The 57,671-nt window shown below is 61.8% G+C and carries 51 protein-coding genes (2 of these 51 running past the window's edge); 38 read left to right on the forward strand and 13 right to left on the reverse strand.

The window, feature by feature from the left end:
• Together AC1RRC_RS00965 and AC1RRC_RS00970 are read right to left on the reverse strand one after the other, a co-directional pair.
• Positions 1-516, reverse strand: the start of a protein-coding gene (locus AC1RRC_RS00965) for a glycosyl hydrolase 115 family protein (RefSeq protein ID WP_493053368.1). Its footprint begins 2,361 nt before the window's first position; 516 of the gene's 2,877 nt are visible here — the first part of the coding sequence; it begins with the start codon at positions 514-516; its stop codon lies beyond the left edge, outside the window.
• Positions 513-1,784, reverse strand: coding sequence for an SGNH/GDSL hydrolase family protein (locus tag AC1RRC_RS00970; RefSeq protein WP_493053369.1), 1,272 nt, complete (start codon positions 1,782-1,784; stop codon positions 513-515). Before AC1RRC_RS00970 ends, AC1RRC_RS00965 begins: the two co-directional genes overlap by 4 nt.
• Positions 1,785-1,877: 93 nt before the next feature.
• Here AC1RRC_RS00970 and AC1RRC_RS00975 point away from each other — a divergent pair, with 93 nt between their 5' ends.
• The 5 genes from AC1RRC_RS00975 to AC1RRC_RS00995 are packed head-to-tail and all read left to right on the forward strand — an operon-like array spanning position 1,878 to position 7,962.
• Positions 1,878-3,287, forward strand: a complete 1,410-nt coding sequence (locus tag AC1RRC_RS00975) for an enolase C-terminal domain-like protein (protein ID WP_493053370.1) — start codon at positions 1,878-1,880, stop codon at positions 3,285-3,287.
• Between the two features lie 2 nt (positions 3,288-3,289).
• Entirely contained in the window at positions 3,290-4,471 is a 1,182-nt protein-coding gene (locus AC1RRC_RS00980) for a fumarylacetoacetate hydrolase family protein (protein WP_493053371.1), read from the forward strand.
• 14 nt (positions 4,472-4,485) lie between these two features.
• Positions 4,486-5,286: a D-xylose 1-dehydrogenase gene (gene xylB, locus AC1RRC_RS00985; RefSeq protein WP_493053372.1), complete on the forward strand. Its 801-nt coding sequence runs from the start codon at positions 4,486-4,488 to the stop codon at positions 5,284-5,286.
• Positions 5,283-6,164 (forward strand): SMP-30/gluconolactonase/LRE family protein, encoded by an 882-nt coding sequence (locus AC1RRC_RS00990; protein WP_493053373.1) that lies wholly within the window; start codon positions 5,283-5,285, stop codon positions 6,162-6,164. The genes xylB and AC1RRC_RS00990 overlap by 4 nt, the downstream gene beginning before the upstream one ends.
• Before the next feature lie 13 nt (positions 6,165-6,177).
• Positions 6,178-7,962 carry an IlvD/Edd family dehydratase gene (locus tag AC1RRC_RS00995; protein ID WP_493053374.1) on the forward strand — a complete coding sequence of 595 codons (1,785 nt, stop codon included), beginning with the start codon at positions 6,178-6,180 and terminating at the stop codon, positions 7,960-7,962.
• 31 nt (positions 7,963-7,993) lie between these two features.
• Here the strand turns inward: AC1RRC_RS00995 and AC1RRC_RS01000 are convergent, their stop codons facing one another.
• Complete coding sequence (locus AC1RRC_RS01000; RefSeq protein WP_493053375.1) at positions 7,994-8,716, reverse strand: hypothetical protein; 723 nt, start codon at positions 8,714-8,716, stop codon at positions 7,994-7,996.
• Between the two features lie 92 nt (positions 8,717-8,808).
• On the opposite strand from AC1RRC_RS01000, the gene AC1RRC_RS01005 reads away from it, so the two are divergent.
• The 3 genes from AC1RRC_RS01005 to AC1RRC_RS01015 all read left to right on the forward strand — a co-directional run bounded on the left by AC1RRC_RS01005 (position 8,809) and on the right by AC1RRC_RS01015 (position 13,427).
• Positions 8,809-9,654: a hypothetical protein gene (locus tag AC1RRC_RS01005; protein WP_493053376.1), complete on the forward strand. Its 846-nt coding sequence runs from the start codon at positions 8,809-8,811 to the stop codon at positions 9,652-9,654.
• A gap of 57 nt (positions 9,655-9,711) precedes the next feature.
• The gene (locus AC1RRC_RS01010; RefSeq protein ID WP_493053377.1) at positions 9,712-11,949 is read left to right on the forward strand and encodes an acylase; all 2,238 of its coding nucleotides are present in this window, start codon (positions 9,712-9,714) and stop codon (positions 11,947-11,949) included.
• A gap of 68 nt (positions 11,950-12,017) precedes the next feature.
• Positions 12,018-13,427 (forward strand): hypothetical protein, encoded by a 1,410-nt coding sequence (locus tag AC1RRC_RS01015; protein WP_493053378.1) that lies wholly within the window; start codon positions 12,018-12,020, stop codon positions 13,425-13,427.
• Between the two features lie 42 nt (positions 13,428-13,469).
• Here AC1RRC_RS01015 and AC1RRC_RS01020 read toward each other — a convergent pair whose 3' ends face one another.
• Complete coding sequence (locus tag AC1RRC_RS01020; protein ID WP_493053379.1) at positions 13,470-14,642, reverse strand: trans-sulfuration enzyme family protein; 1,173 nt, start codon at positions 14,640-14,642, stop codon at positions 13,470-13,472.
• Positions 14,642-16,015, reverse strand: coding sequence for a pyridoxal-phosphate dependent enzyme (locus tag AC1RRC_RS01025; protein WP_493053380.1), 1,374 nt, complete (start codon positions 16,013-16,015; stop codon positions 14,642-14,644). The genes AC1RRC_RS01020 and AC1RRC_RS01025 overlap by 1 nt, the downstream gene beginning before the upstream one ends.
• Positions 16,016-16,227: 212 nt before the next feature.
• Here AC1RRC_RS01025 and AC1RRC_RS01030 point away from each other — a divergent pair, with 212 nt between their 5' ends.
• The 3 genes from AC1RRC_RS01030 to AC1RRC_RS01040 all read left to right on the forward strand — a co-directional run bounded on the left by AC1RRC_RS01030 (position 16,228) and on the right by AC1RRC_RS01040 (position 19,799).
• The gene (locus AC1RRC_RS01030) at positions 16,228-16,782 is read left to right on the forward strand and encodes a thymidine kinase (protein ID WP_493053381.1); all 555 of its coding nucleotides are present in this window, start codon (positions 16,228-16,230) and stop codon (positions 16,780-16,782) included.
• Positions 16,783-16,792: 10 nt separating this feature from the next.
• Positions 16,793-17,332, forward strand: a complete 540-nt coding sequence (locus AC1RRC_RS01035; protein ID WP_493053382.1) for a hypothetical protein — start codon at positions 16,793-16,795, stop codon at positions 17,330-17,332.
• A gap of 208 nt (positions 17,333-17,540) precedes the next feature.
• On the forward strand, positions 17,541-19,799 hold the full coding sequence (locus AC1RRC_RS01040; protein ID WP_493053383.1) for a carboxy terminal-processing peptidase: 2,259 nt from the start codon (positions 17,541-17,543) through the stop codon (positions 19,797-19,799).
• Positions 19,800-19,951: 152 nt separating this feature from the next.
• Here the strand turns inward: AC1RRC_RS01040 and AC1RRC_RS01045 are convergent, their stop codons facing one another.
• Positions 19,952-22,819: a ligand-binding sensor domain-containing diguanylate cyclase gene (locus AC1RRC_RS01045; protein ID WP_493053384.1), complete on the reverse strand. Its 2,868-nt coding sequence runs from the start codon at positions 22,817-22,819 to the stop codon at positions 19,952-19,954.
• A 653-nt stretch (positions 22,820-23,472) separates the two neighbouring features.
• On the opposite strand from AC1RRC_RS01045, the gene AC1RRC_RS01050 reads away from it, so the two are divergent.
• The 11 genes from AC1RRC_RS01050 (at position 23,473) to AC1RRC_RS01100 (ending at position 29,849) form a co-directional block, all read left to right on the forward strand.
• Positions 23,473-23,730, forward strand: coding sequence for a DUF7336 domain-containing protein (locus AC1RRC_RS01050; RefSeq protein WP_493053385.1), 258 nt, complete (start codon positions 23,473-23,475; stop codon positions 23,728-23,730).
• Positions 23,731-24,226: 496 nt separating this feature from the next.
• Positions 24,227-24,634: a hypothetical protein gene (locus AC1RRC_RS01055; protein WP_493053386.1), complete on the forward strand. Its 408-nt coding sequence runs from the start codon at positions 24,227-24,229 to the stop codon at positions 24,632-24,634.
• Between the two features lie 141 nt (positions 24,635-24,775).
• On the forward strand, positions 24,776-25,168 hold the full coding sequence (locus tag AC1RRC_RS01060; RefSeq protein ID WP_493053387.1) for a hypothetical protein: 393 nt from the start codon (positions 24,776-24,778) through the stop codon (positions 25,166-25,168).
• A gap of 8 nt (positions 25,169-25,176) precedes the next feature.
• Positions 25,177-25,761, forward strand: coding sequence for a hypothetical protein (locus AC1RRC_RS01065; RefSeq protein WP_493053388.1), 585 nt, complete (start codon positions 25,177-25,179; stop codon positions 25,759-25,761).
• A gap of 73 nt (positions 25,762-25,834) precedes the next feature.
• Positions 25,835-26,161: a DUF8617 domain-containing protein gene (locus tag AC1RRC_RS01070; protein ID WP_493053389.1), complete on the forward strand. Its 327-nt coding sequence runs from the start codon at positions 25,835-25,837 to the stop codon at positions 26,159-26,161.
• The gene (locus AC1RRC_RS01075) at positions 26,155-26,553 is read left to right on the forward strand and encodes a hypothetical protein (RefSeq protein WP_493053390.1); all 399 of its coding nucleotides are present in this window, start codon (positions 26,155-26,157) and stop codon (positions 26,551-26,553) included. Before AC1RRC_RS01070 ends, AC1RRC_RS01075 begins: the two co-directional genes overlap by 7 nt.
• A gap of 173 nt (positions 26,554-26,726) precedes the next feature.
• Entirely contained in the window at positions 26,727-27,200 is a 474-nt protein-coding gene (locus AC1RRC_RS01080; protein ID WP_493053391.1) for a hypothetical protein, read from the forward strand.
• A gap of 288 nt (positions 27,201-27,488) precedes the next feature.
• Entirely contained in the window at positions 27,489-28,049 is a 561-nt protein-coding gene (locus AC1RRC_RS01085; RefSeq protein ID WP_493053392.1) for a hypothetical protein, read from the forward strand.
• Positions 28,050-28,230: 181 nt separating this feature from the next.
• Complete coding sequence (locus tag AC1RRC_RS01090) at positions 28,231-28,635, forward strand: DUF3997 domain-containing protein (RefSeq protein WP_493053393.1); 405 nt, start codon at positions 28,231-28,233, stop codon at positions 28,633-28,635.
• 211 nt (positions 28,636-28,846) lie between these two features.
• A complete protein-coding gene (locus AC1RRC_RS01095) occupies positions 28,847-29,287 on the forward strand; it encodes a GCN5 family acetyltransferase (RefSeq protein WP_493053394.1) in 441 nt (146 codons plus the stop codon).
• Entirely contained in the window at positions 29,280-29,849 is a 570-nt protein-coding gene (locus AC1RRC_RS01100; RefSeq protein WP_493053395.1) for a hypothetical protein, read from the forward strand. The genes AC1RRC_RS01095 and AC1RRC_RS01100 overlap by 8 nt, the downstream gene beginning before the upstream one ends.
• A gap of 101 nt (positions 29,850-29,950) precedes the next feature.
• On the opposite strand, the gene AC1RRC_RS01105 is transcribed toward AC1RRC_RS01100, so the two are convergent.
• On the reverse strand, positions 29,951-30,937 hold the full coding sequence (locus AC1RRC_RS01105; protein WP_493053396.1) for an MBL fold metallo-hydrolase: 987 nt from the start codon (positions 30,935-30,937) through the stop codon (positions 29,951-29,953).
• A gap of 163 nt (positions 30,938-31,100) precedes the next feature.
• Here AC1RRC_RS01105 and AC1RRC_RS01110 point away from each other — a divergent pair, with 163 nt between their 5' ends.
• A complete protein-coding gene (locus AC1RRC_RS01110; RefSeq protein WP_493053397.1) occupies positions 31,101-31,520 on the forward strand; it encodes a thioesterase family protein in 420 nt (139 codons plus the stop codon).
• 132 nt (positions 31,521-31,652) lie between these two features.
• On the forward strand, positions 31,653-33,953 hold the full coding sequence (locus AC1RRC_RS01115) for a gluconolaconase (RefSeq protein ID WP_493053398.1): 2,301 nt from the start codon (positions 31,653-31,655) through the stop codon (positions 33,951-33,953).
• A 3-nt stretch (positions 33,954-33,956) separates the two neighbouring features.
• Here AC1RRC_RS01115 and AC1RRC_RS01120 read toward each other — a convergent pair whose 3' ends face one another.
• On the reverse strand, positions 33,957-35,327 hold the full coding sequence (locus tag AC1RRC_RS01120; RefSeq protein ID WP_493053399.1) for a S1/P1 nuclease: 1,371 nt from the start codon (positions 35,325-35,327) through the stop codon (positions 33,957-33,959).
• Positions 35,328-35,740: 413 nt separating this feature from the next.
• On the opposite strand from AC1RRC_RS01120, the gene AC1RRC_RS01125 reads away from it, so the two are divergent.
• From AC1RRC_RS01125 to AC1RRC_RS01155, 7 genes are all read left to right on the forward strand, one after another.
• Positions 35,741-36,547: a glycine-rich domain-containing protein gene (locus tag AC1RRC_RS01125; RefSeq protein ID WP_493053400.1), complete on the forward strand. Its 807-nt coding sequence runs from the start codon at positions 35,741-35,743 to the stop codon at positions 36,545-36,547.
• A 148-nt stretch (positions 36,548-36,695) separates the two neighbouring features.
• A complete protein-coding gene (locus AC1RRC_RS01130) occupies positions 36,696-37,886 on the forward strand; it encodes an acyl-CoA dehydrogenase family protein (RefSeq protein ID WP_493053401.1) in 1,191 nt (396 codons plus the stop codon).
• A 9-nt stretch (positions 37,887-37,895) separates the two neighbouring features.
• Positions 37,896-39,041 (forward strand): acyl-CoA dehydrogenase family protein, encoded by a 1,146-nt coding sequence (locus AC1RRC_RS01135; protein WP_493053402.1) that lies wholly within the window; start codon positions 37,896-37,898, stop codon positions 39,039-39,041.
• Between the two features lie 162 nt (positions 39,042-39,203).
• On the forward strand, positions 39,204-40,187 hold the full coding sequence (locus tag AC1RRC_RS01140; protein WP_493053403.1) for a porin: 984 nt from the start codon (positions 39,204-39,206) through the stop codon (positions 40,185-40,187).
• 12 nt (positions 40,188-40,199) lie between these two features.
• Positions 40,200-40,985, forward strand: a complete 786-nt coding sequence (locus AC1RRC_RS01145) for a substrate-binding periplasmic protein (RefSeq protein ID WP_493053404.1) — start codon at positions 40,200-40,202, stop codon at positions 40,983-40,985.
• Between the two features lie 54 nt (positions 40,986-41,039).
• Positions 41,040-41,519: a MaoC family dehydratase gene (locus AC1RRC_RS01150; protein WP_493053405.1), complete on the forward strand. Its 480-nt coding sequence runs from the start codon at positions 41,040-41,042 to the stop codon at positions 41,517-41,519.
• Positions 41,512-41,964: a MaoC family dehydratase gene (locus AC1RRC_RS01155; RefSeq protein WP_493053406.1), complete on the forward strand. Its 453-nt coding sequence runs from the start codon at positions 41,512-41,514 to the stop codon at positions 41,962-41,964. The genes AC1RRC_RS01150 and AC1RRC_RS01155 overlap by 8 nt, the downstream gene beginning before the upstream one ends.
• Here the strand turns inward: AC1RRC_RS01155 and AC1RRC_RS01160 are convergent.
• Positions 41,944-42,417, reverse strand: coding sequence for a GNAT family N-acetyltransferase (locus tag AC1RRC_RS01160; protein WP_493053407.1), 474 nt, complete (start codon positions 42,415-42,417; stop codon positions 41,944-41,946). The genes AC1RRC_RS01155 and AC1RRC_RS01160 overlap by 21 nt on opposite strands.
• A gap of 6 nt (positions 42,418-42,423) precedes the next feature.
• Positions 42,424-43,026, reverse strand: a complete 603-nt coding sequence (locus AC1RRC_RS01165; protein ID WP_493053408.1) for a hypothetical protein — start codon at positions 43,024-43,026, stop codon at positions 42,424-42,426.
• A gap of 155 nt (positions 43,027-43,181) precedes the next feature.
• Between AC1RRC_RS01165 and AC1RRC_RS01170 the strand changes: the two genes are divergently transcribed.
• The 7 genes from AC1RRC_RS01170 to AC1RRC_RS01200 all read left to right on the forward strand — a co-directional run bounded on the left by AC1RRC_RS01170 (position 43,182) and on the right by AC1RRC_RS01200 (position 56,164).
• Positions 43,182-46,478, forward strand: a complete 3,297-nt coding sequence (locus AC1RRC_RS01170) for a ligand-binding sensor domain-containing diguanylate cyclase (RefSeq protein ID WP_493053409.1) — start codon at positions 43,182-43,184, stop codon at positions 46,476-46,478.
• A gap of 255 nt (positions 46,479-46,733) precedes the next feature.
• Positions 46,734-48,527, forward strand: coding sequence for a patatin-like phospholipase family protein (locus AC1RRC_RS01175; RefSeq protein ID WP_493053410.1), 1,794 nt, complete (start codon positions 46,734-46,736; stop codon positions 48,525-48,527).
• On the forward strand, positions 48,482-52,429 hold the full coding sequence (locus AC1RRC_RS01180; RefSeq protein ID WP_493053411.1) for a non-ribosomal peptide synthetase: 3,948 nt from the start codon (positions 48,482-48,484) through the stop codon (positions 52,427-52,429). The genes AC1RRC_RS01175 and AC1RRC_RS01180 overlap by 46 nt, the downstream gene beginning before the upstream one ends.
• Complete coding sequence (locus AC1RRC_RS01185) at positions 52,419-53,171, forward strand: TVP38/TMEM64 family protein (protein ID WP_493053412.1); 753 nt, start codon at positions 52,419-52,421, stop codon at positions 53,169-53,171. The genes AC1RRC_RS01180 and AC1RRC_RS01185 overlap by 11 nt, the downstream gene beginning before the upstream one ends.
• A 76-nt stretch (positions 53,172-53,247) precedes the next feature.
• Positions 53,248-54,381, forward strand: a complete 1,134-nt coding sequence (locus AC1RRC_RS01190) for an acyltransferase family protein (RefSeq protein WP_493053413.1) — start codon at positions 53,248-53,250, stop codon at positions 54,379-54,381.
• Between the two features lie 145 nt (positions 54,382-54,526).
• Positions 54,527-55,720 (forward strand): hypothetical protein, encoded by a 1,194-nt coding sequence (locus AC1RRC_RS01195; RefSeq protein WP_493053414.1) that lies wholly within the window; start codon positions 54,527-54,529, stop codon positions 55,718-55,720.
• A gap of 9 nt (positions 55,721-55,729) precedes the next feature.
• Entirely contained in the window at positions 55,730-56,164 is a 435-nt protein-coding gene (locus tag AC1RRC_RS01200) for a type 2 periplasmic-binding domain-containing protein (protein ID WP_493053415.1), read from the forward strand.
• Here the strand turns inward: AC1RRC_RS01200 and rodA are convergent, their stop codons facing one another.
• From rodA to AC1RRC_RS01215, 3 genes are all read right to left on the reverse strand, one after another.
• The gene (gene rodA, locus AC1RRC_RS01205; protein ID WP_493053416.1) at positions 56,165-57,262 is read right to left on the reverse strand and encodes a rod shape-determining protein RodA; all 1,098 of its coding nucleotides are present in this window, start codon (positions 57,260-57,262) and stop codon (positions 56,165-56,167) included.
• An 18-nt stretch (positions 57,263-57,280) separates the two neighbouring features.
• Positions 57,281-57,451, reverse strand: a complete 171-nt coding sequence (locus AC1RRC_RS01210) for a hypothetical protein (RefSeq protein WP_493053417.1) — start codon at positions 57,449-57,451, stop codon at positions 57,281-57,283.
• An 83-nt stretch (positions 57,452-57,534) separates the two neighbouring features.
• Positions 57,535-57,671 carry the end of a diguanylate cyclase domain-containing protein gene (locus AC1RRC_RS01215; protein ID WP_493053418.1) on the reverse strand. The gene runs 787 nt beyond the window's last position, so the window shows 137 of its 924 coding nt (coding positions 788-924); its start codon lies off the right edge, out of view — the gene reads right to left on this strand; the stop codon is at positions 57,535-57,537.

Below are 57,671 nucleotides of genomic sequence, written 5' to 3' on the forward strand. Positions count from 1 at the left end.
CCACCAGTACCACGGCGATACCCCGATCTGCTCCGACAGCGTATAAATGCCGTATATCGTGCCGCGCCGGTCGCTGCCGGCGATCACCAGTGCGCGCTCCACGCCCGGCAGCGGGTTGGCGACGGTGCGCAGCTGGAACGCTTCCCACTTGCCGCGCAGGGCCTTGGCGTCGATCACGCCCCTGGCGGCCAGCTGGTCGATCAGCGCGCTCTTGCCCAGGGTGCCGATGATCACGACGTCCTTGCCTTGCGCCCGTTTGTCCAGGCGCAGCTTTGGCGCCAGCGTGGTGACGCGGCGGAGATCGGCCTGCAGGTCGCCGGCGGCGCGCAGCACGCCCGGGTCGTCAGCGGGATCGGCAAACAGGATGGCGGCCTTGCCATTTTCCGCCAGCGCCACCGCCTGCGGCGCGGAGCGGGTGAACGAGACCAGGGGTTGCTGGCCGATGGCGCAGGCCGCCGGTGAGGCGGCCAGGAATGCAAGCAGGGCAAACACCTTGGTCATTGCCCGGGCCATCATGGACGGCTCCCGCACGGCTGGCTGAACACCTGCAATGGCACGGCGTCCGCCAGCGCGCGGTAGCCCGCGGCCGAGGGATGCAGGCCGTCGCCGGAATCGTAGGCTTTGTCGAGATGGGCGGGACGGGCCGGATCGCGCAGCGCGGCGTCGAAATCGACCACGTGGTCGAACACGCCGCTGGTACGGATCCAGTCATTGAGCGCGACCCGGTCCGCTTCATTTTCCGGCTCCGGGTGATAGTAGCCGCTGCCGGAGTAGGGCGTGACAGTGGCGCCCAGCAGGCAGACGCCGTGCGCGTGCGCCTGGTCGGCCAACTGGCGGTAGGCGGCCTGCATGTCGGCCAGCAAGCGCTGGCGGTCGGCCGGGGTATCCGGGCCATTGCGGTGCTGGCCGCCCATGTCGTTGACGCCGATGAACACCAGCGCGTGGGTGACGCCCGCGCGGCCCGTCACGTCGCGCAGGAAGCGGGCCGACAGGTTCGGTCCCAGGCCGTCGCGCAGCAGGCGGCCACCGCCGATGCCGGCATTGACCACGCCGACCGGTATATTCGCGGTGCGCAGGCGGGTGGCCAGCACGTCGGTCCAGCGGGTATTGCTGTCATTGACGACGCCATAGCCATCGGTAATCGAGTCGCCGATCGCGACCAAGGCGCGGGTGGCGGCGCCGGCCAGCACCTCGACATCGCTGATGACATACCAGCGCTGCACCGCCTGCGCATCCGGCCATGCCGCATCGGCCACGCGGTTGCCCGGCAACAGGTAGCTGCTGGCACGGGCGCCCGGGTGGCCGGTCTGGCGTGCCGGTTCCGCCTTGAAATGCAGGGAAATCGCGGCGTCGCCGCCGGCCGTCACGTCGAGATCGACCGGGTCGCTGTAAAACTCGGCGCCGGCGGGGATCAGAACCTGGCGCCGGCCATTGAAGGTCAGCGCGCGCAGGGTGGCGCCGTCGACATGGGCGCTGCCCGGCTTGGGCGCCAGCGCGATGCTGGCGGCGTCCACCACCAAAGGCGCGGTGCCGAACGCATTGGACAGCCGCACCCGCACCCGCTTGCCGCCCAGCGACAGCCGCACCACCTGGCGCAGGCTGGCATCGCGCCAGTGCGGGGCCGGCAGCGCGTTGTCGCCCTCGGGCACCATTTGCGCCGCGCCCCAGGCGGCGACCCAGTGTTCCTTGCCGGGTGTACCGGTCCCTGCTGCCAAGGCCATGGTAGCGCCCAGCAGGCAGAACGTGAACATGGTGTTTTTCGTGATTGATCTCATAGTTTTCATTATCGCTGTCTCCACTTGCCCGGTACGGGTTGACTTGCTTTGGCAAATCCTTCAAACTCAAAATGTTAGCGCTATTTATTTTAGGGTATGAAAATGGTTGACGCAACAAATACAAATGTTTCTAACACGCCGGTGATTGTCCGGATGCGTGTGATTCCCGTGGCGGGGCGCGACAGCATGCTGTTGAACCTGTGCGGCGCGCACGCCCCGTTCTTCACCCGCAACCTGGTGCTGCTGGAAGACAGCGCCGGCCGCACCGGCATGGGGGAAGTGCCGGGCGGAGCGGGTATTTTGCGCGCGCTGGAAAATGTTATTCCGCTGGTGGAAGGCACGCAGGTTGGCCGCTACAACCGCACCTTGAACAGCGTACGCGGCGCGATTGCCAACAAAAATGTGAGCGGTCAACAGTACCAGGTGACGTCCGCCGCCGAGGCAGCCGTGCTGAAACAGCCCCATGAAATCAACCTGCGGCTGGAAAACGTGGTGACGGCGGTGGAAGCGGCGCTGCTCGATTTGCTGGGCCAGCACCTTGGCGTGCCGGTCTGCGAATTGCTGGGTGCGGGCCAGCAGCGTGACTTGGTGCCGATGCTGGCCTACCTGTTTTATGTCGGCGACCGCCGCAAGACCGATCTCGATTACCTGCCGGGCGCATTGTCTGGAAACTGCGGACCGGACGACTGGCATCACCTGCGCCACCAGGAAGCGCTGACGCCGGAAGCGATTGCCGACCAGGCAGCCGCCTGCGTGGCGCGCTATGGCTTCAAGGATTTCAAGCTGAAGGGCGGCGTGATGCGCGGCGCGGACGAGATGGCGGCGGTGGCGGCCATCAAGGCGCGCTTCCCGGAGGCGCGCGTGACGCTGGATCCGAATGGCGCGTGGTCGCTGCGCGAAGCGGTGGACCTGTGCCGTGGCCAGGGCCATTTGCTGGCCTATGCGGAAGATCCGTGCGGCCCGGAAGATGGCTACTCGGGCCGCGAAATCATGGCCGAATTCCGCCGCGCCACTGGTATCGCTACCGCGACCAATATGGTGGCCACCGACTGGCGGCAAATGGCGCATTCGCACTTGCTGGGCGCGGTCGATATCCCGCTGGCCGACCCGCATTTCTGGACCATGCAGGGTTCCGTGCGCCTGGCGCAGCTGTGTGCCGAGTGGGGCCTGACCTGGGGTTCCCATTCCAACAACCACTTTGACGTGTCGCTGGCGATGTTTACCCACGCGGCGGCGGCGGCCCCCGGCCGGATCACGGCGATCGACACGCACTGGATCTGGCAGGAGGGACAGGAACGCCTGACCGTTGAACCGCCGCGCATCGTTGGCGGCAGCGTGGCCGTGCCGCAAGCGCCGGGACTGGGGATCAGCCCCGACCTGGAACGCATCGAAGCGGCCCATGCGCTTTATAAACAAGTCGCCACCACGGCGCGCGATGACGCGATGGCCATGCGCTACCTGGTGCCCGGCTGGACTTACAACCCGAAACAACCAAGTTTTGCAAAGGATTGAACATGACGATGGATTTGAAAGCAGCTGACTATTTGCCGGCCGACCTGGAACGCGCCCTGCTGGTGGGCCGTGTCTGGCGCGACGACGTGGGCCCGTGCGTGGTGGTGGTGCGCGCCGGCCAGGTGTTCGATATCACGGCGCAGTGTGCCACGGTGTCGGATTTGCTGGAACGCGATGATTTGCTGGCCTTTGCGCGCAGCGTGCAGGGCGAAGCGCTGTGCGATGCCGCCGCGCTTGTGGCTTCCTCGCTGGACCCGCAAGGCGGTGCGCCGCGCCTGCTGGCGCCGTGCGACCTGCAGGCCATTAAGGCCTGCGGCGTGACGTTTGCCGTCAGCCTGCTGGAACGCGTGATTGAAGAGCAGGCGGGCGGCGACGCGGCGCGCGCCGATGCGCTGCGCGCCAGCCTGCTGCAGGACATCGGCAGCGACCTGTCGGCGATCAAACCGGGTTCGCCGGAAGCGGAAGCGCTGAAACAGCAATTCATTGCGCGCGGCGCGTGGTCGCAGTATATGGAAGTGGGTATCGGCCCGTATGCGGAAGTGTTTTCCAAGTCGCAGCCGATGTCGGCGGTGGGACTGGGCGCGGACGTGGGCTTGCACCCTGAGTCGCACTGGAACAACCCGGAACCGGAAATCGTGCTGGCCGTCACCAGCCGCGCGCAGGCCGTGGGCGCCACCCTGGGCAATGACGTCAACTTGCGCGACATCGAAGGCCGCAGCGCGCTCTTGCTGGGCAAGGCCAAGGACAACAATGGCTCTTGCGCACTGGGTCCGTTTATCCGCCTGTTCGACGAGCACTATACGATCGACACCGTGCGCCAGGCCGAAGTGCGCTTGCGCATCGAAGGCGCCGACGATGATTTCGTGCTCGATGGCGAATCGCGCATGCGTGAAATCAGCCGCGACCCGCTGGATCTGGTGGCGCAAACCTGTGGCTCGCACCACCAGTATCCGGACGGCTTCATGCTGTTCCTCGGCACCATGTTCTCGCCAATCAAAGACCGTGGCGCCAAAGGCGCGGGCTTTACGCATAAGCTGGGCGACAAGGTCAGCATCAGCAGTGGCGCGCTGGGTACGCTGGTCAATCATGTCCAGCGCAGTGACGCGATCGCACCGTGGACCTTTGGCGTGCGCGCTTTGTTCTCCAACCTGGCGCGGCGCGGTCTGCTGAAAGGCGCGCAATGACGGCATCGGACAACATGAAACGTCAGCCGATGGCGTATGCGCTCTATCCGAGCCTGGCCGGACAGCGTGTCCTGATCACCGGCGGCGGCACCGGCATCGGCGCCACTCTGGTCGATGCGTTTGCGCGCCAGGGCGCGCGGGTGGCGTTCATTGATATCGCCGAGGAAGCATCGCGTGCGCTGGAAGCGTCGCTGGCGGCCCGGGTTGGCCAGCAAGGCATCGCGCATGCGCCGCGCTATTACCGGTGCGACTTGACCGATCTCGCGGCGCTGGGGGCGGTGATGGCGCAAATCGAGCAGGATATCGGCGCGGTGCAAGTGCTGCTGAACAATGCGGCCAATGACAAGCGCCACACGGTGGATGAAGTGTCGCCGCAATACTGGGACGACAGCCTGGCCGTCAACCTGCGCCACCAGTTCTTTTGCGCCCAGGCCGTGGCGCCGGGCATGCGGGCGGCCGGTACCGGCGTGATCCTGAATTTCGGGTCGATTTCGTGGTACCTGGCGCTGGGCAACCTGACCTTGTACATGACCGCCAAGGCGGCCATCGAAGGCTTGACGCGCGGACTGGCGCGCGACCTGGGGGCCGACGGGATCCGCGTCAATTGCGTGATTCCCGGCTCCGTGCGCACCGAGCGCCAGATGACCTTGTGGTATTCGCCGGAAGCGGAGCAGCAAATCCTCAACGCGCAATGCCTGCGCCAGCGGGTCGAACCGGAAGACGTGGCGGCGCTGGCGCTGTTCCTGGCGTCGGACAATGCGGGCCGCTGCTCGGGCCGCGATTACTTTGTCGACGCGGGATGGTACGGAGCATGACGGCCTTGAGTTCCGCGGTTGAATGCATCTGGCCGGTCGGCGCGACGCTGGCGGAGGGCCCGTTCTGGCACGCGCGGCAGGGCGCGCTGTATTTTGTCGATATCAAGGGCAACGCGGTGCACCGCTGCGCGGAAGATGGTGGTGCGCGCGCGACGTGGGTCTTGCCGGACCAGGTGGGGTTTGCGTTGCCGATGGCGGACGGCGGCTTGCTGTGCGGCTTGCCGGGCCAGGTGGTGCGCTTTGATCCGGCCGGCGGTGCGCCGGCAACGCTGCTGGCGCTGGAGGGGGATTTGCCGGGCAACCGCAATAATGACGGCTATATCGATGCGGCGGGGCGGCTGTGGTTCGGCACCATGGATAATGCTGAAAAAGCCGCCACCGGTGCGCTGTACCGGTGGGATGGCAAGCGCCTGCGGCAGCTCGATGACGCCTACATTATCACCAACGGCCCGTGCATCAGCCCCGATGGCCGCACGTTTTACCACACCGATACGCTGGCCAAGCTGATTTACGCGTTTGACCTGGCGCCGGATGGTACGCTGAGCAACCGCCGGGTATTGATCCGGACCGCCGCGCCAGGACACCCGGACGGCACCGCCATCGATGCCGAAGGCGCGCTGTGGGTGTCGATGTTCCGGGGCGCCCGGATCGACCGCTATGCGCCGGATGGCGCATTGATCGGTTCCATCGCCATGCCGTGCTCGAACATCACCAAGGTGGCGTTTGGCGGCGCCGACCTGCGCACGGTGTTTGTCACCACGGCGCGCAAGGGGCTGACGATCGATGAATTGAGCCGCGAACCGCTGGCCGGCGGCATTTTCCGCTTCCGTACCGACGTCCCGGGGCTTCCCCAGCATGACTTCCAGCCAGAGACTTGAACAGAGAACTGAGATGACCAACAATAACAAGCCCGCCCGCCGTTTCCGCTCGCAAGACTGGTTCGACAATCCCGACCATATCGACATGACGGCGCTGTACCTGGAGCGCTTCATGAATTACGGCATTACGCCGGAAGAATTGCGCTCGGGCCGTCCCATCATCGGCATTGCGCAAAGCGGCAGCGATATCAGCCCGTGCAACCGCATCCACCTGGAGCTGGCCAAGCGCGTGCGCGACGGTATCCGCGATGCGGGCGGTATCGCGATGGAATTCCCGCTGCATCCGGTATTTGAAAATTGCCGCCGTCCGACCGCCGCGATTGACCGCAACCTGGCGTATATGGGATTGGTGGAAATCCTGCACGGCTATCCGATCGATGCCGTGGTGCTGACCACCGGGTGCGATAAAACCACCCCGGCCCAGCTCATGGCCGCCGCCACGGTGGACATTCCCGCCATCGTGCTGTCGGGCGGACCGATGCTCGACGGCTGGCTCGACGGGGAACTGGTGGGATCCGGCGCCGCGATCTGGAAAGGCCGCAAGCAGCTGGCGGCGGGCGAAATCGATAACGAAAAGTTCCTGCAAATTGCCGCCGCGTCGGCGCCGTCGGCAGGACATTGCAATACCATGGGCACCGCTTCGACCATGAATGCGCTGGCCGAAGCGCTGGGGATGTCGCTGACCGGCTGTTCCGCGATTCCCGCGCCGTACCGCGAGCGGGGCCAGGTCGCGTATGAAACCGGCAAGCGCATTGTCGCCATGGCGCATGAGGATTTGCGCCCCTCGACAATGCTGACGCGCGACGCGTTCCTGGACGCCATCGTGGTCAATGCCGCGATTGGCGGTTCCACCAATGCGCAGCCGCACATCATGGCGATGGCGCGCCATGCGGGCGTGGAATTGCATCCGGACGACTGGATGCAATATGGCCACGACGTGCCGCTGTTGCTGAATATGCAGCCGTCCGGCAAATTCCTTGGTGAGCGCTTCCACCGCGCGGGTGGCGTGCCGGCCATCATGTGGGAACTGGAGCAGGCCGGCAAACTGCGGTCGAACCGTCCGACTGTGACGGGGCAGACCATGGCTGAAAACCTGTCCGGCCGCGCCACCGGCGACCGCGAAGTGATTTATCCGTACGCGGCGCCGCTGCGGGAACAGGCCGGTTTCATGGTGTTAAAGGGCAACCTGTTTGATTTCGCCATCATGAAAACCTCGGTGATTTCCGAACAGTTCCGTACCCGCTACCTGAGCCGCCCGGGTCACGAAAACGTGTTCGAATGCCGCGCCGTGGTGTTCGAGAGTTCCGACGATTACCACCAGCGCATCAATGATCCGGCCCTGGAGATCGATGAAAACTCGATCCTGGTGATCCGTGGCGCGGGACCGGTGGGATGGCCGGGATCGGCGGAAGTGGTGAACATGCAGCCGCCCGATGCCCTGATCAAACGTGGCGTGATGAACTTGCCGACCCTGGGCGATGGCCGCCAGTCGGGGACCTCGGACAGCCCGTCGATTTTGAACGCCTCGCCGGAAAGCGCGGTTGGCGGCGGGCTGGCGTGGCTGCGCACCGGCGATATTGTGCGGGTGGATTTGACCGCCGGCAGCTGCAATGTGCTGGTCAGCGACGACGAACTGGCCGAGCGCAAGAAGGTTGGCGTGCCTGCCATTCCGCCGAGCCAGACGCCGTGGCAAGAACTGTACCGCGCGACGGTGGGGCAGCTTGCCAGCGGGGCCTGCATGGAGCTGGCGGTGCCGTACCGTGGGGTGGCGGAGAACATGGCGCGGCATAATCACTGATCATCGGCAGGGCCGGCTGCCGCTGACTGGATTATTTCAGGAAGCGGAAAGTCGGTTCGATGTTTTTGCTGTGTAAAAACGCCACGATCTGTTCCAGGCTTGCATCTTTCAACAGCAAGCCATCGGTCCCGGGCGCCGCCGCTGGGCGCGGCGCCGGGGCCGGCAAGCTTGCCGACGGCGCCGGCTGCAACTGCCGCAGCAACTCCGCCACTTGCGCGGGCGTGACGCTGTGCAAGCCTTCCAGGAACGCCAGCTGGCCGCTCAGCGGCGGCGCCATGTCCAGTCCCGAACCGTCCGCAAAGGACGCGCCCATGCCGGGGTGGATAAACGCGCTCCATTTGCCGGAGGCGGGGTGCAGGCAGGGTGGCAGCGGCGCGGCATGGCCGGGGGCGGGCATGTCCGGCATCACCGCGGCGTGCAGCAAGGCCAGCAGATGTTGCAGGTCGCCCGCGGGCATCGGCTGCTCCAGCGACAGCCACAGGCAATAGCCATTGTCGCCCGACACGCTGACGGCGGGCGCCGGCAAGCCGAAACGCGTCTGCAATTCATGGGCTACTTCACACAGGCGGCTCCAGTGGCGGTCTTCCTCGTGGTCGCGCAGGACCGGGAAGGGCAGGGCGGCGGCGCGCACCGCGCCATCCGGGCCGGCCAGGGGCAGCGGGGCCGTGCCGTGCAGGTGCGCGTTCCATGCGGCGTCCGTGACCACGGCGTCGGGCAGGTACAGCCTGCCCAGTTCTGATATCAATTTTTCCATACTGTCTTACCCGGTTTTTTTGGCGAAGCATAACACCGGCCGCCAAATGTCGTATCATGCCGGTCGACATTTAGTGGCTTATCTAGACAACTATGCAAATCCAAATCAACGATACCCTGCGCGCTTACATCGACCCGCTGACCGAAGCCGAATACACGGCGCTGGAGCGCAGCATCCTGGCGGAAGGCTGCCGCGATGCGCTGGTGCTGTGGAACGACGTGCTGGTCGATGGCCACAACCGCTATTCCATTTGCCAGCAGCATGGCATTCCGTTCAAGGTGACACAAAACACCACGTTCCGCAGCATGGAAGACGTGATGCTGTGGATGATCGACAACCACCTGGGCCGCCGCAGCGTCACCGATTTCCAGCGCGGTGTGCTGGCACTGCGCCGCAAGGATATCCTGGAAGCCCGCACCGCTGACACCGTGGCGCAAAACGCCGAGGAAGACGCGAAAATCGCGCCGCCGGAACCGGCTGAGGCGGAGGAGGCCGCCGCCCCGGCCAAGGTACGCACCTCGCGCGAAGACGTGGCGCGCGCGGCGCGGCTGTCGACCGCGACCATCAGTCAGATTGAAAAAATCCAGAAACAGGCCACGCCGGAACTGGTGGAGGCGGTGCGCGCCGGCACCATTTCCATCAATGCGGCGGCCACGGTGGCGTCGCTGCCGCAGGAAGAGCAAGTGCTGGCGGTGGCCGGCGGCAAGAAACAGTTGCAGCAGGCGGCCAAGGAAGTGCGCGAACAGCGCGCCGCCAACCGTCCGCTCAAGCAGCCGAAGGAAGATAGCCCGGAAGCGCTGGCCGCGCCGGCCGCTTCGCTGTCCGAAGTGGAATTGCTGCGCGCCGAGGTGGCCCGCCTGACCGAGCGCAATGCCCAGCTGCGCGCGGAAAACGCGGAATTGCGTGAACGCATTTCGTCGCTGGTCGACGCGTCGTAATCCCTGGCCGGCGGCCCGCGCCGGCCTTGACCCTGAAATCCGACCTGGAGCGATTCCATGCCGAGACTGCCAATCCTGGGCCCGGCGCTGCTGTGCGCGCTGGCTGTAGCGAACTTCCCTTGTGCCGCTTCGGAAAGTGGGCAGCCAGGCCGGTCAGGCCATGGCGCTGCGCAGGCAACCGTGGTTGGCGGCAAGGCCGAAGCGGCGCGGCTGCGTGCGCTGGCGCGGCGCGTCACCATCGTGCGCGACAAATGGGGTATTCCGCACGTGTATGGCAAGACCGACGCGGACGCGGTATTCGGCTTGCTGTATGCGCAAGCGGAAGATGACTTCCGCCGGATTGAACTCAATTACATCAATGCGATGGGCCGCCTGGCCGAAGTCCAGGGCGAAAGCGAGATTTACCGCGACTTGCGGATGAAACTGTTCATCGACACGGACAGCTTGAAAGCGCAATACGCGGCCAGTCCCGCATGGTTGAAACAGTTGATGAACGCGTTTGCGGACGGGTTGAATTTTTACCTGTTGACGCATCCGCAAGCGAAGCCGCAATTGATTACCCGCTTCGAGCCGTGGATGGCGCTGAGCTTTACCGAAGGCTCGATCGGCGGCGATATCGAATCGGTCGACATCAAGGCGTTGGAGCGGTTTTATACCAAGGCGCCCATGCCGGCGGATGCGATGCTGAAACGCGAACGCGAGCCCGCCGGCTCGAACGGCTTCGCGATTGCGCCGGCCATCAGCAAATCCGGCCACGCGCTGTTGATGATCAACCCGCACACGTCGTTTTACTTCCGTCCCGAAGTGCACATGGTCAGCGAAGACGGCATGAACGCGTATGGCGCCGTCACCTGGGGCCAGTTCTTTGTCTACCAGGGTTTCAATGACCGGCTGGGCTGGATGCACACGTCCGGCGGCGGCGACGTCATCGATGAATTCGTGGAAACCGTCAGCAGCAAGGATGGCAAGCTGACGTACCGCTATGGCAGGGAAGAACGCCCAGTGCGCGCCGTGCCGGTGCGCCTGCGCTACCGCACGGCGGCCGGGATGGCGGAAAAGACCGTGACGGCGTATTACACGGTGCATGGGCCGGTGGTGCGGGAAGCCGACGGCAAGTGGATCAGTGTCAGCCTGATGAACGAGCCGCTGAAGGCGCTGCAGCAATCGTATTTGCGCACCAAGGCCCGCAATTACAGCCAGTTCCGGCGCGTGATGGACTTGCGCACCAATTCGTCCAACAACACGGTGTACGCCGATGCGGACGGCAATATCGCTTATTTCCACGGTAATTTCATGCCGCTGCGGGATGCGCGTTTCAATTACCGCAAGCCGGTCGATGGCAGCGATCCGGCCACGGCCTGGAAAGGCTTGCATCCGGTCGGCGATACCATCCAGTTGTTCAACCCAGCCAATGGCTGGGTCCAGAACACCAATAACTGGCCGTTTTCGGCGGCGGGCGCCAACAGCCCGAAAGCGGCGGACTATCCGGCCTACATGTCGGCCCAGCCGGAAAATGCGCGCGGCATCCATGCGGTGCGGGTGCTGGACAACAAAAAAGATTTTACGCTGGACGGCCTGATCGCGGCGGCCTACGACAACCAGTTGCCGGCGTTCGAGCCGCTGCTGCCCAAGCTGTTTGAGGCCTGGGAAGCGCTGCCCGATGGCGATGCGCTGAAGTCGGGAATCGCGCCGCAAGTGCACGTGCTGCGGCGCTGGGATATGCGCTACGCGCTCAATTCGGTGCCGACCTCGCTGGGCGTGTTCTGGCTGGAAGATTTAAAACGCATCTTTGAGCCGGCCGCCAGGGCGCTGGACATGCCGCTGCCGGTCTTTATTGAAACCCGGCTGGGGCCGCAGGAATTGCTGTTTGCCATGGCGCGCGCCAGTGCGAAGCTGGAAGCGGATTTCGGGACCTGGCAAACACCGTGGGGCGAAATCAACCGCTACCAAAGACTGACCGGCGATATCGCGCAACCATTCGATGACAGCAAGCCCAGCATTCCCGTGCCGTACGTTTCCGGCAACTGGGGCGCGCTGGCGGCGTATGGCATGACCTCGCCGCAAAAGACCCGCCGCATTTATGGCGAACGGGGCAACAGTTTTGTCGCGGCGGTGGAGTTCGGCAAGCGCATCCGTGCGAAAAGCATCCTGGCGGGCGGCAACAGCGGCGATCCGGCATCGCCGCACTTCAACGACCAGGCGGAAATGTATGCGCGCGGCGAGTTCAAGGACGTGCTGTTTTACCGGGACGACATCGAGAAACATGCCGAGCGGCGCTACCATCCGGGTGACTGACATCCTGTTGACGAAGCGCAAACAGGCTGATTTACACGGGGCCATGCTGTGGACAGGAGGACCACATCATGCCAACCCCGGAAGACCAACGCGGCGGCCAGCGCCCGCCTGATATCCGCGACTTCATCTTTGTGCGCGAGCTGGCGGAAGTGTATTTGCTGCTCGACCATATCTCAGGCCGCTGGGACAAGCCGCTCGACGCCGAAGGCGAAGAATTGCGCGCCGCCATCTGCAAGATCGGCTGGCCGCCCAACGGCAACCGCCTGGATGCGGCGGAACAAGCGACCACCTTGCTGCGCGCCAAAGACCGCTTGAATGCGCTGGCCCGTCCGGCCAGCGGCGCCACGATCGCGTTTACGTTGCTGGTGGTGGGGGAGGAAGACCCGCGCCGCCACGCCCGCCGCTGGTGGTCGCGGCTGTGGCCGTTGGACTGGCTGGGCCGCCGGACGCGGGAAGCGGCGGCGCGGGAGCCTGCGCCTGTTCCCGCCCAACAAGCCCCGATACCGCCGTTTACCGGGCCGGGCAATGGTGACTTGATCCTTCCCTGCTGCGGATTCAGCCGTCCTCCCACGCGCATGTCGCTGGCCCGTACCGCCTTTCCCGGCCTGATCGGCCCCGCCAGCCACTTCAATCGTGGGATCTGGCGCATCGTGCTGTTCCTGATCATGTGGATGGTGCTGACTTGCGTGCTGTCGTGGGATATCACGGCGGGCAATGTGGTGTTGACGCATTTGGACAGCCTGCGCACGCAGCAGGGGGAGTTGGCGCGCAAGATTTCCGCGGCCGAAGCGGCCGATGAACTGGCGCGCCGCAACAAGGCGGGACCGGCCGGCGCGGTGGATGTGCCACCGGTGCTGTTTTGCGAACCGATCAGCGAGCGCCAGGGGCGCAAGTACCGCACGGTGGAAGAATTGCAGCTGTGTACCGACAAGGAGCGGCTGGAAAACGAGCGCCTGGTCACGCAACGTAATTTGCATGTGTGGATCAGGCCGTGGGAAAAGCTGTACCGCCTGGTGACGTTCGAGCCGGCACAGGAATCTGGCAGTGCCCGGGTGCAAGCGGCGCCGGTCTTCGGCGGGCAATACGGCGGAGATGAAGAGCCGGCCCGTGTATTGACCCATGTGATCGGCGGCGCCGTGCTGCCGCTGTGCTATGGCATCCTCGGCGCCGGCGCCGCCACCGTGCGCAACCTGTGGGCCAAGCTGCGCGAAAGCATGCTGATGCCGCGCGATTACACGCTGGCGCTGGGCCAATTGGCGCTGGGCGCCACCATCGGCGCCTGCATCGGCTTGTTCGTCAATCCTTCCGGGGCGACCTCCGGCACCGACGCGGCGCTGGCGACCAGCTGGACCTTGAGCGGGTCGGCGCTGTCGTTCATTGCGGGATTCGGCGTGGAGGGGGTGTTCCTGGCGCTGGAGGCGTTTGTGCGGCGGGTGTTTGGGGTGCCGGCGCAGGGAGAAGGGCGGCGCACGCAGTGACGTATCGCGCGCCAGGCACGATATGCCTGGCGCCGGCAGCCTTTAAATCGCATCCAGCGCCGCCTGTAAATCCTCCCGCAAGTCTTCCACATCCTCGATGCCGACCGACAGCCGGATCAAGCCATCGCCGATGCCCAGCACCGCCCGCTGCTCCGGTGGAATCGTGGCATGGGTCATCAACGCAGGGTGTTCGATCAGGCTTTCCACGCCGCCCAGGCTTTCCGCCAGCGCAAACACTTCGCAGCGCTCCAGGAAGCGGCGCGCACCGGCCAAATCCGTGTCGAGGGTGATGGAAATGATGCCGCCGAAGCCTTCCATCTGGCGTTTGGCCAGCGCATGCTGCGGGTGGGTTTCCAGGCCGGGGTAATACACTTTCGCGACCTTCGGCTGGCGCGCCAGCCATTGCGCCAGGTCCAGCGCGCTGGCGTTGTGGCGGGCGATGCGCACTGCCAGGGTTTTCACGCCCCGCAACGCCAGGAAGCTGTCGAACGGGCCGAGGATCGCGCCCACCGCGTTTTGCAAAAAGCCCAGCTGTTCGCGCCACGGCTGCTGGTGCGGCTCGTTGCCGACCACGGCCACGCCGGCAATCACGTCTGAGTGGCCATTCAGATACTTGGTGGCCGAGTGCACCACGATGTCGAAGCCGTGTTCCAGCGGGCGCTGCACCAGCGGGCTGGCAAAAGTGTTGTCGGCCACGGCAATGATGCCCCGCTCGCGGCAGATCTTCGCAATGGCGGCCAGGTCGGCGAGTTTGAGCATCGGGTTGGTCGGCGTTTCCACCCACACCATGCGGGTTTCCGGGCGCAGCGCGGCCAGCAGGTTTTCCGGGTTGGTCAAATCCACATAGGTAAAAGTGTGGCCGGCGCTGCGCTTGCGCACCCGTTCAAACAGGCGGTAGCTGCCGCCATACATGTCGTCGCCGGCGATGATGTGGGCGTTCGCATCGGCCAGTTCCAGTACCGTGGCAATCGCCGCCAGGCCGGAGGCGAAGGCGAAGCCTTGCGATCCGCCTTCCAGGTCGGCCAGGCAGCGCTCGAAGGCCCAGCGGGTGGGGTTGTGCGAGCGGCCATAGTCGAGGCCTTTGTGGACGCCGGGGCTTTCCTGGACAAAAGTGGAGGTCGCATAAATCGGCGGCATGATGGCGCCGGTGGACGGATCCGGGGATTGGCCACCGTGGATGACGCGGGTGGCCAGCGCAGCTTTTTTCTTGGTCATTAGAGAGACTTTCTCAGGTGGTTCAACAGGTCGAAGCGGGTGATCAGGCCGTAAAACGCGGCACTGTCCGCCACCACGGCGGTCAGGCCCCGGTCCAGCGTGCTGCGCAGGGCCTGGATGCTGGAAGCGGGCGACAGGGTTTCCAGGCGCGAGGTCATGGTGGCGCCGACCAGGCTGGAGAACTGTTCCGCATGGTTGTCGACTTTCATCAGCAAGTCGGATTCATCGATGATGCCCACCAGTTTGCCGTTTTCCAGCACCGGCAACTGCGCCAGGTCGGCGGTGCGCATGCGGTTGAAGGCGACCAGCAGGGTGTCGGTTGGCGACACGCTGACCACGTCGCCTTCGTCATAGCGGCGCCCGATCAAGTCGCGCAAATCGCCGGTTTTCTGGCGCTGCACCAGGCCCTGGTCCACCAGCCAGTTGTGGTTGTACATTTTCGACAGGTAGCGGGTGCCGGTATCGACCACGAACGTCACGACCCGCTTGGCCTCGGTCTGTTCGCGGCAGTACTTGAGGGCGGCGGCGAGCAGGGTGCCGGTCGACGAGCCGCCCAGGATGCCTTCGGCCTGCAACAGCGCGCGGGCGCTTTCAAAGCTTTCCTGGTCGGTGATGGTGTAGGCCTTGTGCACGGACTTCATGTCGGCGATGGACGGAATGAAATCCTCGCCGATGCCTTCCACGGCCCAGGAACCGCTGGTGTCGTTGACTTTGCCGGTGTCGATGTATTCCGCCAGGATCGACCCTTTGGGATCGGCCAGCACGAATTCCAGTTCCGGCTGCACCTTGCGGAAAAAGTGCGACAAGCCGGTCAAGGTGCCCGAGGAACCGACCCCGACCACGATGGCGTCCACGTCATGCTGCATTTGTTCCCAGATTTCCGGGGCGGTGGTGGTTTCGTGGGCGGCCGGATTGGCGGGATTGTTGAACTGGTCCGCATAAAACGCGCCGGGAATTTCCCGGGCCAGACGCGCCGCGAAATCCTGGTAATACTCGGGGTGGCCCTTGCCAACGTCGGAGCGGGTCATGTGCACTTCCGCGCCCAGCGCTTTCAAATGCAGCACCTTTTCGGTGGACATCTTGTCCGGCACCACCAGCACCACGCGGTACCCTTTGATGCGGCCCACCAGCGCCAGGCCCAGCCCGGTATTGCCGGCGGTGGCTTCGATAATCGTGCCGCCCGGCTTCAGACGGCCGTCGCGCTCGGCCGCCTCGATCATGGCGCGGCCGATGCGGTCCTTGATCGATCCGCCCGGGTTTTGCGATTCGAGTTTCAAAAACAAGCGGCATGGACCGGTGTCGAGCCGGGTGACTTCGACCAGCGGGGTATCGCCGATCAGGCTGAACAGGGCAGCCTCTTTGGGTGTGTTCAAGGCGTTCTCCTTTACAGGGGGACCCGCATGGCCGGTTGTGCCGGCATGCGTTCCGTGAAAGACGCGGATTTTCAGCCGCACGGTTCACTTCGGGAACGAATCTTAATTAATTTGTATATGCATTTTATGCACAGTGCAGGAAAAGTATGCGCCTTTTTCAACACCCGCGCCGTATAATCCGCGTCATCAACGCAGCATAATTTGGTATCAAAGTGGCAAAACTCTATTTCCGTTACTCGGCCATGAACGCCGGCAAATCGACCGCCATGTTGCAGGTCGCACATAACTACGAAGAACAGGGCCAGGCCGTCCGGCTATTCACGGCGGCGATCGATGACCGCTATGGCGTGGGGCATGTAACGTCGCGCCTGGGGCCGCAGCGCGCCACGGAAGTGTTTGACGCGAAAACGGATTTCCTGCACGCGGTCGATCAAAAGGTCGCCTGCGTACTGGTCGATGAAGCGCAATTCCTGTCCACTGTCCAGGTACAGCAGTTACACAAGCTGGCGCAGGTACGGGGCATTCCCGTGATTACCTATGGCTTGCGCACGGATTTCCGGGGCGAACCATTCCCGGGTTCGGCCTATCTGCTGGGCCTGGCCGACGATATCGAGGAAATCAAGAATATTTGCACCTGCGGCAAAAAAGCCACAATGAACATCCGTGTCGATGAGCAGGGCAAGCGCATCCGCGACGGCGAGCAAATCAGTATTGGCGGCAACGAGCGCTACCGGCAGGCTTGCGGGCGCTGTTTCTACTCAGAATAATTCCCTCATCATGCCCGAATGCACCGCCATCGCCGCCGCCTGGATTTGCCAGTACCGCGGCGCGGTGTTCGACATGTTGCTGTATCTGGCGCCGTCGCTGATGCTGGCGCTGGTGATCCGGCGCCTGGCGGCATGGCACCCATTTTTCCTGCTGTTTCGCCTGGCCGGCACGATTTGCCATGAATTCGCGCATTTCCTTGTCGGCCTGCTGACGTATGCGCGGCCCGCCGCGTTTTCCGTCATGCCGCGCCGGATGGCCGGCGGCTGGCAGCTCGGTTCCGTCAGCCTGACGCGGGTGCGCTGGTATAACGCTGCGCCCGCCGCGCTGGCGCCATTCCTGGTGGCCGGTGTGCCGTTGCTGGTGGCGCTGTGGCGGACCCGGCCCGGCTGGCAATTCGAAGGCATTGATTTGCTGCTGGCCTTTGCCGTGGCGCCGCAATTCCTTGCCTGCTGGCCATCGGCGGCGGACTGGAAGATTTCCCTGCGCTCATGGCCTTACCTGCTGATTGGCGGCCTGGCATGGGCCGCGCTGCAATATTGGCGCGCATAAAGTCACGAGCATCGCGTTGGCGGGTATAGCCGCCAAACCTTGCCAATTGAGCCTGACAGCCTGCCAATTTTAATCCTGCCTTAAGGTTTCCGCCTGTATCTGTACGGGAAATAGGCTGCGCAGCCGCTATACGCGCTGTAGAATAAGCCGAAGCGCCGGCACATATATGGTGCGCCGGTTCCATGAAAAGTTTTGAGGGGGTATGCCGATGAAGAAGCAGATGCTGTTGAGCGCAATCGCGCTGGCGATTTCAGTCCAGGTGGGCGCCGCGGTACCGGAAAAGGCCGATGCCAAACCGGTCGCTGCGCAAAGTCAGGCCGCCGTCGCCGCCTCTCACGTCTTGTCGCGCTTCCATTACAAGGCGACGCCGCTCGATGATGCGATGTCGGAAAAGATCTTCGACCGCTATTTCAAGCTGCTCGACAGCGACCGCCTGTTCTTTGTGCAGGCTGACGTGGACCAGTTCGCATCGGCCCGCACCCGGCTCGATGACGCGATCATGCAGGAAAACCTGCAAGTCCCGTTCGCGATCTACAACCTCTATCAGCAGCGCTTCAATGAGCGCATGGCGTATGCGCGCGAGCTGTTGAAGGGCAAGTTCGAATTCACGGCCGACGAGTCGTACATGATCGACCGTGAAAAGGCCGATTGGCCGAAAAACGAGGCCGAAGCCAAAGACCTGTGGCGCAAGCGCGTAAAAAACGACTGGCTGCGCCTGAAGCTGGCCGGCAAGGATGACAAGTCGATCCGCTCCACCCTGGACAAGCGCTATGAAAACTACGTGAGCCGTTCGCGCAAGCTGTCGACGGAAGACGTGTTCCAGACTTTCATGAACGCGTACGCCATGTCGATCGAGCCGCACACGAATTACCTCGCGCCGCGCGCTGCGGAAAACTTCGACATCGCGATGCGCCTGTCGCTGGAAGGCATTGGCGCGCAGTTGCAGCAGCGTGACGATTACACGGTGATCCGCGAAATCGTGCCGGGCAGCCCGGCGGCCTTGTCGGGCAAGCTGAAAGTCGGCGACCGCATTGTGGGCGTGGCGCAGGGTGACAGCGGTGCCTTCCAGGACGTGGTGGGCTGGCGGATTGACGACGTGGTGTCGCAGATCCGTGGCGCCAAAGGCTCCACGGTGCGCCTGCAAGTCCTGCCCGCCGACGCGGGGCAGGATGGCAAACTGGCGCAGATCTCGCTGGTGCGCAACAAGATCAGCATGGAAGAACAGTCGGCCAAGAAATCCATCTTTGAAGTACGCGACGGCACGGCCAAGCGCCGCATCGGCGTGATTGCATTGCCAACCTTCTACCAGGACTTCGAAGCGCGCGCCCGTGGCGACCGCGATTTCAAGTCCGCCACGCGCGATGTGGCCCGCCTGCTGGCGGAATTGAAACGTGAAAAAGTCGACAACGTGCTGATCGACTTGCGCAATAACGGCGGCGGTTCGCTCAATGAAGCGGTGGAACTGACCGGCCTGTTCATCGACAAGGGCCCGGTGGTCCAGCAGCGCAATGCCGCCGGCCGCGTGGAAGTCGAAAGCGACACGCACGCGGGTCTGGCATGGGATGGTCCGGTGGGCGTCCTGATCAACCGTTCGTCCGCCTCGGCATCGGAAATCTTTGCGGCGGCGCTGCAGGACTATGGCCGTGGCCTGGTGATCGGCGAGCCATCGTTTGGCAAGGGCACCGTACAAACCCTGTGGAACCTCGATGGCCATAACGCCACCGACAAACCGCGCTACGGCAAACTGAAAATGACGGTGGCGCAATTCTTCCGCATTAATGGCGGCACCACGCAGCTGCGCGGCGTGCAGCCGGACATTGCCTTGCCGTCGATGTCGGACCCGGACAACTTCGGTGAATCCAGCTACGACAACGCGCTGCCATGGACTTCGATCAAGCCGGCGGTGTACATCCCGGCGGGCGAATTGAAGGAAATCGTGCCGCTGCTGGACAAGAAGCACGAGCAGCGCGTGGCGCGCGACAAGGACTTCCAATACCTGGAAGAGGATATCGCCACCGTGAAAAAGCTGCGCAAGGATAACGTCATTTCGCTCAACGAAGTGGCGCGCCGCAAGGAACGCGACCAGCAGGAAGCACGCGCCAAGGTGCGTGAACAGCGCCTGGCCACGGCGGCGCTGTCGCCGGATGATCCGGTGCTGATTCCTGATCCGAAGGATGTGCAAGTGAAGGCGGTGGCCGCGTCGGCCGCCGCTGCGGCCACCGCGAAAAACGGCAAGCCGGAGAAGAAAGTCGCCGCCGTCAAAGGCGCGCTGCGCACCGATGACGGCTTGCAGGCCGATGAACGCGGCCTGGCCGCCGACATCGACGCGGAAAAGGCGGCCAAAGCCGCCAAGGACGTGCTGCTGATGGAAGCCGTGCACATCCTGGCCGACGAGGTGGGCTTGTTGAAAACCGATACGCGCCTGGCATCGCGCGTGCTGCCGTATGTTGCGGACCTTGGCAAATAATCATTGCGGTTCCGATAAATATACGCGCCACTTATTTCCGACATCACCAATCTAAAGTGGAAATATTTGGCGCAGTGCAGCATCATGCTTATGTCTCCTCTATTCTCCTTCCAAGGAAATAGATTCAGCCCGCTCCCGTAGCGGGCTTTTTTTTATTCCGCCAGCGCGTTTTCCGTGTCTTTTGCCCCGTCCGCATAGCTGATGCGGTCACGCCCGGCATGCTTGGACGCGTATAAAGCTTCGTCGGCTTCGCGCAGCAATTCCGTCGCGGCCAACTGGTGCGACGGTGTGAACGCGACCGCGCCAAAGCTGGCCGTCACCTCCAGCAACTGTCCGCCACCGATATCGACCGGCACGGTGCGCACTTCGTGGCGGATCGCTTCGATGCGGTGCGCGCCGTCCGGCAAGGTCAGCCCGGGCAACAGCACCATGAATTCCTCGCCGCCATAGCGTCCCACCGCGTCATAGGGCCGCATGGCCACGGCCAGGCGCCGCGCCACTTCGACCAGCACGGCATCGCCGGCGAGGTGGCCGTGGGTGTCGTTGACGCGCTTGAAGAAATCCAGGTCCAGCAACACCAGGACGAAGCATTCGCCGGTGCGCCGGCATTTTTCGATTTCGCGTTCCAGCAACTCCATCATGGCGCTCCGGTTCCACGCCTTCGTCAAGCCATCCTTGAGGGCGCGCATGCGCAATTCTTCCCGCGACTGCTCCAGTTCGCGCGTGCGTTCCTGCACCATGACGGCCAGTTCAATCTGGCGCAACGTCATCGCGCGCAGCCGGTAGCGGTGCACGGCCAGGAAACCGAGCAGGATGGCGGCCACGCACAGTCCATAGAACGGATAGCTGCGCCACCATGGCGGCAGGATCGTAAAGGTCGTCTGGCCCAGCGGCGAGGTTTCGCCGCTGGCGCCGTTGATGGCCTGGTATTCGAAACGGTAATCGCCGCCCGGCAGCGCGGCATAGCGCACTTCGGGCGCGGCTGTAACGCTCCATTGCTGCTCACTGCCCGCCAGCCGGTAGCGGTACTGCAGCCCCTGGCGGTCTTCATAGGCCAGGCTGGCCAGACGGAATACCAGCGGATCGCCCGACCAGTCCAGCGCATTGCCATCGAGCCGCACGGGCAGGGCGCCGCGCAGCGATTCTTCCAGTACCGCGCGGGGCTGCGCCGCATCGAACAGGCGGTTGGGCCGCGCCAGGTGGGACAAGCCGTTGCTGGTGGCGATCCACATCGAACCGTCGCGGTCTTCGTAAAACCCGCGGCCATTGATATCGTCCCACGCCAGGCCGAGCGACTGGTTCGTCATGCGCCAGCGCGCACCATTCCATACCGCGAAGCCGGCATCGGTGCCAACCCACAGCCAGCCCCGGCTGTCGACATACAGCATTTGCACGGATCGCTCGCGCAGGACCGCTGGATCGATCCGCTGCGCGGCCGGCGCGCCGTGCACGTGCAGCCGCCATAATTTATCGGTACTGCCGGCCCACAGCGTGCCGTCCGGTGCGCAGGCGATGCTGCTGAAGTCGGCTTTGCCCGTCAAGGCGCCAAAAGGCAGCACGCGCCACGCAGTACCGTCATAGTGCAGGACATCGCGGTAGCTGACAAACCACAGGTCGCCTTTTAGGTCTTTACAGCCGTGCACCACCTGGGTGTCGGCGTCGCGTCCCGGCGCGGCCGGCACCGGTGCGCGCAGCACCGCGCTGCCGGCGGCGGCCGACTCCGGGACCACATACAGGCCGTTGCCGGTGGCGAGCCAGATCTGGCCTTTCCCGTCCGGTAAAACCTGGGTGACCAGCGGCAGTTTGGCAATGAGTTCGGTCTGCCCGCTCTCCGGCAGATAACGCATCAGCAGGCCGGAATACGTGCCGGCCCACAGCCGGCCCGCGCGGTCGAGCGCCATGCTGGCCCATTGGTGTCCGGACAAATCAGGCGGCGTGGGCGCCGTCTCGAAGCGGCCGCCATCGGGCACCTGCAGCCCATGGCCGGAGCGCGTGCCGATATGCAGCCGCCCGGCGCGGTCGCGCAGCATGGAAATGATGACATCGTCCGGCAGGCCCTGTGCCGTGGTCCAGTTTTCCCAGTTGCCATAACCGAGCCAGTGCACCAGTCCCCGGCCGCGTGTCGCCAGCCAGGTGCCGTTGCCGTGATCGGTCAGGATATCGGTGACGCCACCGCCGGCGTTCAAGCCATTGCGCGGGCCCAGCACCTGCCATTGGCCGTCGTTCCAGCGTAATATTCCCGGGTCGCCATTGGTCAACATCCGGCCATCACTGTCGGCATGTAACTCGCTGCGCACATGGGTTTTGCGGAACAGGTCGTCCGGCGGCGTTCGGTCTTCGAACCGTGCCGATTGCGGCGGCAGGGCAAACACGCGCTTGGCGCTGCGCACCCACAAGGCGCCATTGCTGTCGCGTGTGATGCTGGTCCAGGTCGCGGCCGGCAAGCCCTGGCCAGCACCCCATACCGTCACGCGATCCCCGCTGAGGTGGCATAGTGCCTCCTTGCAGGCGAGCCACAGGCTGGCATCCGCATCCGTGTAAATCGCTCGGATGGATTTCAACGCAGGCTGCTGTTCCAGTTGGTCCGCGCTGAAGTAGGGACGGACCACGCCGCTGCCCGTGACGCGGAACAGGCGCGCCAGCGAGATCACCAGCAAGTCGCCGGCGGCATTGTCCGCCATGGTCTGCCCGGGCCATACCGGCAGGGCCTTGCCGTCCGCAGCCAGCGGCGCGAGGCGGCCTTCTTGCAACCGGTACAGGTTTTCGTAGCTGGCCGCCCACAGCGTCCCGCTGCGGCTGTGGTACACCGCCGTGACATTCTGCTCGGCCAGGCCTTCGGCTCCCGCATAGCGCTTGAAGTCCGCGCCATTAAAGCGGAACAAGCCGTTTTCCGTGGCAGCCCACAGGTAGCCTTGCCGGTCCTGCGCCAGTGCGTTGACGGACAGGTTGCTCAATCCTTGCCCGAGATACTGCAGCGGCAATTGCTGGGCGGCAGCGCCAATCGGCGCCAGGAGTGCCATGGCGAGCAGCAGGGGAGGAAGAAAACGCAGGCTCATAGGAAATGCGTTTGGCTTGATTTCCCTCAATGTACACAAATTATTGCGGACTCCGTATAGGAAAATCCTCAAATCCCGTGGTCCGTTGTCCCTGGGCTAAAAATGGCCAATCCTTGATTCGGCGCGAATCCACAGGTGTGCAGGACGGCGTTACACGGTTTTTGGGTGTCTACGCCGGCTTCAAGAACCGGTTCGTACACCCGCCCGATGGAAACTTGCCGTACCGTGCAGCCGACTGCGGCGCCAGTCCGGGAAGCTGACGTGTCTTCCGCGCGAAACGCGGTTTTACCAAGGACCGCTATCGATTAAGACGCTGTTCGATCCACTGATATCGGCTACTAAAACTTAGACTACATGGACGCGGTCCGGTCCGCACTGATTGCAACGCGCGCGAGTCACGCTGGCACAACGGCCGGAACGCGCCAGGGCGGTTGATATGCCAATGGGCTTGGTGGCATCGGCGGCGTTTGCGGTAAGCGTGGCGATTTACTTGACGTGGCGGGCAGGACGGCGGGTTTGTCTGCTTGGATTCGGGTGTGCTATATTGGCATAAGCTTTTGATAATAAAGTAAAAGTAGTCTGTTCGGGGTGGGATTTTCTGCGATGGGCGGGAGGAAATGCACCGTTTAGGGGGGGGCTACATCACATTGGGCCGCTTAATGGAAATAGTGTATCTGCTCTGGCATGTTCGGGGTGATGACGAATATAAGGAAAATGCCAAGCTCATTGGCGTGTTTCCTTCGAAGGAACTAGCGAGAGCGACAATCGCAACATTGCTGCCCAAGCCTGGTTTCCGAGAGCATCCAGATGGATTTGAGATCAATACTTATGAATTGGGTCAGGTACACTGGCAAGACGGATTCGGTGTGGAGTGAATTTAAAAAGCCCAACCTTTCATTCCAGCGGAGCGTCTGCGGCGCCCGCTGAATTCTCGCGTTGGGCCGCGAGAGGGATATGACTCGGATATTTGATAAGTACGATCCGGACAACTGGACGATCGACGGGAAAATACTATCGGAGAAAGCGTCGAAAAGATTCAAGAGGTTCTTTCGCGCGGCCCGATCATCGTACAACACGGGTTTTATCGCGGTGCAAACTGTCCTCGAATCTTTGCTTTTGATGACTTCGAGGAGTTTGAAGGTCATTTGGAAGCTCATGCTGTGCCGGGTGATGCTTTCGATGTCTGGAGCTTTAACGATGCTTGCAAGCCAGTGGATATGATCACGGAGGGGAAGCTACATGATAATGATGGCTGTATTCCCCAAGGCGGGGCATATTAATGGCTCAACCCCGTACTCCACCGGAGCCGCGTGAAAAGCCGCGCGGTCCGGTGAATTCTCACGTTGGGCGTAAATACATGAGTCTGAAGATATGACTGCGAAGCTGGGAACGATCAAGGCAATTGGGCATAACTTTGCCGACTCGTTTGCGAGTGGAATCGGTCTTCTGGTTGGATATTATGCGATGGATGTTTTTGCCGAAGCTGCTGCATCGAAAGAGGGGCATATCCTTGTGGATTTCCTGAACGCCACCACTACGGGCTCGCCTGCATCCGTTAGCCTCGCCCGCGCAGTTTCGCTCTATCGAGAAGTACTTCCCGAATTTTGTGCCAAGCACGGTGTTGAACTTGAAGATTTAAGACTCCTTCAAGTCCGATTCGGGACTGATGCCGCATATGGGCGCCACTTCCTCGTCACAGTGGAAAACGCCCGTGGCCGGCGATCAGCGGTCAGATACTTTGGTGTGCCAGGAAAAAGGCTACGTCGCGTACGTCGATAAGGGAGTTTTGAATGCAGTTACTGCCCAACAATTCCGTCAACCGTACCGCCACATCGCTTCGCGCAGTAGCGTCCGGCTACGTCCAACGTTGGGAGACATTTGGTGGCTAGCTATCGGCGTATATTTTGGTGGTGCATAGCGATGCTATTTCTGGTGCCGTGCGTCCTCTTTGTCCTTGTTACAGCCGACGAGGCAAAGGCGCGAGATGGCTATCGCCAAGAGCTCGCCGATATCGAAGTTGGCGATGGCATTAGTGATATTGAAGCTCACGAAATTGCCGGAGCATATTTTGGCGGGTACATTAGCCTGTGTGGCGGGCCCGGCGAAGGTAAACTTATCAATGGCGAATGGGTAGTGCCCGTTTCAATTGGCTACGGTGGGCGGTCGGAAAAATCGTCTATCCGCATAAATGCAAGGACTGGTGGCGCGAGCTATGAGCGTGGTCCAACTTTCGCAAGTTTCGAGACCTTTAAGTTCAACCTGTTGTGGGGCATTCCATTGCGAAAACTCTCCTATTTTCTCAGCCAGACATAGGGCTTATTGTGACGCTGCGTTCCAACCAACAGTTCCAAGGGATGCCTTACGGCGCCGCTGAACAGTTACGTTTAGCAGCCATGCACAACCGTCGCCTACTGAATTTACCTTGCTCCCAGCAGGAAGCGTTACGCCGCCAGTTTCCATGGCTGAAAGAGCTGATTAAAGGCGAACGTCCTGATCACGTTCAAATTGTTTCTGTAACGGTCTTCGATCACTGGCTATCGAGGGAAGAAGCGTGCGACTTGCTTGAAAATGTAACTGCTATCGAGCAGTCTCGCCGTGACGCGTTGCATGTCAATTTTTGTAGAATGCTAGTGGCTACAACTTCCACCTTGTCCTTTGTATTTCGCGGGCGGCGGAATGACCGCTTAGTTTTTCGGGAATTCAGATCGCAGGCCGCGCTGGATTCATATTGCACGCCGCGCGGTGGTCGTACGCTAGGGCACCGACATTTCCAGGTTGCGTTGCCGGAGTTAGATTGCGTGTACCTTGAAAGCTGGGATGATACCGATCATTTCTTTTTCACTAAACCTACTGCTGTTGATCACATTAAGCAGTTGGCCGAGAAAAGTGGCCTCTATGTGCTATAACTCGGCTAACAACTTAATCAACACGGACGCGCTGAAGCGCGCCGATTATCCGGCACGTTGATCTGCTTAGCACATGCCAAAATTATCTTGTCCGTGTGGCTTCGTTCACAATCTTAGTCCCATTCCGGATGAAGGATGGCTGACTATCCTTGACAAAGACTATGAGCCACTTATCGAAGCAGAGGCGCAGGGCGATGCGCTCGATGAGAATATGGACTCTGCTGGAGACAGAATTTGGCGAAAATGCGTTGGACGGCTTTATGAGTGCCCGAAATGTGGTCGGCTTATGTGGGAAAAGCCGAACGAGTCATCTTTTCGCGTATTCGAGCCAAAGACGGGGCCAGCCGGACACCTATCAGCGGCGCTGATTGATCACATTGGGCCGGGGGGACAATGCTGAAATATCTTAAATGGACGATACTGTTTCTCACGCTATCGACACTTGTTTGGTCTGGGGTTTCCCTTGCCGTCTATCGGATCCCGAGCGGAGAGGAAAATCAAACCTTTGAAGGAAACGTTCGCTACCAGCTTATTGAACTGCCGAGTGACAACCGCACTTTTTTCGAAAGCTTGGTTGGAAATTCTCCTGCAAGGCTTGACGTTGCGCCGATGCTGTATTTATCTGTTGAAGATAAGGTAAGGCTGTCGCCGGTTTCCCCTTGGGATATGGCGGAGAAGGGCTACACGCTCCGGGCTAAGTTGGAGGCAAGACCTCTGTTTTTTGGTGGATTTGGAGTTGCAAAGATTGTGGAGGTGGTTCGTGTTAAAGGCGAACCACATATCAGAAAGTAGCCCAATACAGCAGTACACCCGACCCGCGCGAAAACCGGGCGGTCCGGTGAATTTTTGTTGGGCCTCTTTGGAGATTGTGTCGTGAAATTGAGCAATGACTTCAGTAGAGCACGGATAACCTTTGCATACCTTATGACTAGCGGTCTCATTACATTGCCGATGGCATCGATTATTTGAGTCTTTACGGTAATGATCCAATTGCTATCGAACAAGCATACGTAATCTTTGCTAATCGTTATAAAACTGTTAACTTTTGTTTAATGCTAGACTATATGAAATTTCACGCTTTGGCAGTGCCACTCTTAGCTCTCTGTACAATGGCAAGCGCGCAAGACCCTGCGCAGCAGTTAATATCTGGATTGCAGCCTCTTTGTGCAAAGGCAGTCGATGAAAATATGGTTCGTGATATGTCAAAATTTTCGAGTCATCCCCTAAAAACAGAAAAAATATGCGATTGTGCCGGCCAGCGCATGCTTGAAGACAACGTACTTAAGCGGTTTTCTAGTATGAGCAAGGATCAAAGACGTGCGTATCCGAAGGCGCGAGAAGTATCAATGTATTTGTCGGCAAAGTTCTACAGCGCGAGCTTGGCTTGCTATGCAGATGCCATTCGGGTCTCAGCGGATAAAATCGATATTGGACAGTAATACCCAACCAAGCATTGCTGCCGACGCTTGGCGTTGCGGTTGAACTTACTTCGTTGGATGCTATGGGAGTGATTGTGGAGAAGTGCAAAAAGATTTCAAACAAAACGTCTCAGCTGATGCTGTTGTTCACGGAACCAGAGGGCCAGGATTTTTGGCTGCGACCAAGTGAAACTGTTGAAATTCGGGCAGACGTAGATTCACTATCAATAGACTTCGATATTGTAAATACTGATGAAGGAGTCACAGTGTTTCCTCCCTACGGCATGGGCTACATAAGCACTTGGTCTAATGGAACGCTGCTGGAGTGCGGATATCAACGACCGAATGATAAAGATTAAGAAGCTTGATAAGACACGAGCCCAACCCTGCATTCCAGTCGGCGCATGCGGCCTGGCTGAATTCGGTACGTTTGATGGGCATGATATTCATATGCATGGCGATAATATTTTTATCAAAGTTGTTTTTGTTTTTCTCTTGTTTCTTCTATTTTCTTTCTATGCAAAGGCCACTGAAACGCCTTATCTAAATAGCTCGAAAAAACTTACGGAGCCGCTTTCCTATAAAGAGTCAAAGTCTGGAAATATTTTATATGTTGAGGACGATGGTTTGCATGTTGTTGCAATTTCCCCGGAGGGTGACATAATTTGGCGTAAAAATCCGTTCAAAGATGCACGTCTTGAATCTTATCGCTTTTCACAACCTAAAATCGTTTTTATTGGCCAAGTTCATCGGTGGATGCTGGATTCCGTAAAGGGTAAGGGGTATTTTATTCTTATTTCATATAACTCAACGCAAACCGGAATTATTAATGTCGAAACAGGTGAATTTATATTCATGGGGCAAGATTGACCTCTTGTCTGCCTTGGTATCGGACAGATCTCGCCACTTTGTCCTTCATGAGCGGTGCAAAGATTACGGCGATTTTCGGTGAACTTGATGCTGGCTGCCACCAAGACGTGCTCTATATTTAGCTGGCATATAAAATTCGATCTAGCCCAGACTGCAAGCTCGGCATTGTACTAGACAATTGATGAATATTTTCCGATACATACTTTACGCTATCGTTCCTTTTATTGCTGGCTGTTATCTTTTTGATTCAGGTGTCGAGTGGCAAGGCGGGCCGTATCGGCTTGGCTGGATAGATGAGCCAAACGCTGTTACCTTGAGCTTCGCCAGTGATAACGACCGGATTTCGGGACGAATTGATGGCGTCGTTTTTGCGGTCGGTTGGGATGGACGTTATCTGGTCGCCAAACAGCACCCAGACGGGAAAAAAGATATCACCAACTACTTTGTCATTGACAGTGTCAACGACTATGTCGCAGCGGACCCTGCGAAAGTGGTTTTGGGGCCGTTGAGTGAAGAGGACTTTAAAAACATGTCGACGAAACTGGGGTTGCCAAGGTTCTCTAAAACCTTGGATTCGCTTGAATGATCGCTGGCAATCCTAAGTTAGCATTGCAGCCGACGCCTGATGTTGCGGTTGAATAGCCCGATTAATTAGAAGACGTTAAGCGTAAAATGAAACTGCTCGATTGCTTTGATACTGATGATGGTTCGCTGCCGGAGATCGTCGTAACTAAACGGCGCTTATCAATTCGTTCCAGCCGACGTCGTCGGCGCCATTGAATTCAATACATTAAAACATGATTTATCCAACAGTTCTTGATCCATCAAAAGTCGGCGAATATCCCAACTCGGCAAAGGCTGGCGGCGGTTTCGTGTGGGATGCTGTACTTGAATACAGGGTTTGGTGTCACCCTGAACGAGGCGCTCCGGATGAAGGTGACGGAAGCGACTATTACTTTGCGTTCGAGACATTTGAAGAAGCCGAAACGTTCTCAACTGAAAATGCTTGGGCTGAAAAACCCCTTGCCTTGGTATTTCAGCGCGAATACATTGATGAGCCTGAGCGGGGGCAATACGTGCACGTTCAAGCTGAGCGGGTCACGGAATGGCCGGTCGCATTTCTGTCCAGGCCACAGCGCGACGAATTTACAATCCCTGATTTCTTCTCTCCGAATGCACCGCCCAATCGACTCGAAATACTTCGTGGGCTTGCGCCGCGAGTGAGGGGAAATGTCTAAGCGCGCAATCAACTGGACGGCCTACGCTGCAAGACGTGGGGACACCCCTCACCCCGATGGGAACCTGAAGACCGGCGAGCACACGCACGTGCGAAATCAACGATTCAACAGTTTGCTTTTGCTCTTGGCATTCCCGCTCTCGTTGACGGGCTGCGGCCCCAAACGCGCATTTGCGCCGGGGCAAATATGGAGCTATGACACACGCTCCAGGGAGGGCGCTTCAACCATTCAGATTCTGCATATCGAGCGGGGAACACTGCTTGGCGATGTCTATTTCGTCAGTATTCGCGCTCTTGATGTTCGACGCCTAGGCCGAAAAATCCGCACTACTGAGATCTGGCCGCTTGCCTTTACACACGAAGCGCTGAGCCGGAGCTTGACAACTTTTCAATGGGATCAAAAAGTAGATCGTCCCTACCTCAAGCACCTCGATTTCTGGCTACGAGAAGCTCGGGACGGTCGTTCGGATCAGCGAACCTTTAACATCCCTATCAAGGACGCTCTTCGCGAAATCGAGCAAGAATCGTCTGAACCTCAGACTCATATGCTGTCCATCGCATGACGCCAAGCCCTCGGAATATTTCGGCGTCCGCGCACCAGGTGTAAAAGAATACGCCCGAGTTACCAGCAAGACTGGCCGCGGCGCATGGTTGATTTTCAGTCTCAGAGGACGCCAACCCTGTCAGCGCCCCGCGCGCGGAAGATCCGCCAGAATAGGGCGGTGACCAGCGCCATGACGGCCGCCAGCGCCGCCAAGTTTCCCCACGACAACGGCGCCTGATAGATCAGCAACTGGTCTTGCTGGTGCATGCGCAGGGGAAGGCCGGGGGCAAGGTAGCTTTCGCCAAGGCGGGGCGTGGCCTTGCCGCTTGCCAGGTCTTGCATGGCGCGATGGACTTTGTGGCCCCAGGCGGCATCGAACTCCGGCACGCCGTGGGCGCCGAAGTAGCGGTAACCATCGCCCGTGGTTTGCAATAGTTTGCCGATTTCGCTGGCATACACCGTCACGTCGCTGCCGGGCAGGAAGGCGACCAGGCCGCCCAGGTGCTGGTACAGGAAATCGCCCGTGAAGACATAGCGGCGTTCGCGGTCGATGAAGCTGGCCGATTCGTGGGCGTGGCCGGGCGTGGCGCGCGCCTCGATGGCGCGGTCGCCCAGCTCGATCGCTTCGCCGGGTACGACCCAGCGCTGGATGCGCAAAATGTGCGCGCCGGTCAGGGATTCCGTGGCGTGGATTTGCAGGGTGCCGCCCTCGGCGCGGGCCTTCAGGTCGGGCGTGGCGAGCACCAGTGCACTGTCAAAGGCAGCCAGGTCGCCGGTGTGGTCGAAGTGGAAGTGCGTCAGCATCGGCATGACGGGTTTGGTGGTCAGGGATTCGGCCACATCGCGCATGCTGCGGGCGGCGGCTGGACGTTCGCCGGAGCCGGTGTCGATCAGCAAGGCGCGTTCGCGGCCGGCCAGCAGATAAGCGATGTTGTATTGCGAGGACTTGGGCTCGCCAATGATGAACGTACTGTCATCGAGCTTTTCCACGGCATACCAGTCGTCGATGTAGCGCGCGTTCGGGCTCCATAGTTCGCCGGTGCGGACTTTGCCGAAGACATGGTTGCTGGCATAGGGCGCTTTTGCCAGCCAGGAGGCAGCGAACAAAAACGCGAGCAGCAGGGCAATGGCGGCTGCAACGGCAGGTAGAATGGCGCGGTATCTGGAGGAAACGGCAGGCATGCAAAAGTGTGGGAATTATTGAGAATTTGGCAATTGTAGCGGTTTGACGGCGATCCTGCCGGACACGAAATTATGAGGACGCCGCACCATGAAAGAGACCCTGAAACCCGGCATTAAGTTCAGGCACACATTCACGTTGCCCCGGTCCAAAATGGTTCCGGCGCTATACCCCGAGGCCGAGGAATTTCTCGCCATGCCGGAAGTCTTTGCCACGGGATTCTTGGTGGGTTTTCTTGAATGGGCTTGCATCAGGGCGATTAATCCGCATCTCGATTGGCCGGAGGAGCAAAGCCTGGGTACCCATATCGATGTCTCGCATGTGGCGGCGACGCCGCCGGGGCTGGAAGTGACCGCCACCGTTGAACTGATCGCGGTGGAAGGCCGCAAGCTGACCTTTACTGTTGAAGCGCATGATGGCGTGGACTTGATTTCCCAGGGGCGCCACGAGCGATTTGTCATCAACAAGGCAAAATTCGAGACCAAGGTCGGTGCCAAGGCACCCCGCTAGCGCGAGGTAGCGGGGAAGCGCGCGAAATAGTAAGGGATCGCAGAAAATAGTAGGCGACGAAAAATACAGGGAAGCACCTCGCCGCGGGTTCAACCCTTACAATAGTGTTTTTTGCAATCATTTCCGGCCGCCGTGGGAACTTCTAAACCAATTTTGCTGGCGCTGGGCGCCGCGGCCGTTCTGGGCGCGACGGCCTACTGGTTCAATGCGCGCGACAGCAGGGCGCCGGAGCCGCGCCGTGCCGAAGCACCGCCGGACACCGGGCCGCAAGCCACGCCGAATTTCTGGAGCGGCAAGGTATCGCTGGTGGCCGGAAACGACGGCCAGTTTGCCGATCCGTACGGCGTGGCGATCGATGCCGGCGGCAATGTGTATGTTGCCGACGGCGGCGATGGCAACCGCATCCGCCGCATTGCGCCCGACGGCGCCGTCACCACCGTCGCCGGTGGTGTGGAAGGATATGCGGACGGTCCCGGCAAGCAGGCCCGTTTTAACACGCCCTCCGGCCTCGCCATCGACCAGCAGGGCAACGTGTATGTGGCCGATACCGGCAACCACGCGATCCGAAAAATAGCACCGGACGGTACGGTCAGCACCCTGGCGGGCAGCGGTGTGGCCGGCACGGCGGATGGCCTGGGCAAGGCCGCGCAATTCAATGGTCCGGTTGGACTGGCGGTGGATGGCGACGGCGCCGTGTATGTGGCCGATACCTACAACGATACGATCCGCAAGATTGCGCCGGATGGCACGGTCACGACGCTGGCGGGCAGCGGCATGCCTGGTGACGTGGATGGTCCGGCATTAAAGGCCTCGTTCGATACGCCGTGCGCGCTGGTGATTGATACCGATGGCGCGCTGCTGGTGGCCGATACCCGTAATGATGCGATCCGCCGTATCGGCAAGGATGGCGTGGTCAGCACCGTGGCGCGCGCGCCGGAAGGCGAGCGCCGGCCGCTGCTGCGCAGGCCGTTGGCGCTGGTGCGCACCCATGATGGTCACGTGTATATCGCGGCCCATGGCGGCCGTATCCTGCAACTGACACCTGCCAATGGCATGGATGCGCTGGGCGATGTCGACCAGGTGGTGCAGCCCGGCTATGGCAGCGATGGCAAAGTGCAGTTGTTCCAGCCGCGCGGGCTGGCCCTGGCCGCCAATGGCGGCATCGTGGTGGCCGATGCCGCCACCCAGCGCGTGCACCGGATTACCCGCGTGGACAGTGGAAAGTCCGCGCCGTCGCAGGGCGCGCCGCGTCCTGTCGACGCGGCATTGATGGCGGCGGTGCCGTTGCCCGGGGCGCGTGCCGCCACGCAGGGGGCCGGGCAGGCAAGCGCTGCGCCAGCTACGCCGCCAGTTGCGCGGACAGGTGCCTCCCCGGTGGCGGGGCGCCAGGGGGCGCCGCTGAAACCAATGCCCTGGCCGCTGTCGCCGCAAACCGGCCCGCACGAAGTGGTTGGCGTGATGGGCGAAGTGCGTGGCAATTTCGAAGGCGATCCCCGCGACCATTTTCATTCGGGCCTGGATATCCGCGCCGATGTCGGCCAGCCGGTACTGGCGATCGCCCCGGTGAAAGTCAGCGATCCGCTGCCGAACTGGGGCTATGGCTCCCTGAGCGAAGGCATCAGCCTCGGCAATATCTCCTACATCCACATGCGTGTTGGCCGCAATGCGAAAAACATGCCGCTCGACGAACGCTTCCAGCTGCTGCGCAATGCCCGTGGCAAACCGGAACGTATCCGGGTGCGGCGTGGCGCCCGTTTTGAAACCGGCGATACGCTGGGCATGGTCAACGGCATGGCCCACGTGCACCTCGATTACTTCCGGCAGGGCGGGGCGCTCAATCCGCTCAGCCTGCCATTTCCCGGCCTGCGCGACACCATCGCGCCACGCATCGCCGGCATCACGCTGTTTGACCCGCATGGCCAGCCACTGGGGGCGCCACGGGAGCGCGCCAAAGGCAAAGCCGGCAAGAAGAACAAGGCGCCCGCCGAAATCAAGCCGCTTAAACCGCTGTTGGTCAAGCGGGAGCTGGGCGAGCTGGTGATCGTGGCCGATGCCTGGGACCAGATGAACGGCAATGAAGCGCGCCGCCGCCTCGGGCTGTACCGCCTCGGTTACCAGTTGCTGAACGCGGACGGCAGTCCGGCTTCGGGCTATAAACAGCCCGTCATGACGCAACTGTATGACCAGTTGCCGCGCAACCGCGACGCGGTCAAATTCGCGTATGCGCCGAGCAGCGGCATCACCGTGTATGGCAGCAAGGCCACGCGCTTTGCCTATACCGTCACCAACCGGCTGGAACACGGCCAAGTCACGCCGGGTGTCTGGCGTATTGCCGAACTGGCGCCGGGCCCGTATATCTTGCGTATCCATGCCTATGATTACGCCGGCAATGTGGCGGCCGAGGGGCGCGACTTGCCTTTGAATATCGAATAACGATCACATTAGGGCACTATTTAGAATATAGGCCAATCGGACGCCTGAATGCAATAATTGAAGGTTAATGATTTCCCTGTTGCCAGGAAGTTTCAGGTACATGCGATTGATATAATGTCTTGAATTGTAATTTTCCAGATCCTTGTAAATGCGGATTGCTTGTTTGTGACTATCAGCAATCCAGCTTTGTGGATTTGTTGTAGTTACGTTTGGTAGGGATTCCTGATTATTATTGAGAAGATTGGTTGCGTAATCGAAAATTTCACTATCGCTGATTATTTCTTTCGGCATCACGCTGTTCCAAATTGTTGCTAGATTGGTTGGCCTGCCTTCGTATACAACGAAAGCTTGTTTCTTGTCGCGTTGCGGTATGGTGCAGCATAATGGCTCATGCAGGCGGGCTATTATTAGGACGATCTCATTCAAAGCAATTTTTTTATTTTCTATCGACCCGTCTCTTAGCTCATGTATTTTTTCAAATAGTATGGTGGTAATGCATTTTTTTACGCAGTCATGGTCTAATTTTAAGTATTCTTCACTAGCTGGAATTTCTGGTAAATGGCGATCAAAAACAAAACGAGCGCGTGGAATCTCCAAATAGTGCTGGTGTACTTGGTGAAGAAGTGTATCTCCGCCTAGAATGCCTGCAATGCGCTTTTCGGCGATGGGATGGATCAGTCTCATGGCAATCAAGACTGGTATTGATATTGTGTGCGGTAAAGGCTTTTCATAAGAGTTTGATGGTCGCGGATAATCTTTAGCTGGCGGTGGTAGTGCGGGGGCACTATAAAAAATCGGCTTATCCAGTGGCATATTTGGCTCCGGGGCTGACGGTACGGAAAGAACTTCCGGCGCCGACAAGGCGAACCTGATTGACTTTACAGTTTCTTCTGCGGCATGCAGATAGCGGGTTGCTTGAGGGGAAGGGGCGATATTGTAATGTGTATTATCCCTGAGGGTTTCACGGAGTGAGCCGGCTTGATTGTGAAGTTTTTCTGCGTAGGTAGAAAGTTGAGTGCGCTGTTCTGGGATTTTGTTGCTGAACTGTTGCAGTGCATTGATTGAAAGCGCAACCGTTGTCTGTAGTTTGTTTGTTGCATCATCAGCTTTTTCGATTTTTTGAATATGCTCCCTAGAGATAGACATCTTCGAAATGACGAATCCAGTAAATCCCATCATCATTCCTGTAATCGATATGATAAACAACTTATTGATTATGGTTAGAATTACTTCTTTGGCGTGGTTTTGCTCAACTTGTGGGATTAAATTATTTTTTATTACGAGTTTTAATATTCCAAAAAAAATCAGGGCGCACAGGCTGATAACTGCCATAGGGTCTGTTACATTTGATGCAATTTCGGCAATGTCTTTCATGAGATCCCTCCTGTCCGGGTCTTATCGTTGTGGTTGCCTGACTTTGACTTTTGAACATGGTATCTATTTATCGTACGCCAGATTGAATGAGAATTGAATAGGCATTTTATGGTTTCAATTCAATACCATCATGACGAAAGGCAATAAATTCTGGATAGCAATTTTTATATTCCCGCCCTGCGGCATGGCTGAGCAAGAGCGGACGCCTATCAGCCGAGTCCGTATCATGATAATAATTATGTGCACCTGTGAGTATTGGTGAGAATCCCCGTGAGTGATTGAAATAGCATTGTTAACTAAGGTTATAAGTCCCGTCGAAGCAGGCAGTTGATAGCGGGCGCCTGGTACGGCCGCGTTGTGGCCGGCGCGGCTGGAGCCAGCCTTGTCGACGGTCACAACACGGAGGTTTTATCATGTCCAGAACCACAGAGGCACGACTGAATGAGACACAGCGGGAATTCCTGCAAAAGCTGAACAGCCTGGATTTCGGTCCGCTGGCCTTCAAGCTGATGAATCCGGAAGAGCGTCCGGGCATGTCGCTGGAACAGACCGCGGACGCCATCACGAAATACAAGGGTTTCCTGTTCCTCACCCATAACGCGCAAGGCAAGCCGGTCTCGCCGTCGAGATACATCGACTATGTGTGGCACACGCACTTGCAGGACACGGAACTGTACCTGACGCAAACCGCCACCCTGTTCGGCTGCCAGTTGCATCACTTCCCCTTCTTCGGCAAACGGGGCGCCGCCGATGAGAAGGAATTGCTGGCCGCCGCCGAAGCCACCAAGGAACAGGCCCGCGTGTATTTTGGCTGGGACGACGATGACTGGTGCGGCACCCGCCCCAAAGGCCCGCGCGGACTGGAAGAACTGGCCAGCATCATTTATCCGTCCGGCCTGCCGCAAACGGGCATCGGGCAAGACAACGACACCATCAGCATCCAGGTTGGCAACTTCCGCCACACGGTGCAGCACATCGGATCGCCGGCGCACAACCTGTTCAGCGCGAATGCGAAACTGTCCCACCTCGACGTGCTGGAAAAACTGTTGAAACTGCCGAAGTGGGTGATCGTTTGCATGCCGGCCGACCTGGCCACGCTCAATGAAATCGTGCAGATCCGGCGTGAAAAACTGGTCGAAGTGACCAAATCCCTGCTGGAACAACGGCCGCAGGCCGCTGGCTTCCGCAGCGAGCAGGTGATCCTCAGCAGCGTCCATTAACCTTGCACTGAACACCACGGCAAGGCGGAAGATTGACCGCCTTGCCACACTTCTCAAAAATCCCTGTTGATCTCCCGGAAGTCTGCTGTACAATTTACTGAACGGTCGTGCTTTTTCTTGTGCGGACCGAACAATAAAGGGACACAGCATGGATCTGAATTACTCGCCGGAAGACCAGGCGTTCCGCGCCGACGTGCGCGCCTTCCTCGAAGCGAACTTGCCGGCGGATTTGCAGCGCAAAGTGCAGCGCCACTTGCGCCTGACGCGTGACGATTACGTCCGCTGGCACAAAATCGTGGCGAAGCAGGGCTGGGCCGCGCCCGCCTGGCCTGTCGAACACGGCGGTCCGGGCTGGAATGCCGTGCAGCGCCACATCTGGGAAGAAGAGTGCGCCCGCGCCGGGACGCCGCCGATCCTGCCGTTCGGCGTCAACATGGTGGCGCCCGTCATCATGGCGTTCGGCAATGACGAACAAAAAGCCCATTACCTGCCGCGCATCCTGCATTGCGACGACTGGTGGTGCCAGGGGTATTCGGAACCGGGGTCCGGCTCCGACCTGGCTTCGCTGAAATCCACGGCGCAACGCGACGGCGACCATTACATCGTCAATGGCCAGAAAACCTGGACCACCCTGGGCCAGCACGCCGACATGATTTTCTGCCTGGTGCGCACCGACACCAGCGTGCGCAAACAGGAAGGCATTTCCTTCCTGCTGATCGACATGAAGACCCCGGGCATCACGGTGCGCCCGATCATCATGCTCGACGAAGACCACGAAGTGAATGAAGTGTTCTTCGATAACGTCAGGGTGCCGGTGGCAAACCTGATCGGCAAGGAAAACAAGGGCTGGACCTATGCGAAGTACCTGCTGGGCCATGAGCGCACCGGCATCGCCGCCGTGGGCCGCTCGCGCAAGGAATTGCATTTGCTGAAGCGGATTGCCGCCAAACAGATGAAGAAGGGCAAATCGCTGCTGGAAGATCCGCTGTTTGCCGCGAAAGTCGCCAACCTGGAAATCGAATTGATGGCGCTGGAAACCACCGTGCTGCGCACCATTGCCCAGGAAGCGCATGCGCCGGGGCCGCAAGCGTCGATGCTGAAAGTGCGCGGTTCGGAAATCCAGCAATGGCTGAGCGAATTGATGATGGAAGCGGTGGGGCCGAACGCGCTGCCGTTTGATCCGCTCTACCTGTCCGGCGAGCGTGAGCATAACTTGGGCGGTGACGACGACGCCGCGCCGCTGGCCGGCCACTACTTCAATTTCCGCAAGACGTCGATTTACGGCGGCTCGAATGAAATCCAGAAAAACATCATCACCCAGATGATCCTGGGCCTGTAAGGAGACACCATGGACTTCCAATTCAATGAAGAACAGCAGCAATTTGCCGACGCGCTGCGCCGCTGGATCGCCAAGGATTACGGTTTCGAGACTCGCAAGCGCATTATCCATTCGGACGCTGGCGCCTCGGACGCGGCCTGGGCCACGCTGACGGAGCTGGGCATGCTGGCGCTGCCGGTGCCGGAAGCGCAGGGCGGTTTTGACGGCACGGCGATCGACATGCTGGCCGTGATGCAGGAACTGGGCCGTGGCCTGGTGGTGGAGCCGTACTTCGCCACCGTGCTGGGTGCGCAATTCCTGAAACTGGCCGGTGGCCATGACGACTTGCTGGCGCAGGTGGCGGCGGGTGAACTGAAACTGGCCGCCGCGCTGGGCGAACGCCATTCCCGCCACGATTTGCACGATATCGGCGTGACGGCCGTCCGTGCGCCACATGGCGACGGCTATGTGATCGACGGCCTGAAAACCGTGGTGCTGCACGGGGCGCAAGCCGGTGTGCTGATCGTGTCGGCACGCAGCGGCGGCGGCCAGCGCGATAAAGGCGGCATTTCCCTGTTTGCCGTTCCGGCCGCGACGGCCGGCGTGGACATCGCGGATTGCCGCACCTTGGACGGCATGCGCGCCGCCACCGTGCGCCTGACCCAGGTCCAAGTGCCGCCGTCGGCGCTGGTGGGCACGGAAGGGGAGGGCTGGGACATCCTCGAAGCAGCCGCCGATTATGGCGCGGCGCTGTTGTGCGCGGAAGCGGTGGGCGCCATGGATGCGGTGTTTGCCGCCACCCTGGAATACCTGAAAACACGCCAGCAATTTGGCGCGCCGATCGGCAAGTTCCAGGCGCTGCAGCACCGCATGGCGGACATGTTCATCCACCTCGAGCAAGCCCGTTCGATGGCCATGCTGGCGGCCGTCAAAGTGGCCTCGCTGGAAGCGGAAGAACGCCGCCGCATTGTTTCGGCAGCCAAGGCGCGGGTCGGCCAGGCGGCGAAATTCGTGGGCCAGCAAGCGGTGCAACTGCATGGCGGCATGGGCGTGACCGACGAACTGCCGGCGGCCCACCACTTCAAGCGGCTGGCCATGATAGATTTGACCCTGGGCGATGCGGACCACCACCTGGAACGTTTCATCGCCCAGCCGGGATTCAAGCACGCCGCTTGAGTCGCGCAAGCCTCCTGCCTCAGTTTGGCTGCAACGAGGCACAGTTCGTTGCAGCCGTGCCGCGTATGCCGGCAATTGCAGGGATATCACTGGCTTTCACATTGATTCACTGCACATTTGGGTGTAGAACTTGTATACCTAGGGCAACCTTGAGGGGCTACAGTGAAACGGCAAAGACTGGCACTGCTTGCGATAACCCTGCTGGCGCAATCGGCAATGGCGCAGCAGGCGATCACCGTGTATGGGGTTGTGGACCTGGGGCTGGTGCGCGACACCGATTCCGGCAAGACAGCGATGAAGGTCGACAGCGGGCAACAGACGGCTTCCCGGCTAGGTTTCAAGGGCAACGAGGACCTGGGCGGCGGTATGACGGCCAGCTTTGTGCTGGAGTCCCAGATAGAATCCGACACGGGCAATCCGTCGTTTACCGGCCGCGTGTTCGGCAGCCAGGCATGGGTGGGACTGTCCGGCCCGATGGGCGGCATCAAGCTGGGACGCATGTTCACGCCCTATTTCGGCGCCATCGCCACCAACGATCCTTTCGACGCCAAGGGGCCGGGCGAAGCGACCCGGCTGTTCCAGGATTCCGGCGTGCGCATGGATAACACGATCCGGTATTCGCTGCCGGCCAACTTGAATGGTTTTTATGGCGACCTGGCGTATGGTTTCGGCGAGACGGCGGGCAACCAGTCCGCCAACCGCCAGATCAGCATGGACGCCGGCTATGCCGCCGGGCCGCTGAACGCGGTGATGGCTTACCATACCACCAACGATGCGCGTGGCGTCAAACTGGTACGCAGCATGCTGGCGGGCGGGAATTACAACTTCGGCAAGGTCCGGGCCTGGCTGCTGCTGGCGCGCAATCGCGGCAATGCGGGGTTGGACACGCGGGATTTCCTGCTCGGCGCCAGCGTGCCGCTGGGACTGTCGACGGTCGCCGCCACCTATGTGCGCAAACAGGACCAGTTCCGCCCGAACGCCGACGCCTCCCAGATAGCGCTGGGTTACTATCACTTCCTGTCAAAGCGGACCAACATGTACCTGATCGCTTCGAATCTCGACAATGACAGCGCAGCCAAATACCAGGCCTCGGCGCCGGGCGGCGGCAGGCGCCTGGTCACCTGTGGATTGCGGCATCAATTCTGAACGGGAGCGAATATGGATTGCGCGGCCAAACTGACGCGTATCGCCGGGAACGGCATGCTGGCGCTGGCATGCGCGCTGGCGCCGCTGATTGCACTGGTCCCGGCGGCGCAAGCTGTTGAGGTGGCCATGGCTTTCGGGGAAAAGATTCCACCATTCTGTTTCCCTGAAACCGATTCCGGCATTGAAATCGAAGTGATGCGCGAAGCGCTGGCCTACCGTGGCCATGTGCTGAAGCCGCGCTACTATTCTTTTGCGCGCATTCCGGTCGCCTTCAAGGCCGCCGAAGTGGATGCCGCCATGACCGATCTGGGCGAGGATATGAGCGCCTGGGGCGCTTTCTATGGCAACCCGGCTGTCACGTATGACAACGTCTTTATCAGCCTGAAGGAGCGCAACCTGGTCATCAACAAGCCCGAGGATTTAAACGGCCTGAGTGTGATTTCCTTCGTGGGCGCGGCAAAGCGCTATCCGGCCTGGCTGGATAACGTCAGAAAGAGCGGCCATTACTTCGAGCAGAACGATCAAGCCCTGCAGGTGCTGACCCTGGACCGTGGCCGCTACGACGTGGTGCTCAGCGACCGCAATATCTTCAAGTACTTCACGCTGCAGTTGAAACTGAACAAATCGTTTAAGCCCAAGCCGGTGGTGGAGCACAATTTCGTCAAGATGAACTTGATGGACTACCGGCCCGTGTTCCGGGACAGCACCGTCCGCGACGATTTCAATGCGGGATTGAAGTACCTGAAAGACACCGGGCGCTTTACCGCTATCTACCAGAAGTACCTGGGACTGGAGTGAGTCGATTGCGCCGCCTGCATGCGCACCCGCTCTGTCCCTCCCACAAGGAGTCTCATGAACGCAAAAAAACACTGGACCTTCGACGACTTTGAGCCCGGCCAGGAATTCGAACTGGGCAAGAAACTGGTGACCGAGGAAGAGGTCATCGCCTTCGCCCGCCAGTTCGACCCCCAACCGTTCCACCTTGACCACGCGGCGGCGGAACAGTCAATCTTCGGCAAGCTGGCCGCCAGTGGCTGGCACACGTGCAGCATGATGATGCGCGTGGTGGTCGACAACCTGCTGTCGCATTCCACCAGCCTCGGTTCGCCCGGTGTCGATGAAGTGCGCTGGCTTAAACCCGTGTATCCGGGCGATACGCTGACCGTGTCGTATTGCACGAAGTCCGTGCGCGCATCGCAATCGAAGCCGGACCGGGGCGTGGTGGTGTCGGTCTGGAAGGCGGTCAACCAGCATGGCGACCTGGTGGCCACGGTGGAAGGCATGGGCATGTTCGGGCGGCGCGCGCCGTCCGGGGAGGGCGGCAATGCGTAACATCGCCACCCTGGCCGACATGAAAGCGCTGGTCGGACAGGAAGTGGCGGTGTCGGCGTGGTTTGACATCACGCAGGAGCGCATCAACCAGTTTGCCGACGCCAGCGGCGACCACCAGTGGATCCACACGGACGTCGAGCGGGCGCGGCGCGAATCACCGTTCGGTGGCCCCATCGCGCACGGTTTCATGACCATCGCGATGGTGCCGGCCATGCTGGAGTCCGCGCTGACCATGACCGACATGAAAATGGGTGTCAACTATGGCTTGAACAAAGTCCGCCTGCCTGCCCCGGTGCCGGCAGGCAGCCGCGTGCGCGCACGGCTGACCATCCAGCGCATCGAGGACATCGACGGCGGCGCCCAGGTGGAATGGGGCGTGGTGATCGAGCGCGAAGGGGGCAACAAGCCGGTATGCGTGGCGGAATTATTGATGCGCCGGTACTGATCCGGCGGCGTGGAACCGCAGAACATGCGCCGTCGCGGCAAAGCGCTCGTTGCCGGCCAGCTTGCCGCTGATGGTCTCGACGATACGGAAACCTTCGCTCTGGTACAGCGCGAGTGCCGCGTCATTTCCCTCCAGTACATCCAGCGCCAGCGGCTTGCCGGCGGCGCGCAGCACCGCCCGCAGCAATGCCCGCCCGACGCCATTCCGGTAGCGGGCCGGATCGACATACAGCCAGGTGACTTCATCATCGGTGTAGCCGGCGAAACCGGCGACGACGCCATTTTCCACCGCGACGAATAAGGTGGCGTCGAACAAGCCTTCGGTTTCGCCGGTTTCTTCCAGCGTCAGGAAGGCGTCGGCCAGGCCGCTGGCATCGAGTTCAAATTTGCGGGCGGCGTCGTGGATTTCACAAATGCGCGCCCAGTCGGTGTGGTGATATTGGCGGATGTGCATAAGATATCAGCTCCCTTGCCGCAGCAGGCCCAGCCCGGCCATCGCGGCCTGCATCCGTCCCGCCTTGTCATTCATGATGCGCACTTCCTCCTGGTGCGCGGCCTCGATACGCGCCATCTCCGCATCGAACCGGTCGTACTCGTCGGCATTGGCAAACTGGACGGTGTCGGTAAAGATGGCCGTGTCGCGGCACGATTGCATCAGCGCGCAGATGTTGCGGGCGGCGTCCAGCCACTGTTCGCGCGCCGCGTAAAACGCGCTTTGCGAATGCAGGAGCCAGGTCAGCCGGTCCGCGTGTTCCGTCGTCCGGGCCTGGCGCTCGGCGGCGGGGAGCGTGTTGATGACGCTGGCATACTCCGCGGAAGAAGCCGTGATGATTTGCTCGCACAATTGCTTGTGGGCGGCAGTCAGTGCCGCCAACTGGTCGATGTCGGTCAACGAAGCCAGGGTGCCTTCCTCGCTGGTCAGCCGCTGCGGGGACAGGATGCGTTCCAGTTGCAGTTTCGCCTGTTCGGCGGCATACGCATTGGCGGCCTGGACGCTGATGGCGATGACGCGCTTGCTGATCTCAAGGAATTGGAGGTCGGTAGAGTCGAGTGGCATGTTCATTGTGTATTTTGCAATTATTTCAACTGTAACACATGTGCTTGCCTTGGACAGATAATCCAACATTCTTCTTGCGACAGCGCCCTCAAAAGACATATGTGAGAAGTAACTTATTTGTTGCTAGCAAGCATGCAATAATGTGACTTTTTCCTGTGCCGATGATTGATCATTTCCGGGCGCGCCCCCGGCGGCGCAGTGTGGTGGCCGTGCTGCTGGCGGCATTGCTGTGTGCCGGCATGCCTGGCGCGACTGCTCAAACCCGCCCCGGCCTGGTTTCATTCCAGCGCATCGCCATTCCCGACGACGTTCCGGCCCACTTGACCACGGCGGCCGCGCAGGATCAGCGCGGCATGCTGTGGTTCGGCACGCAGGATGGGCTGGTGCGGTACGACGGCTACGGCTACAAGGTGTATCGCGCGCGGGCGGGCGATCCGGCCGCGCTGGGCGGCAGTTATGTGCGGGCCTTGACGGTGGCGCGCGATGGCCGGATCTGGGCCGGCACCATCAGCGGCGGCGTGTCGGTCTTCGACCCGCGCAGCGAACAGTTCTTCCAATACCGGCACAAGCAAAACGATACCGGCCTGGCGCACGACCGGGTGGAAAGCATTGCGGAAGACCACGCCGGAATACTCTGGCTGGCGACGGATAACGGGGTGGACCGGCTCGATCCCCGTACCGGCAACATCACCCATTTCCGCCACGATGCCCAGGATGCGTCCAGCCTGGCCAGCAACCAGGTGCGCGCCGTGCTGGCGGACCGGGAAGGGCGCCTGTGGGCGGGCGGCCAGGATGGCTTGCAACTGTGGCAGGACGGCCGCTGGCTGCGCGTGGCGTCGGAACCGGATGCGCCGGCGTCGCTGGCGGGCCAGCATATTACGCGGCTGATGCAGGATGCGCGGGGCCGCATCTGGATCGGCACCCGCAACCACGGCGCCGCCATGCTGGATCCGGCGCGCCTGCCGCAAGCGGCGGGAAGCGGCGCTTCGCTGCCGCCGGCCAGCCAGCTGCTGGTGCGCTGGAGACCGTCGGACAAGCCGGATTCGCTGACTCCCGGGCCATCGAGCCTCAGTCACTACTGGGTCTACACCATGGCCGAAGCGGCCAACGGTGAAATCTGGATCGCCACATTCGGCAACGGCATCGATGTGATCGATCCGCAATCGCTGCAGGTGATCGACCGCTTGCGGCACGATGCCGGCAGCACCAACTCGATAGGCGCCAGCCGCATCGGCGCCTTGCTGAGCGACCGCGCCGGGACCATGTGGGCCGGTTCGTGGGGCGGCGGCATCGCCCAGCACCATGCGGCCACGCGCGCGTTCCGAAAAATCCGCCACAGCGCCATCAATCCCGACACACCCGGGCATCCCGGCATCGTGCGCGCCATGGAAAGCGCGGACGGCAAGCTGTGGCTGGGCACCAATGGCGAAGGCGTGGACGTGCTCGATGCGGACGGCCACGTGGTGGCGCGCCACCGCGCGCGGCGCGGCGATCCGGGCGCACTGGCGGACGGCTCCGTTACCTGCCTGGCGCAGGATGCGCAGGGCGGCATCTGGATTGCCACGCTGGACGGCACCTTGCACCACTTGCGCGCGGGCGCCAAGGCATTCCAGCGCTATGGCGAAGTGCAAGGCTTGCCGGGCGGGCCGATACGCGCCATGGCGTTCGGGCCGGATGGCGCCTTGTGGATCGGATCGCAAAAAGGCTTGGGGCGCATCGCACCGGGCGGCAAGGTGTCGGCATACCGTCATGTGGCGGGCGACGAGCGCACCTTGTCCGGGCGCGAAGTTGAGTCGCTGGCGTTTACCCGCGACGGCATCCTGTGGGTTGGCACGGACCACGGCATGAATGCCTTCGATACGGTACAGGGTGTGGCGGTGCGCATCGTGCGCGATCCGCATCGGGCGGACAGCTTGCCTGATAACTGGGTGCCGGACTTGATGGTGGACCGTCAGGGCAAGCTGTGGCTGGCGACGCAATCCGGCGTCGCCATTTTGAACGCGTGGGATGGCAAACAGGCGCGCTTCGACGTGGTGTCGCGCCGCATTGGCTTGCCGTCACAGCCGGCCGAATCGTTGCTGGAAGATGCGCAAGGCATGGTGTGGCTGAATGGACGCACCCGTATCGACCCCGCCACGTGGCAATTCCAGACCTATGGCCCGGCCGATGGCGCCGATTTCCGCACCCGTTATATTGCCAGCCGCGCCATGGCGCGCAACGGCGACCTGCTGTTTGGCTCGCCGGAAGGGCTGTTGATCGTGCGGCCCGCGCTGTTGCGCGGCCGCGGCGAACCATTGCGTGTGGTGGCGACGGTCTTGTCGGTGGCCGGGCATGACGTGCCGGGCGCCGGGGAACTGGCGCAGCTGGAATTGCGGGCGCCGCAGCGCAGCTTGCGGGTGGAATTCGCCGCGCAGGGCGCCAGCGCGCCGGACCTGGTGCGCTACCGCTTCCGTCTGGATGGCTATGATGCCGACTGGGCCGAAGCCGGCGCGCGCCAGCGTGTCGCGGCATATACCGGATTGCCGCCGGGGGAATATACCTTGCGGGTGCAGGCGGCCATGGGCGACGCGCCGTGGCCCCGGTCCGGTCACGGCGAATGGACATTGCAGGTGACCGTGGCGCCCGCGTTTTACCAGACCGTCCAATTCCGTGCGCTGATGTGGCTGCTAGGTGCGGCGGCCGTCTTCGGCCTGTTCCGGCTGCGCCTGCGCCAGTTGCGGCGCCGCGCCGCGCGTCTCGAGCGTACCGTGGCGGAACGGACCGCCGCCCTGGAATCGGCTTACCGCGACATCGAGCAAGCCAGCCTGACGGACCCGCTGACGGGGCTGCGCAACCGCCGCTTCCTGGAACAGGCATTCCCGGCCGACCTGGACCTGGTGGCGCGGCGCCATGCCAACGGCGCACCGCCGCCGGAGACGGCGCAGGGCGCCGACCTGCTGCTGTTCATGCTGGACCTCGATCACTTCAAATCCGTCAACGACCAGTATGGCCACGCGGCGGGCGACGCGGTGCTGGTGCAGGCGGCCGCCGTGCTGCGCCAGTGCATGCGCGGTTCCGATCACATCGTGCGCTGGGGCGGAGAAGAGTTCCTGCTGCTGGCGCGCTTTGTCGACCGCAGCCAGGGGCCGGCCATGGCGGAAAAGATCCGCGCGGCCGTGGCCATGCACGCCTTCACGCTGCCGGATGGCACCGTGCTGCGCAAGACCGTGTCGATTGGCTATGCGGCGTGCCCGCCGGTGCCGGGCCGGATGGATGGCGTGACCTTGGACAGTTTGCAACAATTGGCCGATACCGCGCTGTATGCCGCCAAGCGCAGCTGGCGCGATGCGTGGGTCGGCGTGTCGCTCGATCCTGCGGGACGGGAAGAGGCGATCCGGCGCTTCCTGGCGGACCCCGCCGCCAACGCCGGCGAGTGGCGCGTCGAGGCATCGCGCAGCGAAGGCATGCGGTGGGGATAGCGGTGGCAACAGGCGCGGAAATAGTTGCCAAAAAATTTACCAAAAACAACTCAATTGATGTCGAGCAACGATTGTGTATATAATAATACGTTACTTACGACAACGTTGCGCCCGCTGAATGCCAGATTGACAAACCGCGTCGCTGTCGCTCATCATAAGGAATGCCTTAGTGCATCTCTCTATGGTCGGCTGTGTTTTATGGTAGTGCCGCACCCTCGATCCGGTGCGGATCCGTCTAACAAATGAATGGCTCATATGGACCTGCATGAAAAGGCAATCAGGGTATTGCGCGCGAGCCGCGGTTTTGGCGTGCTCGATGATGCGGTACTGAACGACCTGGCGTCGGCCCTGGTATTCCGCGACGTCGCGGGCGGCACGCAGGTCTACAAGGAAGGCGAGAATTCGGACAGCATGCTGTTTTGCGTCAGCGGCGGCATGCGCGTCTCGCGCGGCGCCGGCGCCGACCTGAACCTGTATAACGAAGTGCGCCCCGGCCAGAGCGTCGGCGAAGTGGGCCTGATCCTGCAGCAGCCGCGCACGGCGGATGTCACCGCGATCCGTGACTCCACCGTGGCCTACCTGTCGCGCGCCAGCTACGAGGAATTGCTGATCAAGCACCCGCTGGCGCTGAACCAGGTGTTCGTCAAGACGGTCTATAACTTCATGCGCCATACGCCGGTCGCGCACCAGCAATATGCGCAATCGTTTGCGGTGGTGCCGCTGCATGACGGGGCGGAAGCCGCCGAAGTCGCCCATCAACTGGCCACCGCGTTTGCCTCCATGGGGGGCGCGCATCACCTGCGGCCGCCAGAAAACGGCAGCAACCACGACGGCCGCCACGCCGACGAACTCGAAGGCGAATACGAATACCTCGTGTACGAGGCGGAAGCCCGGCCGTCCGAATGGACCCGGCGCGCGTTCCGCCAGGCCGACCAGGTGATCTTTGTCGCCAGCGCCGGCTCGACCCAGGCCGTGGGTGAAATTGAAGAGCGCCTGACCCGGGAACCGGGTTTCCACCTGAAACGCAAACACCTGGTGCTGGTGCACAAGGATGGCGCGCGGGTCCCGGTCGACATCGGCCTGTGGCGCGAGGTGCGTGAATTTGAGCGGACCTATCCGGTGCGTGAAGGCCGTCCGGCCGACTTTTCCCGCCTGGCGCGCTTCCTGACCGGTACCGCGGTCGGGGTGGTGCTGGGCGGCGGCGGTGCGCGCGGCTTTGCCCATTTGGGCGTGCTGCGCGCGCTGGAAGAAAACGGCATCCCCGTCGACCTGGTCGGCGGCAACAGCATGGGCGCGCTGATTGGCGCGCAATTCGCGTGCGGCGTGCCGCTGGAAGAAATCCGCGAGCGCACCCAAGCGTTTGCCGGTGGCGGCGAGCGCCTCACTTTGCCGGTGATTTCCATCGTGTCCGGCCGCCGTGTCGAACGCGATCTGAAACGCATGTTCGGCGATACCACCATGGATGACTTGTGGACGCCGTTCTTTGCCGCCGCCTGCAACCTGTCCAAGGGCATTACCAGTGTCCAGGACCGGGGCCCGCTGTGGCGCGCCGTGCTGGCCAGCAATTCGCCGGCCGGCCTGTTCCCGCCGGTGCTGGACCGGGGCGACTTGCTGGTGGACGGCGCGATCCTGGAAAACGTGCCGGTGGAAGCCATGCGCGTGCGGCTTGGCACGCCGCTGGAAAAACGGCGCGGTAACGGCACCATCATCGCCATCGACGTCGATGTGCGCGAAGGCCCAGGGGCGGACCCCGACCTGAGCCGATTGTCCGTCTGGAAGACCGTAAAAGGGTACTTCAATTCGAGCGCCAACCCCACTCCCAGCATCGCGTCCATTCTCTACAGCGCCGGGCATATCGGCGGGGCCGCCCAGCGCGGCCGCACGATTGCCCAGGCGGATCATTATCTCGAACCGCCCGTCGCGGAATTCTCGCTGATGGGCTATAGCCGCTCGCGTGAAATCGCCGAGGTGGGCTATCGTTACGCCATCGAAAAAATTGAAAAATGGACGCATCCAGTTACATCAGGCCGCGCCTCAATGAGGGGCTGAGCAGCTCGGCCAAATTGGAGCCGGCTGACGACACACTGCGCCTGTCGCTGAGTCAAAGGGAAGTCTGGCTGGACCAGCGGGCATGGCCCGATTCACCGCACTTGAATATCGGCGGCGCCGCTTACCTGGAAGGACCGATGGACCTGGCCGTGCTGCGCCGGGCCATGGTGTGCATGGTCCAGGAAAACGAGGCGCTGCGCCTGGCGCCGCTGTCGACCGGACGCCAGGTTTTGCTGCCCAGCTTCGAGCGCGAACTGGAAGTGGTGGACTTGTCCGCCAGCCTTGACCCCCACAAAGCCATGCGCCTGTGGTGGCAAACCCGCATCCGCGACCAGTTCGTGCTCGATGGAACGCCGCCGTGGCGGTTTTCGCTGTTGCGCGGCAGCGATGAACTGTATGGGTTGTCGATCCAGTTCCACCATTTGATCATGGATGGCTGGGGCACCACCCTGGTGATCCGGCGCTGGGCGGAAATCTACAGCGCATTGCTCAAGGGCGAACCGGTCACACCGACCGCTGCGCCGGGCTATACCAAATTCATCGCGGAGTCGCATGCCTACCGCGACTCCAAGGCGTATGAGGATGACGCGCAGTACTGGCATACGCAAGTGCCGGAATTGCCGCCGCAACTGATCGAGCGCCGCTATGGCAATGGCAGCGCAGGCGGCGCGGCGGGCACGGGGCTGCTGCCGCAATCGCGGCTGGTTGAGCAGCGCATCCCGCGCGCCGATTACGACCGCCTGGAAGAACACGCCAGTCCTGCCGGACTGACCCCGTTCAACTATATATTGGCGGCGCTGGCGCTGTATTTTGCCCGCGTGAACAACGTGCAGGAAGTGGTGGTGGGGGTGCCGAGCCTGAACCGCTCGGGACGCGCCTACAAGGGCACCATGGGCATGTTCGCGGGCGTGCTGGCCGTGAAAGTGCCGGTGCACCCGGAAATGCGGGTCGACGAATTGCTGGCGGCCACCCGCATCGCGATGCGCGGCGCGCTGCGCCATCCGCGCTATCCCCTGTCCGACCTGGGGCGTGAACTGGAAGTGATCCGCCAGGGCCGCGACGGTCTGCTCGATATTTTCCTGTCGTTCGAGCGGCAGGATTACACCGTGCACTTTGGCGACACGCCATTTCTCGGGGCGCGCCAGGCGTTTTCGGGGTCGGCGCGCTATCCGCTGGGCGTGACGGTGTGCGAATTCCATAAAGAGAATGACCTGGAGTTGATCCTGGACGCCAGCGAAGCGTGTTTCGCGGAAGGCGAGCCGGAATTGCTGGGCCGCCGCCTGTGGCATCTGGCCGAGTCCATGCGCGCCAATCCCGAGGCGGGCATCGCCCAGTTGTCCATCGTGCCGAACGAGGAACAGTGGGCCGTGCTGTATGGCTTGCACCGCGATATCGCCACCCACGAATATCCGCCGCCCTTCATTACCCTGTTCGAACACCAGGTGGCCTTGCGCCCCGAGGCGCCGGCCGTGGTGTGGGACGACGGCGGCAGCATCGATTACGCCAACCTGAACCGGCGCGCCAATTTGCTGGCGCAGCGCCTGATCGCCCTCGGGGCGGGGCGGGATAAAGTGGTGGCGATGGCGATGGCGCGCACCTGCGCCATGGTGGTGGCGATGCTGGCCATCGCCAAGACCGGCGCCGCCTTCCTGCCGCTGGACCCGGATGCGCCGCTGGAGCGCCTGGCCGACATACTCGAGCAAAGCCGCGCCTGCGCGCTGCTGATCGATCCGGCCGCCGGCGGCCGCCTGGGACCGCTGCATCCCAACATTGTCCGCGTGCGCGCCAATGAAGCGCTGGTCGAGGCGCCCGATTCGGTCTTGCCGCCGCTGACGGCGAAACCGGCGCCGCGCGACCTGGCCTATGTCCTGTTCACGTCCGGTTCCACCGGGCGCCCGAAGGGCGTCATGGTGGAACACGCTGTGCTGTCGCGCCGCCTGGCGTGGCTGTCGCGCGCCTATGGCGTCGACTGGCGCGATTGTTCCGGGCAGTCGACCCAGTACACGTTCGATCCGTCGCTGGTGGAATTGCTGCTGCCGCTGATTAACGGCGGCCGGGTGGCGCTGCCGCCGCCGGGCCGGCTGTTGCCGGAATCGCTGGCGGAGTTCAGCGTGCGCCACGGCGTGACGTTTATCGCGTTTGTGCCAACCACCTTGCAGCGCTTCCTCGACGGGGCCAGTGGCATGCCGGGTCTCAAGTTGCGGGTGGCGTGCTGCGGCGGGGAAGTGCTGTCGCCCGCGCTGGCGCGCCGCTTCGTCAATGAAACCGGGGCGCGGCTGTTCAACGTCTATGGACCGACCGAGGCGTCGATCTTCGCCACGGCGTGGCAGTGCACGCCCACAGCACCGGGGGCCGGCGCCGCCGCGCAGCCGGGCACGGGCGACGATACGCCGCTGCCGATCGGCCGTCCGATCGACGACACCCGCATTTATGTGCTGGACGCGCAATTGCGCCCGATGCCGCTAGGCATTCCCGGGGAGATTTACATCGGCGGCGATACGCTGGCGCGTGGCTATTTGCACCGACCGGAACTCGATGCGGCGGTATTCCTCGACGATCCGTTCCAGCCGGGCTCGCGCATGTACAAGACGGGCGACCGGGGCTGGCTGGGTGTGGAAGGCAATTTGCATTTTGTCGGGCGGCTCGACCGCCAGGTGAAATTACGCGGCTACCGCATCGAACTGGGAGAAATCGAGGCGGCCTGCATGCAGGTCAACGGCGTGGGCCAGGCCGCCGCGCGCCTGGTGGACGTGGGCGGCAAGCCGCAAATCCATGCGTGGGTAGGCGCCGCCGATCACGTGACGGCGCAGCGGCTGCAAACCGTGCTGCGCCAGCGTTTGCCCGACTACATGATCCCCAGTGCGATGTGCGTGCTGCCCCGGCTGAATGAGAGCAGCGTCGGCAAGATCGATTACGACGCCTTGCCGGTGCAGCAACCGGGCGCGCTGGTGGAACCGGCGCGCCTGCCCGGTACCGCGCTGGAGCGGGAACTGGTGGCGATATGGGAAAGCGCGCTGCCGGGGCGCGCCATCGGCATCCAGGACAATTTCTTCGATATCGGCGGCGATTCGCTGGCGGCCGTGGCGATCCTGTCGGGCATTGACGCCAAGCTGGGCTGCAAGGTGCCGATGTATACGCTGACGGAACACCCGACCATCGAGCGGCTGGCCATTGCGCTGGGCAAGAAAATCACGCCGCCCGACATGATCCTCCCGCTGTCGGCGGAAAATGGCCGTACGCCGCTGTACCTGGCGGCCTCAGGTCATGGCGACCTGATGCGCTTCACGGAGCTGGCGAAGCTGGTGTCGAACAAGTTTGACGTCTATATGCTGCAGCCGCCGGTCGAGGGCAAGCTGAAGGATGTGACCAGCCTGGCCGAGCTGTACCTCAATTGCATCGTGGCGCAGGGCCGTGAACCGGGGGTGGTGGCGGGCTTCTCGGTGGGCGGCGTGGCGGCGCTGGAAACCGCGCGCCTGCTGAAAAGCAGCGGCGCGCCGGCGCGCCTGCTGGTGCTGCTCGATACTATCCACCCGCGCTCGATTGTCGGCGGCGTCGGATCGTGGCGCGCATTGGGCTGGCTGGTGCGCACCTTGCGCATCCAGGAACTCAGCATGAATGGCCGCCGCCTCGGCGGCCTGGTCGGCGATCCGGGCCTGGTGGCCCAGGTGATGGCGCTGCGCGGCTTCCATCCGGGCGAGTTTGACGGACAGACGTGCCTGGTGCGCTCGTCCGGCCTGGCCAACTGGGACCGGCTATTCTTCGGCAAGTGGCGCCGCCTGATGAAAGACCGCCTGACGGAGCGGCGCGTGCCCGGCTTGCACGGTTCGATTTTCGAGGCCAACAACATCGCCGAACTGGCTGCCGTGCTGGGCAGTGTCATGGATGAGCGTCATGCGGCGTGAGCCGCACGACCCAGCGCGGCCGCCACCGCCGCAGCCGGCGTCGGATGCATCCCCTGTCTCCGGCGCATCGGAACGCGCGCTGCGGGGCCGCCTGGTCGGCCTGGGGGTGGCGATAGCGCTGTTGCTGGCGCTGGCCGCCAGCTGGGCCTGGTCGCCGATGAAATCCATGCTGGACCTCGACGTCATCGTCGGCGCGCTGCGCGGCTTTGGCCAGTCGTTCGGCGTCCCGGCCGCCATCGCCGGCTTTGCGCTGGCGGTGGCGACCGCGGTGCCGCTGACTTTCCTGACCCTGGTGGCGATCGTCGCGTTTGGTCCGTGGACCGGCTTTGCCGTGGCGTTGCCGGGGGCGCTGATCGGCTCGGCCATCAGTTATGGCGCCGGCATGCTGCTGGGCCGTGAAGCGGTGGCGCGGCTGGCGGGAGAACGCATCAACATGGTCAGCCAGCGCCTCGGTGAGCGCGGCTTGCTGGCCATCGTGCTGATCCGGCTGGTGCCGGTGGCGCCATTCCCGATTGTGAACATGGTGGCCGGCGCCAGCCATATCCGGCTGCGCGACCTGTTGCTGGGCACGGCCATCGGCATGTCCCCCAGCACGGTGTTCATGATGTTCTTTGTCGATACCATCATCGCTTCGATGAAACAGCCGTCCGGCTTCGGTATCGGCTTGCTGGTGCTGACCGCCGTGCTGTTGGGCGTCGGCGGCTGGGGCCTGAAACGCTGGCTGAAACGGCAGGGAAGTTGAAGTAATCCACGGTTGTTGCCGTGGACATCTGTCAACACACGGTAGAATGGCGGGGTTTGCCTTACCCAGACCCGTCATGCCGCGCACCAACTCCCCCCTGCCTGCCGCTTTTTCACTGTACCTCGATGTGCTGCGCTTTGGCGCCGCCATCCTGGTGGTGCTGGCCCATTACGTGCAGCATGAACTCGTCAGCGCGCCGGTCGCCGCGGTGTTGCCGTACTGGGGCAGGGAAGCCGTGATGGTGTTCTTTGTCCTGTCCGGTTTCGTCATCGCGTACACCACGGAACACAAAGGCGCTTCCGCACGGGAATACGTGATCGCGCGTTGCGCCCGCATTTATTCGGTGGCGCTGCCGCTGCTGCTGGCCTCGTTCGCGGCCGGTGCGATTGCCCTGTACTGGCTGGACGTGGATGTGTCGGCATCGTATGCCTTGTTGCGCCCCCATTTGTATATCCCGTTCCACCTGCTGTTTATGGGGGAAATGTGGTCGCTGTCGGAAACGCCGCCGTGGATGCCGCAGTACTGGTCGCTGGGTTACGAAGTCTGGTACTACGTGCTGTTCGGCTGCGCGCATTACCTGCGCGGCTGGTGGCGCTATGGCGTGACCGCTGCCGTGTTCATGCTGCTGGGCCCCAAACTGTGGCTGCTGCTGCCGGTGTGGCTCAGCGGCGTGGCGCTGTACCATGGCCTGAAACACTGCACCATCCCGCGCGCGGCGGCGCGCGCGGGCTTGCTGTTGTCGCTGGTGCTGCTGGTGGCGTTCCATGCCACCGGCGCCGAACATGCATGGCGTCCGCTGGCGTGGTCGCTCTGGCCATTCCCTGGCATGCGCATGGGCAGCGCGGACCGCTTCCTGTCCGATTATGTGGTGTGCCTACTGGTCGTCGCGCATTTTGCCTGCGCCCGTTTTGCCGAGCTGGAAATACCGGCAGTGCTGGCCAAACCCATCCGCACCCTGTCGGCCTATACCTTTACCCTATACCTGGCGCATGAACTGGTGATTTCCTGCTGGCGCACTTTCCATGGCCATGACCGCGACAGCGTCGCGCACATGCTGGCGCTGACGGCCTTGATTGCCGGCGGCACCTGGTTGGCGGGGCAATTGACGGAACAGCGCAAGCACTGGTTCCGCAAACCCTTCGAAGCCCTGTTCCATGCCGGCGCGATGCTGCGCGGCAGGCCACAGGGCCGCCATGAGCCGCTGCGCTGATGTTGTTCACTTGCCACATCTTTGTGAAATCAATGCAAGATTCAACTGACAGTCGGACGGCGGTATCCGACACTGGTAGCCAGCCGCCCTGAACCGCGCAGTGCTTTTAGCTCCGGGCGCCGATCGACATCGAAAGGGAGACTGCATGCGATTTCGACTGACCTTGCTGAGCGCGGCGCTGGCCGGCGCCGCTTTGACCCCCACCACGTACGCGGCAGACTGGCCGGCCGTCACCATTAGCGGCTTTGGCACCCTGGCCGCCACCCGCACCGATACCGACAAGGCGGAATTCATCCGGCCCAACCAGTCGGCCGGCGCGAAACAGGATTGGCGCACCGGCATTGATTCGAACTTCGGCCTGCAAGCGACCGCCAAAGCCACCGACAGCCTGTCGTTCACCGTGCAGGGACTGGTGCGCAAGAACCCGGTCGATGACGTGGGCGCGGAACTGGCGTGGGCCTTCGCCAAGTGGAAAGCCACGGATGAATTGAACTTCCGGGTCGGCCGCATCGGCGTGCCGGTCTACATGATTTCCGACTTCCGCCAGGTCGGCTACGCCAACACCATGATCCGGCCGCCAGCGGAAGTGTACCGCCAGGTCAGCGGCGACTATTTCGATGGCGCGGACCTGGTCTGGCAGCCGACCTTTGGCGACACCACCCTGACCGTGCAATTCGGCGGCGGCCATACGCGGCAAAAGCTGGTCGGCAATTACATCGAATACCATCCGGTGCTGTCGCTGCACGTGGTGGCGGAAAACGGCCCGTTCACCCTGCGTTTCGGCCGCGCCAATGCGAAGTTTTCCATTACCGGCAGCGCCGCGCTGACCGGGCTGGGCACGACCTTGCGCGCCTCTGGTTTCGCCGCCGTCGCCGACCAGATCCGCATCAGCGACGTCGACGGCAGCTTCACGTCCTTTGGCGGCACCATGGACTGGAAAAACATCGTGCTGCAGGGCGAGTACGCCATGCGGCGCACCGATACCCGGCTCGTGATGCACACCAATTCCTGGTACGTGATGGGTGGCTACCGCTTTGGCAAGGTGCTGCCGTATTATTACCACGGCAATATCGACCAGAAATCCATCCGCACCATGCCCGGCATGCCCGCCACGGGACCGGCGGCGCCGTTGACGGCGGCGGTCAATGGCGCGATCCGCGCTGCGATCCAGAGCGCCAACGCGGTCGGGGTGCGCTGGGACTTCCGTGATTCGATGGCGCTCAAGGTGCAGTGGGACCGCATCAGGCCCAAGGAAGGGGCGGGCGCCTTCATCAAGCCCGCGCCAGGGTTCACCGGGCCGGTGAATGTGTATGCCGCCGGTATCGACTTCGTGTTCTAGGAGGCTGCCATGATCAGATCATTGAAGCCGATCACGAAAGTAACCGCGCAAGTTGCCGTGACGGCGGCTGTTCTTTTCAGTGCCGTGGCATCGGCCACGGCGGCGGAAATCGTCGTCATCGTCAATCCGAAGAACCCCGCCACGCGCATGTTCAGCGAACAGGCGGCGCAATTCTTTGTCGGGAAATCCGCGTTGTTCACCCCGATCGAACACACGGAAGGGCCGCTGCGAAACGAGTTCAGCCAGAAAGTGCTGGGCAAGGATATCTCGCAGGTCAAGGCGGCGTGGTCCAAGCTGGTGTTTACCGGCAAGGGCAATGCCCCCAAGGAGTTCGCCAGCAGCGCCGACGTCAGGAAGGCGGTGGCGGCCGATGTCAATGCGATTGGCTACATTGAAAAATCCGCCGTGGACGACAGCGTCAAGGTGATCCTGACCGTGCAATAGTCACCGTGGCGCCAGCGCGGCGCGCCGTATGCTCATCAGCATGCCGCAGCCCGTACCGAGCGTCATCAGGGCGGTGCCGCCATAGCTGAAGAAGGGCAGCGGCACCCCCACCACCGGCACAATCCCGCTCACCATGCCCAGGTTGATGAAGGCATAGGTAAAGAAAATCAAGGTGATGGCGCCCGCCAGCAGACGCGAAAACACGGTGGGCGCATCGGCCGCGATTTGCAGGCCGCGCACGATCAGCAAGGCATACAGCACCAGCAAGACCAGGTTGCCCGCCAGCCCGAATTCTTCGGCAAACACGGAAAAGATAAAATCGGTGGAACGTTCCGGCACGAAGCCCAGGTGCCCTTGCGTGCCTTCCAGCCAGCCTTTGCCGGAGACGCCGCCGGAGCCGATGGCAATCCCGGCCTGCTTGATCTGGAAACCCTTGCCCAGCGGGTCCGCTTCCGGGTCCAGCAGGGTCAGCACGCGGTTACGCTGGTAATCGTGCAGCAATGGCCAGGAAAGGGGGATCGCGGCCAGTCCCGCCGCCATCATGGCGGCCAGCGCTTTCCATGACAGTCCCGCCAGCAGCACAACATAGATGCCGGCCGCCAGCACCAGTAAGCCGGTGCCAAGGTCGGGCTGCTTGATGATCAGGCCGACGGGAACCGCCAGCAGCACGCCCGCGGCCAGGAATAAATGCGCGCGCTTCATGGCGCCGAATTGATGGAACAGCCACGCCAGCATCAGCGGCATGGCGATCTTCATGATTTCCGACGGCTGGAATTCAAAACCGATCCAAATCCAGCGCTGCGAGCCCTTGCGGCTGATCCCGAACAGGAACACGGCCAGCAGCAGGGCAACGCCCAGGCCATAGACCGGCGCCGCAAAGCGCATCAGCGTTGGCGGCGGCACGTTGGCGGCGGCCCACATCAGCGCCATGGCGATGAGCACATTGCGCAATTGCAGTTCAAAGCGGCCCGGGAAATCCAGGGCGGCGGAATACAGGGTGCCGAGGCCGGCGGCCACCAGCAAGCCGACCAGCAGCGCCAAGCGCGCATCGACGGCAATATACGGACGCACGCGGCGCCACAACGGTAACGGGGTCATACGGGAATAATCAGTAAATCAGAAGGCCTGCAGCCAAACCAGGCGCGCGGTCAGCGCAACCAGGCCAATAAGGGCGATGGCGCCGAGGACGGTCAGGCGTTGACGGAAGCGGACCGCATCGGCGGCGTCGGAGGACGACAGAGGAGGAGATGTAGGTTCGTGCATGGCTGGTGCAAGGTGGTCAGCCATGATTATATCGTTGACAATGACTCGGTAGGGCGGTTTTGCAACAGCAAAGCCGCCGTGCGTGCAGCCCGGTGCCGCAGGCCCGGTTAATTCCCGCCACCGATACAGTAACGGTTACGCCCGGTTTCCTTGGCCCGGTACAGCATGGCGTCGGCTGCGCGGATCAGCGCATCAGGGTCGTTGTCGTCGCTGGGCTGGACCGCCGCCACGCCCATCGACACGG

This window comes from Pseudoduganella sp. GW821-FHT12E03 (assembly GCF_058807115.1).

Excerpts from the sequence above, each read along its gene's own strand:
- AC1RRC_RS00970 (WP_493053369.1), bottom strand. The coding sequence starts at position 1,784 with ATGAAAACTATGAGATCAATCACGAAAAACACCATGTTCACGTTCTGC.
- AC1RRC_RS00975 (WP_493053370.1), top strand. The coding sequence starts at position 1,878 with ATGGTTGACGCAACAAATACAAATGTTTCTAACACGCCGGTGATTGTC.
- AC1RRC_RS00980 (WP_493053371.1), top strand. The coding sequence starts at position 3,290 with ATGACGATGGATTTGAAAGCAGCTGACTATTTGCCGGCCGACCTGGAA.
- xylB (WP_493053372.1), top strand. The coding sequence starts at position 4,486 with ATGAAACGTCAGCCGATGGCGTATGCGCTCTATCCGAGCCTGGCCGGA.
- AC1RRC_RS00990 (WP_493053373.1), top strand. The coding sequence starts at position 5,283 with ATGACGGCCTTGAGTTCCGCGGTTGAATGCATCTGGCCGGTCGGCGCG.
- AC1RRC_RS00995 (WP_493053374.1), top strand. The coding sequence starts at position 6,178 with ATGACCAACAATAACAAGCCCGCCCGCCGTTTCCGCTCGCAAGACTGG.
- AC1RRC_RS01000 (WP_493053375.1), bottom strand. The coding sequence starts at position 8,716 with ATGGAAAAATTGATATCAGAACTGGGCAGGCTGTACCTGCCCGACGCC.
- AC1RRC_RS01005 (WP_493053376.1), top strand. The coding sequence starts at position 8,809 with ATGCAAATCCAAATCAACGATACCCTGCGCGCTTACATCGACCCGCTG.
- AC1RRC_RS01010 (WP_493053377.1), top strand. The coding sequence starts at position 9,712 with ATGCCGAGACTGCCAATCCTGGGCCCGGCGCTGCTGTGCGCGCTGGCT.
- AC1RRC_RS01015 (WP_493053378.1), top strand. The coding sequence starts at position 12,018 with ATGCCAACCCCGGAAGACCAACGCGGCGGCCAGCGCCCGCCTGATATC.
- AC1RRC_RS01020 (WP_493053379.1), bottom strand. The coding sequence starts at position 14,642 with ATGACCAAGAAAAAAGCTGCGCTGGCCACCCGCGTCATCCACGGTGGC.
- AC1RRC_RS01035 (WP_493053382.1), top strand. The coding sequence starts at position 16,793 with ATGCCCGAATGCACCGCCATCGCCGCCGCCTGGATTTGCCAGTACCGC.
- AC1RRC_RS01040 (WP_493053383.1), top strand. The coding sequence starts at position 17,541 with ATGAAGAAGCAGATGCTGTTGAGCGCAATCGCGCTGGCGATTTCAGTC.
- AC1RRC_RS01045 (WP_493053384.1), bottom strand. The coding sequence starts at position 22,819 with ATGGCACTCCTGGCGCCGATTGGCGCTGCCGCCCAGCAATTGCCGCTG.
- AC1RRC_RS01050 (WP_493053385.1), top strand. The coding sequence starts at position 23,473 with ATGCACCGTTTAGGGGGGGGCTACATCACATTGGGCCGCTTAATGGAA.
- AC1RRC_RS01055 (WP_493053386.1), top strand. The coding sequence starts at position 24,227 with ATGACTGCGAAGCTGGGAACGATCAAGGCAATTGGGCATAACTTTGCC.
- AC1RRC_RS01060 (WP_493053387.1), top strand. The coding sequence starts at position 24,776 with ATGCTATTTCTGGTGCCGTGCGTCCTCTTTGTCCTTGTTACAGCCGAC.
- AC1RRC_RS01070 (WP_493053389.1), top strand. The coding sequence starts at position 25,835 with ATGCCAAAATTATCTTGTCCGTGTGGCTTCGTTCACAATCTTAGTCCC.
- AC1RRC_RS01075 (WP_493053390.1), top strand. The coding sequence starts at position 26,155 with ATGCTGAAATATCTTAAATGGACGATACTGTTTCTCACGCTATCGACA.
- AC1RRC_RS01085 (WP_493053392.1), top strand. The coding sequence starts at position 27,489 with ATGGAACGCTGCTGGAGTGCGGATATCAACGACCGAATGATAAAGATT.
- AC1RRC_RS01090 (WP_493053393.1), top strand. The coding sequence starts at position 28,231 with ATGAATATTTTCCGATACATACTTTACGCTATCGTTCCTTTTATTGCT.
- AC1RRC_RS01095 (WP_493053394.1), top strand. The coding sequence starts at position 28,847 with ATGATTTATCCAACAGTTCTTGATCCATCAAAAGTCGGCGAATATCCC.
- AC1RRC_RS01100 (WP_493053395.1), top strand. The coding sequence starts at position 29,280 with ATGTCTAAGCGCGCAATCAACTGGACGGCCTACGCTGCAAGACGTGGG.
- AC1RRC_RS01110 (WP_493053397.1), top strand. The coding sequence starts at position 31,101 with ATGAAAGAGACCCTGAAACCCGGCATTAAGTTCAGGCACACATTCACG.
- AC1RRC_RS01120 (WP_493053399.1), bottom strand. The coding sequence starts at position 35,327 with ATGAAAGACATTGCCGAAATTGCATCAAATGTAACAGACCCTATGGCA.
- AC1RRC_RS01125 (WP_493053400.1), top strand. The coding sequence starts at position 35,741 with ATGTCCAGAACCACAGAGGCACGACTGAATGAGACACAGCGGGAATTC.
- AC1RRC_RS01130 (WP_493053401.1), top strand. The coding sequence starts at position 36,696 with ATGGATCTGAATTACTCGCCGGAAGACCAGGCGTTCCGCGCCGACGTG.
- AC1RRC_RS01135 (WP_493053402.1), top strand. The coding sequence starts at position 37,896 with ATGGACTTCCAATTCAATGAAGAACAGCAGCAATTTGCCGACGCGCTG.
- AC1RRC_RS01145 (WP_493053404.1), top strand. The coding sequence starts at position 40,200 with ATGGATTGCGCGGCCAAACTGACGCGTATCGCCGGGAACGGCATGCTG.
- AC1RRC_RS01150 (WP_493053405.1), top strand. The coding sequence starts at position 41,040 with ATGAACGCAAAAAAACACTGGACCTTCGACGACTTTGAGCCCGGCCAG.
- AC1RRC_RS01155 (WP_493053406.1), top strand. The coding sequence starts at position 41,512 with ATGCGTAACATCGCCACCCTGGCCGACATGAAAGCGCTGGTCGGACAG.
- AC1RRC_RS01160 (WP_493053407.1), bottom strand. The coding sequence starts at position 42,417 with ATGCACATCCGCCAATATCACCACACCGACTGGGCGCGCATTTGTGAA.
- AC1RRC_RS01165 (WP_493053408.1), bottom strand. The coding sequence starts at position 43,026 with ATGAACATGCCACTCGACTCTACCGACCTCCAATTCCTTGAGATCAGC.
- AC1RRC_RS01170 (WP_493053409.1), top strand. The coding sequence starts at position 43,182 with ATGATTGATCATTTCCGGGCGCGCCCCCGGCGGCGCAGTGTGGTGGCC.
- AC1RRC_RS01175 (WP_493053410.1), top strand. The coding sequence starts at position 46,734 with ATGGACCTGCATGAAAAGGCAATCAGGGTATTGCGCGCGAGCCGCGGT.
- AC1RRC_RS01180 (WP_493053411.1), top strand. The coding sequence starts at position 48,482 with ATGGACGCATCCAGTTACATCAGGCCGCGCCTCAATGAGGGGCTGAGC.
- AC1RRC_RS01185 (WP_493053412.1), top strand. The coding sequence starts at position 52,419 with ATGCGGCGTGAGCCGCACGACCCAGCGCGGCCGCCACCGCCGCAGCCG.
- AC1RRC_RS01190 (WP_493053413.1), top strand. The coding sequence starts at position 53,248 with ATGCCGCGCACCAACTCCCCCCTGCCTGCCGCTTTTTCACTGTACCTC.
- AC1RRC_RS01195 (WP_493053414.1), top strand. The coding sequence starts at position 54,527 with ATGCGATTTCGACTGACCTTGCTGAGCGCGGCGCTGGCCGGCGCCGCT.
- AC1RRC_RS01200 (WP_493053415.1), top strand. The coding sequence starts at position 55,730 with ATGATCAGATCATTGAAGCCGATCACGAAAGTAACCGCGCAAGTTGCC.
- rodA (WP_493053416.1), bottom strand. The coding sequence starts at position 57,262 with ATGACCCCGTTACCGTTGTGGCGCCGCGTGCGTCCGTATATTGCCGTC.
- AC1RRC_RS01210 (WP_493053417.1), bottom strand. The coding sequence starts at position 57,451 with ATGGCTGACCACCTTGCACCAGCCATGCACGAACCTACATCTCCTCCT.